The sequence below is a fragment of the Cellvibrio chitinivorans genome (assembly GCF_035117775.1).
Taxonomy (GTDB): domain Bacteria; phylum Pseudomonadota; class Gammaproteobacteria; order Pseudomonadales; family Cellvibrionaceae; genus Cellvibrio; species Cellvibrio chitinivorans.
In genome coordinates, this window is sequence record NZ_JAYKKN010000004.1 from 1 (window position 1) to 57671 (window position 57671).

The 57671-nt window shown below is 45.8% G+C and carries 50 protein-coding genes and 1 tRNA gene (1 of these 51 running past the window's edge); 14 read left to right on the forward strand and 37 right to left on the reverse strand.

The genetic code is table 11. From position 1 onward, the window contains the following. Positions 1–199: 199 nt before the first annotated feature. The 6 genes from SPL68_RS11920 to SPL68_RS11945 all read right to left on the reverse strand — a co-directional run bounded on the left by SPL68_RS11920 (position 200) and on the right by SPL68_RS11945 (position 6170). Entirely contained in the window at positions 200–415 is a 216-nt protein-coding gene (locus SPL68_RS11920) for a cold-shock protein (protein WP_323815385.1), read from the reverse strand. A 210-nt stretch (positions 416–625) separates the two neighbouring features. Continuing rightward, on the reverse strand, positions 626–1090 hold the full coding sequence (locus SPL68_RS11925; protein ID WP_323815386.1) for a methylglyoxal synthase: 465 nt from the start codon (positions 1088–1090) through the stop codon (positions 626–628). A gap of 110 nt (positions 1091–1200) precedes the next feature. Further along, positions 1201–3105, reverse strand: a complete 1905-nt coding sequence (gene htpG / locus SPL68_RS11930) for a molecular chaperone HtpG (RefSeq protein ID WP_323815387.1) — start codon at positions 3103–3105, stop codon at positions 1201–1203. 256 nt (positions 3106–3361) lie between these two features. Further along, positions 3362–4156 carry an ABC transporter permease gene (locus SPL68_RS11935; protein WP_323815388.1) on the reverse strand — a complete coding sequence of 265 codons (795 nt, stop codon included), beginning with the start codon at positions 4154–4156 and terminating at the stop codon, positions 3362–3364. Positions 4157–4224: 68 nt separating this feature from the next. After that, positions 4225–5082, reverse strand: a complete 858-nt coding sequence (locus SPL68_RS11940) for an ABC transporter permease (RefSeq protein ID WP_323815389.1) — start codon at positions 5080–5082, stop codon at positions 4225–4227. Then, complete coding sequence (locus tag SPL68_RS11945; RefSeq protein WP_323815390.1) at positions 5079–6170, reverse strand: ABC transporter substrate-binding protein; 1092 nt, start codon at positions 6168–6170, stop codon at positions 5079–5081. Before SPL68_RS11945 ends, SPL68_RS11940 begins: the two co-directional genes overlap by 4 nt. A gap of 500 nt (positions 6171–6670) precedes the next feature. Here SPL68_RS11945 and SPL68_RS11950 point away from each other — a divergent pair, with 500 nt between their 5' ends. The 3 genes from SPL68_RS11950 to SPL68_RS11960 are packed head-to-tail and all read left to right on the forward strand — an operon-like array spanning position 6671 to position 8617. Beyond that, positions 6671–7411, forward strand: coding sequence for an energy transducer TonB (locus SPL68_RS11950; protein ID WP_323815391.1), 741 nt, complete (start codon positions 6671–6673; stop codon positions 7409–7411). Positions 7412–7466: 55 nt separating this feature from the next. Further along, on the forward strand, positions 7467–8198 hold the full coding sequence (locus tag SPL68_RS11955; protein ID WP_323815392.1) for a MotA/TolQ/ExbB proton channel family protein: 732 nt from the start codon (positions 7467–7469) through the stop codon (positions 8196–8198). Then, entirely contained in the window at positions 8198–8617 is a 420-nt protein-coding gene (locus tag SPL68_RS11960) for an ExbD/TolR family protein (protein WP_323815393.1), read from the forward strand. Before SPL68_RS11955 ends, SPL68_RS11960 begins: the two co-directional genes overlap by 1 nt. Positions 8618–8726: 109 nt before the next feature. Here the strand turns inward: SPL68_RS11960 and SPL68_RS11965 are convergent, their stop codons facing one another. Both SPL68_RS11965 and SPL68_RS11970 read right to left on the reverse strand, forming a co-directional pair. Beyond that, positions 8727–9791: an ABC transporter substrate-binding protein gene (locus SPL68_RS11965; RefSeq protein WP_323815394.1), complete on the reverse strand. Its 1065-nt coding sequence runs from the start codon at positions 9789–9791 to the stop codon at positions 8727–8729. Positions 9792–9995: 204 nt separating this feature from the next. Then, positions 9996–11165 (reverse strand): sigma-54 interaction domain-containing protein, encoded by a 1170-nt coding sequence (locus SPL68_RS11970; RefSeq protein WP_323815395.1) that lies wholly within the window; start codon positions 11163–11165, stop codon positions 9996–9998. Positions 11166–11547: 382 nt separating this feature from the next. Between SPL68_RS11970 and SPL68_RS11975 the strand changes: the two genes are divergently transcribed. Next, entirely contained in the window at positions 11548–13863 is a 2316-nt protein-coding gene (locus tag SPL68_RS11975; protein ID WP_323815396.1) for a TonB-dependent receptor, read from the forward strand. An 81-nt stretch (positions 13864–13944) separates the two neighbouring features. On the opposite strand, the gene SPL68_RS11980 is transcribed toward SPL68_RS11975, so the two are convergent. Genes SPL68_RS11980 through SPL68_RS11995 form a run of 4 tightly spaced genes read right to left on the reverse strand, consistent with a single transcriptional unit; the run spans position 13945 to position 18086 of the window. Continuing rightward, positions 13945–15123, reverse strand: coding sequence for an LLM class flavin-dependent oxidoreductase (locus SPL68_RS11980; protein WP_323815397.1), 1179 nt, complete (start codon positions 15121–15123; stop codon positions 13945–13947). A gap of 31 nt (positions 15124–15154) precedes the next feature. Next, on the reverse strand, positions 15155–16225 hold the full coding sequence (locus SPL68_RS11985; protein WP_323815398.1) for an LLM class flavin-dependent oxidoreductase: 1071 nt from the start codon (positions 16223–16225) through the stop codon (positions 15155–15157). A gap of 15 nt (positions 16226–16240) precedes the next feature. Next, the gene (locus SPL68_RS11990; protein WP_323815399.1) at positions 16241–17341 is read right to left on the reverse strand and encodes an ABC transporter substrate-binding protein; all 1101 of its coding nucleotides are present in this window, start codon (positions 17339–17341) and stop codon (positions 16241–16243) included. A 49-nt stretch (positions 17342–17390) separates the two neighbouring features. Then, positions 17391–18086 (reverse strand): class II aldolase/adducin family protein, encoded by a 696-nt coding sequence (locus SPL68_RS11995; protein WP_323815400.1) that lies wholly within the window; start codon positions 18084–18086, stop codon positions 17391–17393. Positions 18087–18403: 317 nt separating this feature from the next. Here SPL68_RS11995 and SPL68_RS12000 point away from each other — a divergent pair, with 317 nt between their 5' ends. Then, positions 18404–19579 (forward strand): MFS transporter, encoded by a 1176-nt coding sequence (locus tag SPL68_RS12000; RefSeq protein ID WP_323815401.1) that lies wholly within the window; start codon positions 18404–18406, stop codon positions 19577–19579. A gap of 68 nt (positions 19580–19647) precedes the next feature. Here the strand turns inward: SPL68_RS12000 and SPL68_RS12005 are convergent, their stop codons facing one another. The 19 genes from SPL68_RS12005 to leuC all read right to left on the reverse strand — a co-directional run bounded on the left by SPL68_RS12005 (position 19648) and on the right by leuC (position 40095). Then, positions 19648–19863, reverse strand: a complete 216-nt coding sequence (locus SPL68_RS12005; protein WP_323815402.1) for a TOBE domain-containing protein — start codon at positions 19861–19863, stop codon at positions 19648–19650. 40 nt (positions 19864–19903) lie between these two features. After that, complete coding sequence (locus SPL68_RS12010) at positions 19904–20740, reverse strand: ABC transporter ATP-binding protein (protein ID WP_323815403.1); 837 nt, start codon at positions 20738–20740, stop codon at positions 19904–19906. Next, complete coding sequence (locus SPL68_RS12015; protein ID WP_323815404.1) at positions 20740–21309, reverse strand: NAD(P)H-dependent oxidoreductase; 570 nt, start codon at positions 21307–21309, stop codon at positions 20740–20742. The genes SPL68_RS12010 and SPL68_RS12015 overlap by 1 nt, the downstream gene beginning before the upstream one ends. 484 nt (positions 21310–21793) lie before the next feature. Then, a tRNA-Val gene (locus tag SPL68_RS12020) sits at positions 21794–21870 on the reverse strand. A 102-nt stretch (positions 21871–21972) separates the two neighbouring features. Beyond that, a complete protein-coding gene (locus tag SPL68_RS12025; protein ID WP_323815405.1) occupies positions 21973–23178 on the reverse strand; it encodes an O-succinylhomoserine sulfhydrylase in 1206 nt (401 codons plus the stop codon). A 42-nt stretch (positions 23179–23220) separates the two neighbouring features. Beyond that, positions 23221–24750, reverse strand: coding sequence for an amidophosphoribosyltransferase (gene purF, locus SPL68_RS12030; RefSeq protein ID WP_323815406.1), 1530 nt, complete (start codon positions 24748–24750; stop codon positions 23221–23223). 28 nt (positions 24751–24778) lie between these two features. After that, positions 24779–25300, reverse strand: a complete 522-nt coding sequence (locus SPL68_RS12035; protein ID WP_323815407.1) for a CvpA family protein — start codon at positions 25298–25300, stop codon at positions 24779–24781. Between the two features lie 76 nt (positions 25301–25376). Beyond that, a complete protein-coding gene (locus SPL68_RS12040) occupies positions 25377–25994 on the reverse strand; it encodes an SPOR domain-containing protein (protein ID WP_323815408.1) in 618 nt (205 codons plus the stop codon). Between the two features lie 53 nt (positions 25995–26047). After that, a complete protein-coding gene (gene folC, locus SPL68_RS12045; protein ID WP_323815409.1) occupies positions 26048–27337 on the reverse strand; it encodes a bifunctional tetrahydrofolate synthase/dihydrofolate synthase in 1290 nt (429 codons plus the stop codon). Positions 27338–27361: 24 nt separating this feature from the next. Continuing rightward, positions 27362–28222, reverse strand: a complete 861-nt coding sequence (gene accD, locus SPL68_RS12050) for an acetyl-CoA carboxylase, carboxyltransferase subunit beta (protein WP_323815410.1) — start codon at positions 28220–28222, stop codon at positions 27362–27364. Between the two features lie 72 nt (positions 28223–28294). Next, positions 28295–29104, reverse strand: a complete 810-nt coding sequence (gene trpA, locus SPL68_RS12055) for a tryptophan synthase subunit alpha (RefSeq protein ID WP_323815411.1) — start codon at positions 29102–29104, stop codon at positions 28295–28297. Positions 29105–29188: 84 nt separating this feature from the next. Continuing rightward, positions 29189–30415, reverse strand: coding sequence for a tryptophan synthase subunit beta (trpB, locus tag SPL68_RS12060; RefSeq protein ID WP_323815412.1), 1227 nt, complete (start codon positions 30413–30415; stop codon positions 29189–29191). A 39-nt stretch (positions 30416–30454) separates the two neighbouring features. Next, positions 30455–31081, reverse strand: coding sequence for a phosphoribosylanthranilate isomerase (locus SPL68_RS12065; RefSeq protein WP_323815413.1), 627 nt, complete (start codon positions 31079–31081; stop codon positions 30455–30457). Between the two features lie 121 nt (positions 31082–31202). Further along, positions 31203–32096: a tRNA pseudouridine(38-40) synthase TruA gene (gene truA / locus SPL68_RS12070; protein WP_323815414.1), complete on the reverse strand. Its 894-nt coding sequence runs from the start codon at positions 32094–32096 to the stop codon at positions 31203–31205. Between the two features lie 84 nt (positions 32097–32180). Continuing rightward, positions 32181–35393, reverse strand: a complete 3213-nt coding sequence (locus tag SPL68_RS12075) for a motility hub landmark protein FimV (RefSeq protein ID WP_323815415.1) — start codon at positions 35391–35393, stop codon at positions 32181–32183. 374 nt (positions 35394–35767) lie between these two features. Then, positions 35768–36874 (reverse strand): aspartate-semialdehyde dehydrogenase, encoded by a 1107-nt coding sequence (gene asd, locus SPL68_RS12080; RefSeq protein ID WP_323815416.1) that lies wholly within the window; start codon positions 36872–36874, stop codon positions 35768–35770. A gap of 31 nt (positions 36875–36905) precedes the next feature. Then, a complete protein-coding gene (leuB, locus tag SPL68_RS12085) occupies positions 36906–37982 on the reverse strand; it encodes a 3-isopropylmalate dehydrogenase (protein WP_323815417.1) in 1077 nt (358 codons plus the stop codon). A 31-nt stretch (positions 37983–38013) separates the two neighbouring features. Next, positions 38014–38661: a 3-isopropylmalate dehydratase small subunit gene (gene leuD / locus SPL68_RS12090; RefSeq protein ID WP_323815418.1), complete on the reverse strand. Its 648-nt coding sequence runs from the start codon at positions 38659–38661 to the stop codon at positions 38014–38016. Between the two features lie 12 nt (positions 38662–38673). Then, positions 38674–40095 (reverse strand): 3-isopropylmalate dehydratase large subunit, encoded by a 1422-nt coding sequence (gene leuC / locus SPL68_RS12095; protein WP_323815749.1) that lies wholly within the window; start codon positions 40093–40095, stop codon positions 38674–38676. Positions 40096–40245: 150 nt separating this feature from the next. Between leuC and SPL68_RS12100 the strand changes: the two genes are divergently transcribed. Together SPL68_RS12100 and SPL68_RS12105 are read left to right on the forward strand one after the other, a co-directional pair. Then, positions 40246–41124 carry a LysR family transcriptional regulator gene (locus SPL68_RS12100; protein WP_323815419.1) on the forward strand — a complete coding sequence of 293 codons (879 nt, stop codon included), beginning with the start codon at positions 40246–40248 and terminating at the stop codon, positions 41122–41124. A gap of 105 nt (positions 41125–41229) precedes the next feature. After that, complete coding sequence (locus tag SPL68_RS12105) at positions 41230–41982, forward strand: TIGR04219 family outer membrane beta-barrel protein (RefSeq protein ID WP_323815420.1); 753 nt, start codon at positions 41230–41232, stop codon at positions 41980–41982. Between the two features lie 55 nt (positions 41983–42037). Here SPL68_RS12105 and SPL68_RS12110 read toward each other — a convergent pair whose 3' ends face one another. Further along, on the reverse strand, positions 42038–44215 hold the full coding sequence (locus SPL68_RS12110; protein ID WP_323815421.1) for a patatin-like phospholipase family protein: 2178 nt from the start codon (positions 44213–44215) through the stop codon (positions 42038–42040). A 370-nt stretch (positions 44216–44585) separates the two neighbouring features. Between SPL68_RS12110 and SPL68_RS12115 the strand changes: the two genes are divergently transcribed. The 5 genes from SPL68_RS12115 to xthA all read left to right on the forward strand — a co-directional run bounded on the left by SPL68_RS12115 (position 44586) and on the right by xthA (position 50602). After that, positions 44586–45668 carry a 3-deoxy-7-phosphoheptulonate synthase gene (locus tag SPL68_RS12115; protein ID WP_323815422.1) on the forward strand — a complete coding sequence of 361 codons (1083 nt, stop codon included), beginning with the start codon at positions 44586–44588 and terminating at the stop codon, positions 45666–45668. A 219-nt stretch (positions 45669–45887) separates the two neighbouring features. Continuing rightward, positions 45888–46286, forward strand: a complete 399-nt coding sequence (locus SPL68_RS12120; RefSeq protein ID WP_323815423.1) for a hypothetical protein — start codon at positions 45888–45890, stop codon at positions 46284–46286. Between the two features lie 146 nt (positions 46287–46432). Next, positions 46433–47392 (forward strand): diguanylate cyclase, encoded by a 960-nt coding sequence (locus tag SPL68_RS12125; protein WP_323815424.1) that lies wholly within the window; start codon positions 46433–46435, stop codon positions 47390–47392. Between the two features lie 214 nt (positions 47393–47606). After that, positions 47607–49715, forward strand: coding sequence for a carboxy terminal-processing peptidase (locus tag SPL68_RS12130; protein WP_323815425.1), 2109 nt, complete (start codon positions 47607–47609; stop codon positions 49713–49715). Positions 49716–49792: 77 nt separating this feature from the next. Further along, a complete protein-coding gene (xthA, locus tag SPL68_RS12135; RefSeq protein WP_323815426.1) occupies positions 49793–50602 on the forward strand; it encodes an exodeoxyribonuclease III in 810 nt (269 codons plus the stop codon). A gap of 6 nt (positions 50603–50608) precedes the next feature. Here the strand turns inward: xthA and SPL68_RS12140 are convergent, their stop codons facing one another. After that, the gene (locus SPL68_RS12140; RefSeq protein ID WP_323815427.1) at positions 50609–51532 is read right to left on the reverse strand and encodes a LysR family transcriptional regulator; all 924 of its coding nucleotides are present in this window, start codon (positions 51530–51532) and stop codon (positions 50609–50611) included. 133 nt (positions 51533–51665) lie between these two features. On the opposite strand from SPL68_RS12140, the gene SPL68_RS12145 reads away from it, so the two are divergent. Continuing rightward, positions 51666–52265, forward strand: coding sequence for an FMN-dependent NADH-azoreductase (locus tag SPL68_RS12145; RefSeq protein ID WP_323815428.1), 600 nt, complete (start codon positions 51666–51668; stop codon positions 52263–52265). Between the two features lie 46 nt (positions 52266–52311). Next, positions 52312–53166 (forward strand): pirin family protein, encoded by an 855-nt coding sequence (locus SPL68_RS12150; protein ID WP_323815429.1) that lies wholly within the window; start codon positions 52312–52314, stop codon positions 53164–53166. Between the two features lie 75 nt (positions 53167–53241). Here the strand turns inward: SPL68_RS12150 and sucD are convergent, their stop codons facing one another. From sucD to odhB, 4 genes are all read right to left on the reverse strand, one after another. Next, positions 53242–54114, reverse strand: coding sequence for a succinate--CoA ligase subunit alpha (sucD, locus tag SPL68_RS12155; protein ID WP_039914112.1), 873 nt, complete (start codon positions 54112–54114; stop codon positions 53242–53244). A 12-nt stretch (positions 54115–54126) separates the two neighbouring features. Next, positions 54127–55293 carry an ADP-forming succinate--CoA ligase subunit beta gene (sucC, locus tag SPL68_RS12160; protein ID WP_323815430.1) on the reverse strand — a complete coding sequence of 389 codons (1167 nt, stop codon included), beginning with the start codon at positions 55291–55293 and terminating at the stop codon, positions 54127–54129. Between the two features lie 122 nt (positions 55294–55415). Next, positions 55416–56855 carry a dihydrolipoyl dehydrogenase gene (gene lpdA, locus SPL68_RS12165; RefSeq protein WP_323815431.1) on the reverse strand — a complete coding sequence of 480 codons (1440 nt, stop codon included), beginning with the start codon at positions 56853–56855 and terminating at the stop codon, positions 55416–55418. Between the two features lie 103 nt (positions 56856–56958). Further along, a protein-coding gene (gene odhB / locus SPL68_RS12170) for a 2-oxoglutarate dehydrogenase complex dihydrolipoyllysine-residue succinyltransferase (protein WP_323815432.1) crosses the window boundary here: on the reverse strand, positions 56959–57671 show its 3' portion. The gene runs 475 nt beyond the window's last position; only the last 713 of its 1188 coding nucleotides appear in the window; the start codon falls outside the window, past its right edge — the gene reads right to left on this strand; the stop codon is at positions 56959–56961.

Genomic DNA, 57671 nt, shown 5'->3' on the forward strand with positions numbered 1-57671 from the left:
TAAATATTTTGGGTGTTCAGAAAATAATGACATTGCTCGTCTGAGGGCGATGTTAAATCAGAAATGCGTGCCGTCTAAAAGCAAAAAATGCCCCGAGGTCATCGGAGCATTTTATCGACCAACAATGACTGTGGGTTTTGACACAGCCTCGATAGCCGGTGTTTTTTAGGTAACTCTTTTTAAAAATTGAGCTAATTGATCAGCTCAAGAGTACAACATCTTCCGCTTGCAGGCCTTTGTCGCCTTGCTGCAACTGAAACTCAACATTTTGACCTTCAGCTAATGAACGGTAACCTTCCGCACGGATATTGCGATAATGGACAAAAATATCCTCGCCTCCTGCTCCTCTGGTTATAAAACCGTATCCACGCACGTTGTTAAACCATTTAACTGTGCCCATCTCACGATCTGCCATATGAAACACCTCTACAGCCTGATTATTGTTATTGCTTGGTTTGCTTCATCCGTTGATCGCCAGCACTAAAGGCTAGCCATTGTCCAAACGGGCCTTAGAACAAAATGACCCGCGCGGGAGAATATTATCAAAATATGGAAATAAGAGGGAGTTTTATGCTGCTTATTTGTTCATTTAGCCATATCAAAATCCGAAACAAGCAGTGATTTATCAACTAGATTGAGTTCGCTTAGCCATATAAGCAGCATAGTCAGGAACCCAATGCTGACACTCACCATTAAATAGGGACGAGGACACCATAAAATCAGCAGAACTTTGGTTGCACGCGATGGGAATATTCCATACCGCTGCGATACGGAGAAGTGCCTTGACATCTGGATCATGCGGCATAGGTTCAAATGGATCCCAAAAAAAGATCAACATATCCACCTTGCCTTCACTAATTAACGCGCCCACCTGCTGATCACCACCCAAGGGGCCTGAAATAAGTTTGTTGATTGGCAACCCTGTTTCTTTTTCAATCAGAGTTCCTGTGGTGCCCGTGGCCAATAAACTATGCAAACCCAAATCATCACGATGTTTTTTACACCAAGCTAATAAATCTTTTTTTCTATTATCGTGAGCAACCAACGCAATCGATTTTGTCGCGGGCAAACTAATTTCTTTATATTCCATAGCGTTCGACTCGGTTAGTGAATTTAAGAAGATGAATAAAAAAATGACCTTGACTAATTATAGGCAAGGTCATTTTTATTAACAGCGTAAGAACAAATCAATCATTGCAATTAATTGCTCAGTTCCAGCAACAATTTATTCAAACGTTGCACATAAGCAGCAGGATCTTGCAACTGCGCGCCTTCGGCAAGATTTGCCTGATCAAACAGGATATGCGCCAAATCAGCAAAGCGATTTTCACTGGCTTCAGCTTCCAGCTTTTTCACAAGAGGATGCTCAGGGTTCAATTCAAATATCGGTTTTGAATCCGGCACATTCTGACCTGCTGATTCTAAAAGTCGACGCATTTGTGCGCCCATATCAAATTCACCAACAACCACACAGGCGGGAGACTCCGTCAAACGGTGTGTAATGCGCACTTCCGAAACTTCTTCGTTCAGTGCATTTTTCACGCGCTCAAGAAGAGGCTTCAACTGCTCTGCCACTTTTTCTTGAGCTTGTTTTTCTTCTTCTGAATCCAGCTTGCCCAGATCCAATTCACCCTTACCAATATCCTGGAAGTTTTTGCCTTCAAATTCTTGCAGATGGCTCATCAACCACTCATCTACGCGATCAGACAACAGGAGAACTTCGATTCCTTTTTTACGGAACACTTCGAGGTGCGGGCTGCTTTTTGCAGTATTGAAGTTTTCAGCGGCGATGTAATAAATCTTTTCCTGACCGTCTTTCATTCGCGCAACATAATCGTCGAGCGATTGGCTCTGCTCAGCAGTATCTGTATGAGTAGATGCAAAACGCAGCAACTTGGCGATTTTCTCGCGGTTAGCAAAATCTTCCGCAGGCCCTTCTTTTATAACCTGACCAAACTCTTTCCAGAAGGTGGTGTAATTTTCCGGCTCGCTTTTCGCCATCTTACTTAACATATCCAACACACGTTTGGTCAGCGCAGAGCGCATTGAATCGATGTTAGGGTCTTTCTGCAGAATTTCGCGCGATACGTTCAAGCTCAAATCGTTGGAATCCACCACCCCTTTGATGAAACGCAAATACAACGGCAGGAATTGCTCTGCATCATCCATAATAAATGTACGCTGCACATACAACTTCAGACCACGCGATGCATCGCGGTTATACAAATCGAAGGGCGCGCGCGCAGGGATGAACAGCATACTGGTGTAATCTAGGTTACCTTCCACACGGTTGTGGCTCCAACTCAGTGGATCGGTAAAATCATGACTTACGTGTTTGTAAAACTCTTTGTACTCATCATCACTCACATCAGAACGTGAGCGAGTCCAAAGCGCAGTTGCGGTGTTGATTACTTCATCTTCCGGCACTACTTTTTCAGCATCATCACCAACAGGATCCTGCTTTTGCATCACAACCGGAATCGCGATGTGATCAGAATATTTTTTAATGATTGAACGCAAGCGCCAGTGATCGGCAAATTCCAATGCATCATCTTTCAAATGCAATTCAACGGTCATACCGCGACCAGTTTTCTCTACAGATTCAACAGTAAATTCTGCATCGCCAGAACACTCCCAGCGCACAGCTTCATTGGCAGCAGCACCTGCGCGACGCGTTGTAACCACCACTTTGTCAGCAACAATAAAGGCAGAGTAAAAACCTACCCCAAATTGGCCAATTAATTGTGCGTCTTTTTTCTGATCGCCTGAAAGCTTCTGCATAAATTGCGCAGTACCTGATTTGGCGATAGTGCCCAAATTTTCGATTACCTCATCGCGCGACATACCAATGCCGTTATCGCTGATGGTTAAGGTTTTTGCGTCTTTATCAAAGCTGATACGGATTTTTAATTCAGTATCCCCTTCATACAAGTCGCCATTGGATACTGCTTCAAAACGTAATTTATCCGCTGCATCCGAGGCATTGGAAACCAGCTCACGCAGGAAAATTTCCTTGTTGGAATACAACGAGTGAATCATCAAATGCAGCAATTGTTTGGCTTCAGTTTGAAAGCCACGGGTTTCTTTGCGGGCATCAACGGTCATTTTCTAACTCCTGGGTACATGCACAAAAGGTAAACGAATATCCACCGCCATCAACAGCGGGCATGGGAGGTAAATGGGGCGATGAGCAAAGAATTCAAGGGTGCAAAGAGCTTTGTGCAGGTCAAATTGACTAGTATTTGTGCAAAACAATCGAAATTTTGGCAATAAACCTCATGCACACCAGCGTTTATTGCCAATTTTTATCCCAAATATTGGGGTTCAATCAATAATTTAGACCAAGACTACAAAATGGTTACTACAAGGTGGCACCACGCCAACGCAATAAATAATTGCCCAGGCGCATTACCGCATAGTTCATTGCCACGCCCAACAGGGTTACGACCAAAGCACAAATTAAAATGATGTCCATACGCGCTGATGCCTCGGCAGTCATCATCAAATTTCCTAAACCAGCACCAGCATTAAATAACAGCTCGCTGCCAATACAGGTAATCCAGGCAAATGGAATGGCCAACAGTAGACCAGTCACGATACTCGGCAGCGCGGCAGGCCAGAGCACCAGATGAAATTGTTGCCAGCGATTAAAGTGGTAAACATGCCCTACTTCGCGAAAGCGCTTATCCACATTACGCAAGCCTTCGTAGGTATTAAGTACCATTGGATAAAAAGCGGCGAGCGCAATGATAAATATTTTTGCCTCATCGCCATTGCCCAACCACAGACCGATCAATGGAGTAAGCCCCAGCAACGGCACTTGCCGAATAGCGTTGTAAAGTGGATTGACCAACAGTAACACTAAACGCGAGTAATACATCAATAAGCCCAAACCAACACCTGCCATCACACCCAGCCATAAACCAACAGCCGTTCGTTCCAAACTTCCCGCGAAATTGATCCACAATTCTCCGGATTCAACCAGCACTGCAAGCGTATGCCCTACTTCCTGTAAAGGCACAAATGCATAAGCGTGGGTAGCACTGAGACCGGATGTGTATTGCCATAAGACAATCAAAACTATGGGCAGCAGCAGCCCTCGCCAAGCGCGGACAGCACTAATAATTTTTTCAAATTTGTTGTTTTTTACTGTCACTTTTTAATCTTCGCCTTTTGTTAAATTTTTGCCGAAAACAATAAAACACATTTTCCGCGATAAATAGATCAGCCCTTATCGCTCGGCAGGTTCGGACGCCAGCGCATTAGACGTTGTTCGATGAGGCGTAAACTTTTATCCAGCGAAAAACCAATCAAGCCCGTCAAGACAACACCGACCAGCACGATATCCAAACGCAACATTTGCCGGGCAAACTCCATCATCTGTCCTATTCCTGCATCTGCAGCCAGTAATTCAACTGCAACCAAAATTAACCAAGCTCGACCTAGTGCGATTCGCATGCCAGTCAATACCGGCGGAACAGTAGCAGGCAATAAAATTGTGCGATAAAGATCCCAAGGCTTAAGTTGATATACCCGCCCCACCTCAATAAATCCGCGCGGAATATTACGCACAGCTTCAGTTGCCGCCTGCGCCACTGGAAAAAAAACTGCTTTAACTAAAATGACAATTTTGAAGGTTTCGCCAATACCCAATAACAAAATCAACATGGGAATCAATACAAGAGTGGGAATGTGGCGCAAGACCTCAAAGGTTAAACCAAGATATGCTCGCACACTGGGTGAGATCGCCAACAACACACCGATTAGCAAACCAGAAATAGCACCTATACCAAATCCAACAAATAGACGAAATAAACTAACACTGAGATTGTCTTGTAGCTCGCCAGTCGCAATTAGCTCCAAAAAACTTCCCCACACCACCGCTGGCGCAGGCAAAATTTGCTCAGGCACCCATTGCTGACGCGTTGCCCAATACCAGAATAGCAACAACGTTAAGGGGGAAATCCAAACCGCTAACGAGTGAAGCGGCAGCGATGAAGTCCACCGCAGCCAAGACACGTAGCCAGCACTCGTCAATTTCAACCGTTGACTTGCACGTGCATTAAAACCAATCGAGTTCATTCGCGCCCCTCAACAGGTGCCGGCCAATAATTTTCCAGCTGCAAAGTTTGAATAGCGGTAGACACAAATCGTTTATCTATTAAATTCTCTGTTGCTACAGATTTGCGCACCAAACGCGCGCTCACCGCATAGTCATTCAATACTTGATAATGTTTAACAAGACCATCACCAATTAATGGCGACCAATAATTTTTCCAACTGATATTGTCATCAAGCACATCCAAACGAATAATCGATTCAGGCAACCCCAAGCGCGCCTGTTCACGTAAATAACTAGACTGATTTTCCTCCTGTGAAACCCAATGTATCGCGCGCACGGTTGCGGTTGCTAATAATTGTGTAACCTCAGGATTGGTATTAATAAATTGTTCTGCCCCCCACAACTCTGCGCGCATACGCCATGACGCAGGCGCAAGCTTGGTTGACCAAATAATTTTTCCTACACCTTTTTCGCTCAACACATGAGCATCACTAAGAGTAAAAAATCCATCCACATTCCCAGCCGATACCGCCGCTGCGCCAGCCTGTGGATTCAAGTTCATAATTCGAAAATCACGCAGTCCTAAGCCTTCAGACTCCACTAGCTTAGCGAAGGTAGCCTCCCAAGGACGACCACGATGCAACGCAATACGCTTGCCTTTTAAGTCACTAATCGTTTTAGCTGATGAGTCCTTGGGGACGACCAAGTACACATTGTTACCCACGCTGCCAGGCACAACTAAACGCGTACTAATCCCTGATGAGTTCAAAATCAAAGATGGCAAATCACCATAGAAAGCAAACTGGATTTTGTCACTAGCAAAGCTTTCATTTACCAGCGTTGCTACCGCAGCGGTAGATACTGGAACCCACTCAACACGATAATTAAGTTTTGCCAAAAACTCAGCAAACAATTTATCCCGCGCAACTATTTGAGGAATCCCTGCAAATGTCAGCTCCCCAGAACTGGCATTGGCAACAACAGCAATGCGCAATACTTTTTCCTGTAGCGATTCCTGTGCACCTACCCCATTGGATATAAAACTCAAGCTGATGGAAATAAACGTCACAATAGCTATAAAGCCAGACTTAATAAGTTTGATTAACAAGACTAAAACCTCTCAATTTTGGATATGTACAGCTACATGAATAAACTATTTTTAATTCGCAAAAATAGTCTTATGAAACAGGAACAGCAAAATCCGAACCAGTTTGATTAATTAACTAAAACTTGGAGAAAAGGGTTATTACAACTAGGAAATTTAACTTTAAATCGACTATAAAAAATTAAATAACGAGAATTAATACTTAAAACAAAACAGAGTCATTGAGCAACTGTTAAAAAACCAACATCGATAAAAAACATCAATGTTGAAACTCAAACAACTTAGGTGTTTATTTTTGATCACTCACCAAATGTTGCTTAATTAACAGCAAAAACCATCCTGTAATAATCCAAAACTGTCTAATTAAAAAATAAAAACCAATTTTTTAGTGATGGCATATTTTCTGCAATTTCACTCGTTGAATATTAGTCATCAACGCGATGGGAGTTTTTATGAGCGCACAGGCATATTCAGCAGCAAGTCGCCGTCATGCACGTCATTACGTGCGTGAAACATCACAGCAGCAGACATTTACTCGTAAGAAAGCAGATGTAGTGGTTCTGATTCCACGCCAACAAACACTAGGGCAACAAACACCAGACAGATCAAATAAGGGAATTGTCTGCCTCATGCTCTTATTCGTTTCCGCTGCACATTTTGCATTTGCGTGGCAGCTCACCCATCAACCTAAGCAAACCATCACCAAGGCCGAAATTCCACCGATGACGGTAGAGTTCTATCGGCCTCCGATTGAGCAGCCGCCACAAGCTCAAGAAGAGCCGCCTCAACCTAAAGAGGAAACACCGCCACCAAAAGAAGAACTACCAAAACCCGTAGTTGAAAAACCCAAGCCGGTTGTGAAAAAGCTATCACCCAATCAAGTTGAATTAAAAAAGGAGGAAGTTAAAAAAGTAGAGCCGATTCAACCAACAGTAGCGCCACCACCGGTTCAACTCCCATTGACGAAAGCCACTGCTGATGCAGGATATTTACGCAACCCTGCCCCGCGCTACCCTGATTTTGCGCAGCAACAGGGCTGGGAGGGAACAGTGATTTTAAACGTGCATGTATTGGCAAACGGAAAACCCAATGCTGTAGAAGTTAAACAATCAAGCGGACGAAAAATTTTAGATGATTCAGCAGTGCAAGCCGTAAAACGATGGAAATTTGTGCCTGCCAAATTAGGTGATACCGAAACTGATTCATGGGTGGAAGTACCCATAAATTTTCACCTGGCACAATAACTGAAACCGATTGACCAATTTACATTTAACACATTCACTCTAAGCGAGAACTATCATGAAAGAACTTTATACATTTGCAGTTGAATTAACCCTCTGGTTGCTGGTGGCGTTTTCGATCATCACTTGGACGCTCATTATAATTAAAGGCGTACAAAACTTTTTAGTTGCGCGCCGCAACCATCGTTTTACCCAAGCATTTTGGGGTGCATCAGATCTTAACGCAGCGGCAGGATTGGAAAACCATCAAGGCTCTGCCGCGCAGGTTGCGCAAGTAGGATTTCGCACACTGCGCAGCGCAGACAGTAGTTACGGTAATGATCTTGAACACAGCTGGGATCGCCAGGATTTATTAGAGCGTCATTTGCGCCAGCAAATTCAAAAAGAACGCCGCTCACTTGAAAGTGGATTGGCGGTGCTCGCATCTATTGGCACCACAGCACCTTTTATCGGCTTGTTTGGTACCGTATTTGGAATCATTGAAGCGCTCACTGCGATTAGCAGTAGTTCGTCTGCCAGTATTGAAGTTGTTGCCGGCCCGATTGGTCATGCGCTCATAGCTACCGGTTTTGGTATTGCGGTAGCGATTCCTTCCGTCTTGGCTTACAACTATTTTTTGCGCCGCTTGAAACTCATCGCTGCTGATTTGGATGATTTCGCTACTGATTTTGTAACCCTTGTGCAAAAAGCCAGGTTCCGTATCAAGCCCACAGCCATCACCACCAAATTGCCCACACATAATCTGGATACTGATTCCGCAACAGATAAATCATCAGAGGTATTTGCATAATGGCTATTTCAAGTGGCAACAGTGACAACGATGAAGTATTAAGTGAAATTAATATCACGCCGATGGTAGATGTAATGCTGGTATTGCTGGTGGTATTTATCCTTACAGCTCCATTAATGACCAACTCGATTACCGTCAATTTGCCCAAGACAGAAGCAACTGAGCAAATTCAGGAGCCAGTAAAACCGCTATCCCTTAGCATTGATGCCAACAGCCTTATCTATCTGGATAAAGAAGCATTTTCACTCGAACAAGTTGAGCAGGAATTGATTAGCCGCAAGGCAGCAAATCCGGACATCAAACTGAGCCTCAATGCCGATGAAGTTGTTCCCTATGGGGTTGTTGCAAAAATTATGGTGATTATCGAACGTGCAGGAATAGATAAACTTGCAGTAGTAACACAACCTGAAGGAAATTAATTTTTAAAATACGACTAAAGAAATTATCAAGATGAAATAAAAATGGCCGGTGTTAAACATCGGCCATTTTTTTGAGATACCAACTTCGCTTGAAATAAAACTTCAGCAGCTAAGCTGCTGATTTTTTCAACTTCGCCCGTACAGCCTCTAGCGGGCGAGCATCTATCCACTCACGCACATTCACTGCATTGGGAATAAAACTCCAACGATGCAAAAAGTTAGTAAAATCCTGCAAGCCAGCAATTGAGGTGTCAGACAAGTCCGTTTTTAAGCGCAGATGCGCATCCTCGCCATAAGCCTGAGTAACCCAATATTCGCTGCTGTTAGTTTCTCGGGCAAGAAAACGACGAGCATCACTTGGGTTATCCCACGCCCATTGCTCTGCACGCAACACCTGTTCAACAATATTCACAGCAGAGTCAAAGTGGTTATCGAGCAGATGAAGATCCACCGCTAGAGTGCGGGGAGTTCCGTTGTTTGCACGGATTAACGGATCAGGATGTGAACCTGTATCAATCACTACATGCAACCCGAATTGATGTGCAATCTGCGCACCCGATGCGCCCTTGAGAAAAATAGCATCAACCTCACCACGCAATAAACCAAGCAATTCCGCATTGCGACCACCTTGGTGACGCCCGCTAAAAGTATTAGTGCCAGTTTCGGTTTTTACAGCAGGTTCATCACTGTAGGTGCCGTCAATGACGTAATCAACCAGCTCTACTTCGGCAACACTCAAACCATCGAGCTTAAGTGCATTTTCCAAACCGCGAAGCGCTTGGGCACGAGTAAAATCAATTTGTACCTTTTCCCATTTAGGCAAACCAAATTTACGCCCTTTCAGATCTTTAACGGTTTTAATACCTGAAGTTGGCAAGGTTAAAATTAATTGAACCTCATCTGCCCAAGACAAACCCAATACACGAGTTTCGCGCCCAACTGAACGCGCCCAAACTGCAGGGATATTACCGCCATGACGAACAGAGTTGACAAGAGTGTGATCGAAGTGGGACTCACGCACCGATTGATCATTTGATTCACGCAGCGATTTTATTTGCGTGCATTGATATTTGAAACTTTCTTCCAACCATCCTTTTTGAACAGCAATTCCCAATCCGGTAGGAACCGGGCAGCGGGTATACCATAATGCATCCAGTGGTTCTGATTTACTCATTGTGTTTGCTCCTGTAAAAGTAGATAACCTTGCGTTACCTTTTACTCAAAAGCAAAGCTCATGCCATTTAAAAAATCATCAAAGCGGCAGAAAAATGTGATTCAAACCATATAACAAGATTAAATTATTTTATTTTTAAAAACTTAAATAAATTTTTTGCACAACCTGTTGTGTATAACTCAACAGATTGTGCGAAATAAAACATCAACCTACCCGCTGCGCTGCTGAAAACTCTGCTACATCATGAGCGGAAACTTCATAGGAAGAATCGCGTAATAAACCATGACGCTTTAGCAGGGTACGCATTACATTGCGAGAAATCCCCAAGAGCGCAGCAGTATGAACTTGATTATGATGACTGAAATTAAATGCTTCATGCACAATCAAACTTTCAATGTTATCAAAATAAACCTCATCTCCACCCTGCTCAAATAATCGACGTAATTGTTTCGCAATAATATCAAGCGGTGTCTCATTAGCAGTTGAGCTGAGAGGTGCTGAAGCCTGGCTGTAAGAGCTCACGTTTGACTGACGACTCCCCAACAACTCCTCCCAACCGCCAGTCACCTTTAGGTGCTCTGCTTTAATTGTATCTTCACCTGATACCAACAGCGCAAAATGAATAACGTTTTCCAATTCCCGAATATTTCCTGGCCATGCGTATTTCAGCATCAACTCAATTGCCTGCTCGGAAAATACGGGTTGTTGGTAGCCCATTCTCTGGCTATAGCTACGTAAAAAATAATTGGCCAATGGCATAATATCGCCAGGACGTTCACGCAGTGGAGGCAGGCGCAAATGTGCGATGTTAATGCGATACAACAAATCCCGACGGAAATGCCCGGCATTAACTGCATGATCCAAATCAACGTTGGTTGCTGCAACCAAACGGACATCCACAGGAATGGTTTTACGTGAGCCAATACGCACAACTTCGCGCTCCTGCAATACACGTAACAGCTTCACTTGTAACGGCAGTGGAAGATCACCAATTTCATCTAAAAATAGCGTTCCACCATTAGCGGCTTCAAACCAGCCCTCACGCTTTCCTGTCGCGCCCGTAAATGATCCCGCCTCATGCCCAAATAATTCACTCTCGGCTAATTGATCACTAATCGCACCGCAATTCACTGCTAAAAAAGGCCCTTTACGACCACTGAGATGATGGATATGACGGGCAACCAGTTCTTTACCTGTGCCCGTTTCACCGCCAATAAGTACCGGAGCCTCACTAGGCGCAATTCGTTCAATATAATCCAGTAACTCAGCTGAGACAGGATCGGCAAAAACTAACGCTTTTGCTCTGACAGACAATGGTTGGGCATTACCGCCCTCCAATGACAATATGACAGGTTGTTTTATGTCTTCGCTCACAATAAATACTCAATACGGGGAACGCGTATGGGATTGGGGGCATTCCTTAATGTGTGTGCAGTGTAAGAGTAGCGCGGTGATTTCTTAAGGAATTTATAACTATAAACTTATAACCAATTCTATTGCTCTTCATAAAGTTGTGATTTGAATACACAACAATTTTTCTGAAAATAACTGATTAAATATCAGCAGACAAAAAATAAATTGCTGCATTAAAAACAACAAAAAGGCTTTGAATTTTAAAATAATGTAGATAAATAGCGACGATTTAAGCGAATAACCATACAAACCTCAAGTGGCATAGATAGTGCAAAAACGCATTTAACTCTGCAAATTTTTATGATGACGGAGCCATAACCTATCTAACTATTGGGGAATTAGTATGCGTTTTAGTAAAAAGCCCTTATCCATTATTTTGGGCAGCATTATCAGTTTTGGTTTTATCTCTGCAGATGTTTTTGCAGAAGGATCAAGCGATACAAACACATCGACAATTAATGATGAAACTACTCTCGCTGCGGCCGGAACAACAACAGAAAAAGCAAACACCAATCGCTTGGAAAATGTAGTGGTAACAGCTCAGCGCCGCAAAGAAAACATTCAACAGGTGCCCTCGGCAGTCAGCGTAATTAGCGGATCTAAACTAGTTAGCAGTGGCGTAGGCCGCACTGCTGCCGAAGTTACGCAATTAGTGCCCAACACATCAGCAGGGCAAAGTAATGGCCATAGTCGCCCACGCTGGTGGATTCGCGGTGTAGGCACAGGAACTCAGGGCTTGGATTCACCTAGCCCAGTGGGAATTTATTTGGATGATGTCTATATCAGCAACGTAAGTGCAACGGCATTTCCATTATTTGATTTGGAACGAGTTGAAGTATTGCGCGGCCCACAAGGAACCCTATGGGGAAAAAATACTACCGGAGGTGCGATCAACCTTATATCCCAAAAACCAAAATTTGAATCTGATGGTTATATCAAACTGGATCAAAGCAGTTATGACACCACCTTGATTCAAGGTGCAGCGGGCGGCGCAATTCAGGACGATACTCTCGCCGGCCGTATATCAATTCATCAAGAAACCAGCGATGGTGCTTTCAATAATAGTTTTACGGGCGAGAAAGATTTTTCCTATACCGACTCAGCTGCGCGAGTGCAATTACTGGCTCGTCCGCATGAAGATATAGAGGTTCTATTTAATGTGCACTATCGCAATTACAACACTGAAGGAGCCAATGCCACCGTCATAGGTACCGGAGCCAACGGTGCTTTTTGGACTAATGGAGCCACTTATATTCCCAATACTGATCGCGAAACCGTTTCCAGCAATGTCGAGCAATTTAATGACACCAAACAGGATGGTGCCGTTATTAATTTGAATTGGGCTCTGGGCGATGGCTATGAATTAACGTCCATCACTGCATATGAAGGTTATGAAAATGAAAGTATTTCCGATAGCGATAACACACCATTGGAAATTTCACGCGGTTACAGCAATGCAAAAACCAGCCAACGCTCACAGGAAATTCGTTTAGCTTCGCCAAAATTTGAAGAATACAATTGGGTATTGGGCGCGCATTATTTTGCGGATCGCATTGATTCAGACTCAGCCACTGCAACTCTGCCGACTGCACAAAAACCAACGGGTCGCGTTGACGCTTATGGCGATACATTTTATCGTCACGACAGTGAAAGCTATGCATTGTTCGGCAACCTGACTTACAACTTCACTGATCGTTTTTCATTGACTTCAGGTTTGCGCTGGTCAAATGAAGAAAAGTCGATTGATCTTTATTATTATCAAGCTTCACCTTCACCGGTCATATTTAGCGATCAAAACCGCTGGTGGGAGCCATCATCGATTTCATCCCCACTCGCTTTACGTGCACGTCAAGATGAAACCAACGATTGGAGTGACTGGACTTATGATCTGACACCCGCTTACGAACTAACGGACACATCGCGTCTATATGCACGTGTTGCCCGCGGTTTCCGTGGCGGTGGCTACAACAGTGCGCCACGCTCGCAAGATTCTACGAGTGTTTTAGACCCTGAATATTTAACATCATACGAGTTGGGTTATAAATCCGAATGGTTGGATGGGCAGTTATTATTCAATGCCAATCTGTTTACCTATGACTATGAAGATATTCAAATCAATGCAGTAGTACCCTCGCCTACAGGGCCATTATCGCAATTGCGTAATGCCGCAGAAGGCAAAGCACAGGGAGCAGAAGTTGAGTTTCAAGCATTGATTACATCCAACCTTCAAGTGCGCGCAGGTTTTGGATGGTTGGATACAGAATTCGATAATTTTAGCGATGCAAATGGCGACTACAAAGGTAACCGTTTTGTTCGCTCGCCGGAATTTTCCGGAGTACTTTCGATTGATTACCGCTACCCGCTTGAAAGTGGAGCTAGCCTGTCATTCACTACCGATTGGAATTATCAAAGCAAATACTATTTTTATACCAACAACCAAACCGATCCAAATTTATCGCAGGATGACTATGCTACTGGATCAGTGCGGACATCCTGGATATCACCGGATGAAAAAATCACTTTCACGCTGTATGTTGAAAATGTAAATGACGAGCTTTACAAACTTCATGCCCTACCACCTGCTGCAGGCGCAACGGGCAACACTGTGAACTGGTCAAAACCACGTAGCTACGGTGCATCACTAGTCACTCGTTTCTAATACAGAAATAAAAAACCGCAGCAACTTTTTGGTTACTGCGGTTTTTCTGGTTACTACGATTTTTATAGAAGGAAAAAAATATCAAGCAGAGAGGGATAGCGATGATTTTTCAGTGATGATCTGTGAACGCCCTCGCACCAATGGCAAGACTTCTTCACCCACACGATAAGCTTCTTCCAAATGTGAGGTGCTTGCCAGAATAAATGCATCTGCGCCCAGTGCAACTAAATCATCGAGACGTTTTGCGACTTGCTCATAACTGCCAACAATTCCCTGCCCTTGTCCACCGCGTAGCAAATTAAAGCCAGACCAAATATTAGGCTCCACAATTAAATCCTTGTAACTGTTAATCTGGCTTGGGCGGAATCCACTTTGGCGATTAACACCCACCGAATCGCCTTGGCGCGATAACTGCTGTTGGAACTGGGCCAATTGTATTGGATCTATATTTTCAAACCCGCGCCGCACTTCACGCCAAGCCTCTTCTTCGGTTGCCCGTGCAACAATATCCACCCGTACCGCACATTTTATTTTGCGCCCCAACTGATCTGTTTTGGCTTTCACGCGATCAAACTTTTCACGCAATTGCGCCAGAGGCTCCAACCAGGACAAATAATAATCTGCATGCTTTGAGGCGGAAATTAATGCAGCATCGGACGAGCCAGAGAAATAAATTTCCGGGAATTCTTCATGATTTAATGGGAATGGCAGCTGAGCATTTTCCACTTGATAAAATCGCCCCTTGTAATCAAACGGCTTACCTTTCCAAACTCCGCGTAAAATATCCAGAAACTCAGTAGTGCGCGTATAGCGATCATCGTGAGCAAAAGAATCTCCCCACCATAATTGAGCAGGGCCTCCACCACCGGTAATAATATTAAACAAGGCTCTACCACCGGTTGCACGCTGCAAACTGGCAGTCATACGCGCAGCCGTTACAGGGTTTAAAAAACCCGGCTGAAAGGCAATCATAAAACGAAAGCGACTGGTCTCCCGCGCAAGAAATGATGATATCGCCCAAGGCTCATCCGTCATTGGAAATGAAGGAATCAATCCGCCATGAAATCCTGAAATTTCAGCGGCGTGCGCAACCTCAGCAATATAATCAATGTAATTAAATCCATCGCTACCACCGCCAGCTAAGCCGGGATGACGAATATGGTCTTGCCCTTGATACCAATCACCACGATAAGGCAATCGTGAGCGATGTGAACTGGGTTCTCCATGCGTGGGAATACGCCAAAAAAAGTCGAGACTCATAAAAATTCCTCAAGTATTAAGGCAGCCTTAATTACGCTGCAACTACAGATTGGGTCGATTCTGAAAACGACTTTCGCAACGCAGGCAGCAAATGCTCTCCCACACGATAGGCTTCTTCCAAATGAGGGCTGGCGCCAAAAATAAAATTGCTAACACCCGCATTAACATAATCCAACAAACGCGCGTGAACCTGTTCATAGCTACCAACCAATGTGGCAGTAGCGCCGGTGTAGGCAGCGGGCAGCGACCAAAGCCCCGGTTCTAACAATTGCGCTTCACCGAGCTTAGCCTGCTGCCAAAAACGCTGCGCATCATTCAATGCTTCCGCCTCTGTTTCACGCACTAATAAATCAATACGCAAACCAATTGTCAAACTGCGCCCCTGAACTTTTGCCAGAGATTGCAGCTGTTCTATTGCCTCTTTTACCTGCGCGATTGGTGCTGCATCCAAAACATGTACATCTGCCTGACGCGCAGATAATTCATAAGCCGCAGCACTACTGCCATTTAGATAAATTTTCGGCACGGAGTTATTGCCCAGCGGCCCTTGAAAACCGCCATTCAGCACTTCAAAAAAACTCCCTTTAAAACTGAACGGCGATTGGGTGATAACACCCTTGGCCACTGTGAGAAATTCATCAATACGCGGCAGTAATTGATCATCTGCAACAAAGTCACCCAGCTGGCGTCGTTCATCCGTTGAACCACCGGGTGTTAGTTGCCATGCAAAACGCTGGTTACTAAAGCGTTGGTAACTAACTGCATTTTTTGCGGCGTAGACCGATGAACCACGCGAGGCTTCAAACTCTGTAATCAATTGCAAGTGCCGCGTATTTCGCGCCAAATAACCCGCAACAATCCACGAGTCATCCCCATTTGGATCATGAGGAATTTGAATTCCATCAAAACCGGTTAGATCGGCGGCACGCGCAATCTGCAAGAGATAATCAAAATAATTAAAACTGTTGCCGCGCGGATCAGTGACTTGCGGCCCATAAGGATAAGCATCATCGGGCAAACGCTCGGCACGCTTATAAAGGCGCGCATCCGCATAGCGGGAATCCCGCGCACCTGGTAATTGCCAAATAAATTCAATCGCCATATTCACTCCTAAAAATTAAGCTTTTCCATCCCGACGCCATTGCGCTAATAATTCATGCGCAGCTTCGAGAGGGCGATAATCAACCCAATCAGCAAAATCAAAATCATGCTCAATAAAGCCATGCAACCAAAGTGACTTTTTCTGCTGCTCTAAAAATGCCAACCGCTGCACTGACAAATCGGGATGCAATTTTTTATGGAACTCATCGCGATAGGCATCCACTACTGCGCTGCTACTACCAGATGTTTCCAACTCCAAAATTTTATTAACTTCCGTTTCATGAGTTGCCGCCCAATCGGCCACACGCAATGTTTGCGCAAGAAAACGAACCAACTCATCAAAATGATTTTCAATGAAATGTTCATGGACTGTAATTGGGCGCGGCGTACCATTATTAACCCGATATGCAGGATCACTAATTAAATCCAAATCAATCCCCACCACTACGCCAGCTGCACGTGCGGCATCCACAGCAGAGGCACCTTTTACATAGACCGCATCAACTTTTCCCTGCACCAGATAATCGATTCCTTTCCATAAATTTTGCACACCACTATGTTGCGCAATAACAACCTGATCTCGCGTTGGATTTTGGCGATTAGACGGCACTTCTACCAATTCAACATCATCGAATGTCAAACCAGCATAATGCAGCACGCCGCGATATCCCTGCAGCGACATACCACGGGCAATGCTAGTTCCACGTTGATGCGCAGGAAGTGGATGCTGATTCCAATCCGGTAGCGCAAGGCGTTTTCCCTTTAAATCTTTTGCTTCACGGATTTCAGAATCCGGGCGAACTAGTATCGCCTGACGTTCCTCAATCCAAGTCAACCCAATCAAACGTGTTGGCGCACCCTGAGCACGCGCTGCCAGAGCTAAAATATTTCCACCTTCACGAATAAGCGAAGGCAAATCATGATCATAGTGATGCCGGCTTAAATCACGATTTTCTTGCAGTGTATCCAGTGCAATACCATCTGCCGAAAATTCATCGCTCAACCATCCCAGCTTATAAGCCAAGCCCGTTGCGGTAGGCACTGGGCAGCGAGTAAACCAAATTTGTTTCAATGCGGCCGCCTGTAGAGGCTGACCAATGCTTACTGATGCAGTCATTAACAAACTCCTTGCAATTAAATTAATCAACAAATACAGACACTAAAAATTAAGCGGCAGATTTATCGCGATTAACAAAACCCATTCCCCACTGCTGCTCTAACACACCAGGGCCAAATTCTTTTGAACCACCCAAACTTTCTGCCACTGCTTGAAAGTAAGCGCCCTCTTCCAAAATCAAAATGTATTGGGATACCGGAATAATTTCCTTACCCCAAAAAGTGGCACCACCATTAGCCTCCAAAATTGCAGGCGTATTGGCATCCGTTTTAATGACTTCATTAATGAAAGCAGATTCACCACCACGGCGATCTATATAGATGGGTATTTCACGTGCGAGTGTGTGACGTTGCGATGGAGCATAAAGCAATGGCAGCACACGATGAGCACTAGCCCATGCACCTAAATAAGCACCATGAAAATGAATAACCACATTGACATCTGGATTTTGAATAAATACATCAGCGTAGCGCTTGCCCTGCCCGCCCGCTTTTTCATTACCAAGAATCACCTGCCCATCAAATGTTGCTACTGTTACTTTTAACTCAGTCTGTTCAGACCACAAATCAGGCGGATTCAACGCAACGATTTGATTCTTACCTGGAACACGAACATACGCCTGAAATGTTCTGGTAGCAGTGAGGGTATTGGTTTCAGTCAGTACTTTTAAGGAGATTGAAAATTCTTTTTTAAGCTGATCAACAAGACTCAAAAGCGAGAGATCATTTGATTGAACAAGAGACATAAACATTTCCTCGATTGAGATACACATTAAACTCAGGATTGAAATTTATCCTCTTTTGAATCTGCACGAGTTATGCCAGTCATATCTACTCAGCAATTCCGAACACTTAGCAAATTAATTCATCAATAAATGCTCATAAACAAACACTTTATTTCTATTGAATATTGGTTTTTCAACAGAGCAGCTTCGTTTTTTAGTTTTTAAAGTAAAGAAATTACGCCTGCGTATCACTTACATCTATGGCGCAAGTATTGCTAACTCCATAAACCGTCCATTTGATTACATGGACTAAAAACTACAACTACCGGGAAAAAGGCATGCAAGAAATTTCTAGAAAAAATCAGTTTTTCTTTTTATTTATTATTCTTTCAATGTGCAGCGGCATCACCATCGGCATGAACAAAATCCTGATTACGCTGCTTGGGTTATCGCTGCATTTAGAAAATTGGCAAATGGGGCTGATTAACGGCGCGGAAAGTTTTGCCATGGCACTGGCCACCCTCCCTGCTGGCTTGCTACTAGCCGCTTATAGCCCACGAGTAATTTACGCCATAGCAAGCCTGCTGTTAGTGATCATTTTCTTATGTATTGGGCAGATAAAATTCTGGTCTTTTCTACCAGCACTAATGACTATCGCGGGATTCTGTATTGCGTTTCGCATTGTGGCCATGAGCAGTAGTTTTATGCAGCGCTTACCGGAAATCGGCAAACAGTGGGCTGGTTGGTATAAAGGAAGCTTATCGCTGGGGATCATGGCGGTAGGGCCGCTACTTGGGCAATGGTTTGCCGACAACTTAACGTTAAATCAGGCGTTTTTTATATCTGCCAGCTTTTTTTCTGTCATGGCAATTCTGGGTTGGTTCACCTTACCTTCTGCACAACAAAAAAAATCCACTTCACGTTCAAATGGGTGGTTTGAAACCCTTTGGCAAAATCAATCTTTACGTCAAATTTGTATTTATGAAGCGTTTGGTAGTTGTATCGGCGCTTTTTTTGGCGCTTTCTTATTGGTCATTGTATTGCGCGAATATCAATGGCAGAGCAGTGATGGCGTTTTATTATTGGTTAGCTATGGCTGCGTATATGTCAGCCTGCTTCTAGGAGGAGGGAATCTACTGGTAAATTATTCTAGTGAGCGACTCTATTACATTAGCCACGCTGCATTGGTCGCTGGTGGGCTTTTACTGGCGTTTGCAGCTTCGCCAGAATTATTTTTTATTGGTGTTATATGTAATGGCATTGGCCTTGGCTTAAACAACTTAATTAACATGTCACGCATTGCCAATCTCAACCTGAACAAAAGCCATGCATCCGGCATACTAACCATGGGGCAAATGCTGGGAGGAACTTCTGGTGCAGTTTTGGGGGGTATGCTGGGTGATGTAATTGGCTTACAAAATGTGTTTATTGTATTGATTCTGCCGTGGATTTTTTTATTACTCACTTCAAAACAAAATAGCTCGACTGACGATAGTGCCGAATCAATACATTAACTCTAAAATTAGAAAAAAATAGCGGGACATGCCCGCTATTTTTATTTAACTCATTAAATTTTCAGGCCTTAGAATACCGCGATTGAAACCTCAGTAGACTTAATCAGCGCAACCACTTCCTTACCCACTACCAAACCCAAATCATCTACCGAGCGAGTAGTAATAACGGAAGTAACAATTCCAGCAGGTGTTTCAACATCCACTTCTGACACCACTGAACCGCGCACAATCTCCTTAATTTTTCCGTGAAATTGATTGCGTACATTAACTGCTTTAATTGACATAGAGATCACCTTTAAAAATATCGAATAACTAATCAAATAACTACCAAGATAGGCGAGCCTCGCCTAGTCGATTAAAATCCACAAATGTTTGATGAGTTCCCTTACTGGTATCTTCACCATTGATTTCTGCCAAAGCCAAACGTTTTACCGTATTAAATGGAGCACTATTTCTATCACGCGGATGCTCCCCTGCCCCAACCAGTATTCGTTTTATGCGCCCCGGATTTGGCTCCATTATCACAATGCGATCAGCTAAAAAAACCGCCTCCTCTACATCGTGCGTTACCAGCACCATCGTAATTTTTTCTTTGCGCCAAATCGCTTGCAGTTCCTGTTGCAGATAAGAACGGGTCATTGCATCCAAGGCACCAAAGGGTTCATCGAGTAACAGCACATCGGGGCGGTTCACTAATGCACGAGCAATAGCCACACGCTGCGACATCCCCCCTGACAACTGATGCGGCCAAGCTTGCTCAAAGCCTTTAAGACCCACCAATTCAATATGCTGCTGTACCAGATTCTTTTTTTCCGCCGCAGGGATACTGGCGTTTTTTAGCGCGATAGCAACATTGTCAAATACCGTCAACCAAGGTAGGAGCCGATGCTCTTGAAACACAATGCCGCATTTCAGACTGGGACCTTTAACCGACTCAGTGCCCAATGTAATCTCACCTGAATAAGCCACATCCAAACCGACCAATAAGCGCAGTAAAGTTGATTTCCCACAACCACTGCTACCCAAAATACTGACAAATTCACCTGTATGAACCGTCAGGTTTATTTCTTTCAACACTTCCAGATCTGCACCCTGATGATGGAATATTTTCCCGATATTTTTTAGTCGCAAAATGGAATCTGGAACAGCATGAACGCCCATTAGACCAACACCTCCGCAGGTTTTGTTGTTACTCTCTCGATACGCAGCCCCTGCTGCAAACGCAACACCTCGTCTATTGCCGCATCTACTCGCTCTAACACACCAGCATTATTCAAAGAATAACCATCAAAATCGGATGCTTGAGTATAAATTCCGGTAGGAACAGTGAAAGATCCAAGACTATTGAAAAGTGGGCGCAGATGGCTTTCCAGAATTAACGCATGATGTGCACTGCCACCGTTAGCTGCCAAAATAATCGCTTTCCCTTCAAGCGCCTTGCGCTCCACCAAATCAAATACATGTTTAAACAAGCCAGGATATGCAGCTCGGTACACCGGCGAGGCAACCACTAGAACATCAGCGGCCTCTATGTGTTCAAGCACTAATTTCAATTCCGATGGCAAATGTTGACGATACAAAGCCCCACCAAAACCTGTTGCAATCTGAGCTAAATCAATCACCTCGGCATCAACGTCAACTCTGCTAGCAAAACGCTCTACAATCGCATTAACTAATCCATGAGTTTTTGACGGCACACTTAATCCACCAGAAAAACCTAATACACGCATCGCAAACCTCCACCAAATTTCGTTTTATAAAAACAACTGTAAAATCAGTAGGAGCAATTGTTGTGCCACTGAAAAAAGCCTATAACACATGCAGCACATCGCTTTTCAATAAAAAGTTTGTCTAAAAACAAGCAGTAAAAATTTTTAAATGTGCAGAATTAAACAGCCCATTTAAAAATCGATACGTATTTATTTTTCATTTAAATAAGATGTAGAAGCACAGAGAACACTCGATGCTTGCGGTTATTAATCAGGGAGAATAGCGCCCATTTCGTCACGAGATATACCGCTAAGATGGCGTGTAATATTTGGAGCAGGATCGCCAAACGAAAGGAAAGGAAAGGAAAGGAAAGGAAAAGCAGAAATAAGGTAGGACAATGATGGCATTCCCAAATAGAGCACCACTGTATATTGCCAATTTATTGCCAAACAAATAAAAAGGGCTTAACCCTTTCGGGAAAAGCCCTTTAAATTCAATATGTTTTGGTAGGACTAAGCAGACTCGAACTGCTGACCCCCACCATGTCAAGGTGGTGCTCTAACCAACTGAGCTATAGTCCTAGAATATTACCCTTTCGGGTGACAGGGCGCGCACTTTACCAAGGCACAACATCAAGGACAAGACCTAAAAACCATTTTTTTAGATCCTGCCCTTGGTGCAGCTTAATAATCGCCCAAACCGCGTGCAAGATCAGCTTTCAAATCAGCAATATTTTCCAAGCCAACGGCAATACGAATCAGGTTTTCGGTAATACCTGCGTCGGCTTTTTGCTCGGGAGATAAACGACCGTGAGTTGTCGTTGCCGGATGAACGATAGTGGTTTTGGTATCGCCCAAATTAGCCGTTAAGGACATGATCCGAGTTGCATCAATTACCTTCCAAGCTTCATCGCGCCCACCTTTCACGCGAAAAGACAAAACCCCACCGAACGCTGACTGCTGTTTAGCCGCAAGCTCATGCCCTACATGCGAAGGAAGCCCGGCATAGAAAACTTTTTCTACCGCTGGATGAGCATGCAGCCATTGAGCAAGCGCCAAGGCATTGCGTGAATGTGCTTCCATCCGCAAGCGCAAAGTTTCCAAACCTTTTAAGAACACCCATGCATTGAATGCACTTAATGTTGGGCCAGCGCTGCGAATAAAACCAAGCACTTCATCAACCAACACTTTTGCACCAGCAACCACTCCACCCAAACAACGACCTTGACCATCGATGTATTTAGTTGCCGAATGGATAATTAAATCCGCACCAAACTTCAATGGCTGTTGTAACGCGGGAGTGCAAAAACAGTTATCAACGGCTAGCAATGCACCGCGTGCGTGAGCCAGATCTGCCAAACGCTGAATATCAATCACGTCACACAGCGGATTCGACGGAGTCTCAACAAATACCAATTTGGTATTTTCAGTAAAACCTGCTTCCCACTGTGCAAAATCAGTTGGATTAACAAAGGTAGTTGTCACACCAAATTTTTGTAGATATTTAGTGAACAATACCGTGGTCGTTCCAAATACACTGCGCGAACATAAAATGTGATCGCCCGATTTCAACAGCGCAATACAAGTCGACAAAATAGCGGCCATACCCGATGAAGTAGCCACTGCCGACTCTGCACCCTCAAGTGCAGCAATGCGCTCTTCAAATGTGCGCACTGTCGGGTTGGTGTAGCGTGAATAAACATTACCCGGCTGATTGCCCGCAAAACGGTCTGCAGCTTCCTGAGCACTGCCAAACACATAACTGGAAGTTAGAAACAAAGCCTCGCTGTGCTCACCTTCGTGCGAACGTGTTTGCCCCGCACGAATCGCAAGCGTATCCAATGCAGCACCGAATAATGGATCAATCAGTTGTTCGTCAAAATTATCCATATCATTTGCTCAATAACGTTTCTGATTTGTTAGCCTAGCGCATTAACCGCGAGCGGCACCGTTGTGCAAACCAATTGGCAACTCCATTTGCTTAGTTGTCTTTGTGCCAGATTTTGCACTGTCATTTCGTGCAGCGGCCACTTTCTCTAAGTACTCTGCAGTTACATCGCCAGCGCAATATTCGCCATTAAATACCGCGCAATCGAATTCAGTTACTTCGGTATTACCTTCCGCAGAAGCAGCGATCAAATCTGTCAAATCCTGGTACACCAACCAGTCAGCGCCAATTTCACTGCAAACTTCGTCTTCAGTGCGGCCGTGAGCAATCAACTCAGCTGTAGTAGGCATATCAATACCGTACACATTCGGATATTTCACCGCTGGCGCAGCTGAAGCGAAGTAAACTTTCTTAGCACCGACATCACGCACCATTTGAATAATTTGTTGGCAGGTGGTGCCGCGCACAATTGAGTCATCCACCAGCAGCACTACTTTATCTCTAAATTCCAACTCAATTGGGTTGAGTTTTTGGCGCACTGACTTTTTACGCTGTTGCTGGCCGGGCATAATAAATGTGCGGCCGATATAGCGATTTTTTACCAAACCTTCACGGAATTTCACACCCAGTTTTTGCGCCAATGCCTGACCTGCAACGCGACTGGTATCCGGAATTGGGATAACCACATCAATGTCATGATTTGGGCGCTCACGAAGAATTTTTTCTGCCAGCTTTTCTCCTTGGCGCAAACGCGCTTTGTAAACCGAAATACCATCCATGATGGAATCAGGACGCGCAAAATAAACGTGCTCAAAAATACAGGGGGTCAAACGCGGTGATTTTGCACATTGACGCGAATGCAATTCGCCATCTTCAGTGATGTAAATCGCCTCACCCGGCGCAACATCGCCAATCAGCTCAAAACCCAATACGTCGAGCGCAACACTTTCCGACGCAACCATATATTCATAACCGTCCTCTTCCGAATAACGCTTACCGTATACGAGAGGACGAATACCGTTAGGGTCGCGGAAGGCAACCAATCCGTAATTTGCAATCAGCGCTACTACGGCATAACCGCCAGTAACACGATTATGCACACCGGTAACCGCGGCAAACATATCATCTGCAGTTGGAGTTAATTTCCCCTGCATTTGCAATTCATGTGCGAATACATTGAGCAGTACTTCTGAATCCGAATCAGTATTCACATGGCGCAGGTCAGTTTTGAAGATATCTTCACTGAGTTTGTCGGCATTGGTCAGATTACCGTTATGCGCCATCGCAATCCCGTAAGGCGAGTTCACATAAAACGGCTGGGCGAGTGCTGGACCTGAACTACCCGCAGTTGGATAGCGAACATGGCCAATCCCGGTGGTGCCGAGCAAACGCTGCATATGGCGAGTTCTGAATACGTCTTGCACCAGGCCATTCGCCTTTTGCTGGCTCATGCGTCCGTCCTGACAGGTCACCATTCCCGCCGCGTCCTGTCCACGGTGCTGCAAGATGGTCAACGCATCGTAAAGCTGCACATTCACATCGCGTTTACTCACAATACCTACAATGCCGCACATAAGATTGCCTCAATAACAGTTAACAACGTTAAACTTTTTGTTCGCTTTCGACACTGCCAAACAAGCCCATTAGCCATTGGCTGATCTGGTCATAAGCGGTTCTAACCCACTCCTCACAATCGAGGAAATGGGGAATGAATTTTGATTGTTGCCACCACTCGTCTTCGTTGACGGGGAGAAATCCGGGCAAAAGAATCAGTATTGCCATCACCACAATAAATGCGCGCGCAGCACCAAATACCATTCCCAAGAGACGATCAGTGCCAGATAAGCCAGTGGCACGCACTAAAGCACCAATGAGATAACTCAGCATGGCGCCCAGCAATAGAGTTGCAATAAAGAGTACGGCATAGGCCGTCATTAATCGCACAGAGGGTGATTCAATTTGGTCGAGCAACAAGATTTCAAGTTGCGAGCCGAAGACCTTGGCCACGAGAACCGCCGCAATCCAGATAACCAGAGACAAGGCTTCACGCACAAAACCACGAATCAAACCGATCAAACAGGACAGGGAAAAAATCCCGATTATGGCCCAATCAGCCCAGTTCATTCGCGCGCCCACTCCAAAATCATTGCCGGGAGGTTTACAGAGGCGCGCATTCTATCAGAGGCACGTGAATATGGCTTTAGGGTTTGAAGGGTAAAACAAGCGAATTCACTTTCAATTGCTTGTCCAATTGAGACTTGATCGCAAGCGCTTGAGTTTTATCCTGCTTGGGGCCGATAAACACACGATAAATAGTTGTCGCACCCGGCACCGAGCGTACATAGGCCTTATGTCCTTCAGCCTGCAATTGATCGCGCAACTTATTCGCTCCCGCCTGCGAACTCAAACTTGCCACCTGAACCACCCAGGCATCAGGCAACCCTTGTGCATTGAGAGGCAAAGCTGGAACCGCGGGTTCAATAGCCGCAGAAGATGTTTGTACAGAGGATTGTAGCGCCACGCTTGATGCTGCAGATTGAACAACAGGCGCCGCTTGAACCACAGTTTCAGATTTAATCGCTTCAGTTTCACCTGCTTCAGGGACAAACATAGTTTCTGGAGCTGGGGCTGGCTCTATATCATCCGGGCGGGTGGGCTCATTAAAATCAACCGCCGTTATACTTGGGCGACCGGGAATATGGGAATTGGTATCTACCTGATATTGCTGGCGATCTTTAAAAAAACTGGGCAGAAACAATACTGCGATAGCAGCTAAAACAGCTGCACCAATCAATCGATGTTTTACGGATTCTCTCACCTAAAACCTCTACGTTTACGCCCAAATCAATAGATAGGAATACAACATCGCAACTAGACCTTTGCCAGCGCCTGCAAGCCAGCAGCTACCGTGAAGAATGAGCCAAAAACCAAAATACATTCTCCGGGAGCCGAGTTCTGATACGCAGCATTTAAACACTCAGCCACACTACCGGAAAACTGAATATCCGTATCATCTGCATCTAAATCGACTAAATTCTGGCGCAGCTGTTCGACGCTCGCGGCACGTGGAATAAAAGACAGGTCCGCCAGATACCAAGAGCCGACCTGCCCTTTGAGATTTGCCAAACTTTGCGCGCGATCCTTATCTGCCATCATCGCCACTACACCATGAACTTTGGTGCGAGGATCGGTCATTTGCTCTAATCGCTCAACCAGATACTCAGTAGCAGCAGGGTTATGCGCCACATCGAGAATTACCTGACGATCACGCCACTGTAGAATTTGAAATCGCCCAGGAACACGCAAGGCCGCAATACAGTTAAACGCATTTAAAGCACGAAGATTCAAACCAAGAATCACAGCGACTTGCAGTGCAGCAGCCAAACTGGGAAGTGGCAGATGAGGAAGTGGTTGCGAGGCAAACTTTTCACCTTTACCCCACCAACTCCAATTTGAATTATCAATAACTGAATAACTAAAATCCCGCTCGATTAAATACAAAGGTGCAGAGAGTTTTTCTGCATGTTCCAACACCGACTGAGGCGGTGAAAAATCGGCGCAGACAACTGGCGTTTGGCTGCGCATAATGCCCGCTTTTTCGAATCCAATCGCTTCGCGGGTATCACCCAACCAATCGGTATGATCCAGTGCAATACTGGTAATCACAGCAACATCTGCATCGATAATATTGATCGCATCCAAGCGCCCACCCAAACCAACCTCAAGCACCATTGCAGTGACTTGGCGGCGACGAAAAACCTCCAACGCAGCCAAGGTGCCGTATTCAAAATAAGTGAGACTTATAGGAGCAGGAAAATCGGGAGAGGTTTGCTGACTGGCAGCGAAGATGGTTTCAAACGCAGAGCAGATTTCGTCGTCAGCGACAGGCTTTCCATCAACAACGATTCGCTCATTGTAGTGAAGCAGATGTGGCGACGTATAAACACCAACAGAAAACCCAGCTGCACCCAGCAAAGAAGCTGTTGCAGTGACACAAGAACCCTTTCCATTGGTTCCAGCAACAGTCACCACTTTCGCAGCAGGTTTTAATAATGCCATTCGCTCTGCAACGCGAGTGATGCGCTCAAGACCTAATTCGATCTCGGTTGGATGGTTTTTTTCCAACCAATCCAACCAAGCAGGTAACGAATGTAATTGCATAGCTATGACAAATGAAGATTTCAGTTATACAGCAGCTTTACGCATAAATTTCGCAAGCAAAGACGCCAGTTTGTCACGCATATCACGACGGTGAATAATCATATCGATAGCGCCGTGCTCCAACAAAAACTCAGCGCGCTGAAAACCTTTAGGCAATTTTTGGCGAATGGTTTGCTCAATAATGCTCGGGCCAGCAAAACCAGCACGCGAACCAGGCTCACAAATATTCAAATCACCCAGCAGTGCAAGACTTGCAGAAACACCACCGTAAACCGGATCGGTCATTACCGAAATATAGGGAGTGCCTTGCATTTTCAAACGCTCAATTACCGCACTGGTTTTGGCCATTTGCATCAGCGAGATCAACGCTTCTTGCATACGTGCGCCACCGGTTGCCGAGAAGCAAACAAACGGAATATTTTCTTTCAACGCAATAGTGGCAGCACGAGTAAAACGCTCACCAACCACATACCCCATAGAACCACCATGGAATGCAAATTCAAAGGCTACCGCAACAACGGGCATACCTTTTAATTCACCGCGCATCGCAACCAGCGCATCTTTTTCGCCAGTTTCTTTTTGCGCTGCGGTAAGACGATCTTTATATTTTTTGACATCTTTAAATTTCAGGCGATCAATTGGCTCAACATCGGTAGCCAATTCCTGACGATTTTGCGGATCCAAAAACATGTTCAGACGCGCACGAGCACCAACGCGCATGTGATGATCACACTTTGGACAAACATCGAATGTTTTTTCCAATTCGGGTTTATATAAAACTGCATCGCACTTAGCGCACTTTTCCCACAACCCTTCAGGTATTTTGTTACTACGCTTGGTATCAGTGCGGGACACGCTTGGAATAATTTTATCTAACCAACTCATGGTTGCTTCTCTGTACTCGATGTCAATTTAGTTGATTGGTTACGCTCACGCGCTACCGGAGATTTTTTACGATCAAACAGAATCTATTGCGGCACGAATACTGCCAACAATATCGCCCACTGCTGCAGCGATTTCATCCGCTTTCTTATCTGCCATGCTGCCCATCTTATCGACCAGCACACTGCCAACAACTACGCCATCAGCCAATACGGCTACGGCTTTCGCGGTCGCTGGATCTTTAATGCCAAACCCTACGCAAACGGGTAAATCTGTTAATTGACCAAAGCCAGTCAATTTTTCTTTAACGGCATCAACATCCAAATGCCCCGCCCCGGTTACACCTTTTAAAGAAACGTAATAGAGGAAGCCGCTTGCATAGGCAGCAACTTTCTGTGCGCGCTCAACGGTAGTGGTCGGAGCCAACAAAAAGATGTTGTCCAAGCCGTTTGCATCCAATTCGCCTTTTAACTCAACAACTTCTTCAGGTGGAAGATCAACGGTTAACAATCCATCAACACCCGCTGCGGCTGCGGCTTTTGCAAATTCGGCATAGCCAAAACGCTCTACAGGGTTAGCGTAGCCCATCAATACAACTGGAGTGGTGTTATTGGTCTCGCGAAACTGTTTAACGACCTCAAGAGTGCCGCGCAAGCTAATATTGTGTGCAAGTGCGCGCTCATGCCCTTGTTGAATCACTGGCCCTTCAGCCATAGGGTCAGAGAAAGGAACACCTAACTCAATAACATCTACGCCCTGCTCTACCATGGCATGTAAGGTCGGCAAAGTTGCCTCTGGATATGGATCGCCATTAACTACATAGGCAACCAATACTTTTTTGCCCGCCGCTTTGGCTTGGCCCAAATGTTGGGAAATACGACTCATCGACAATTCCTGATTTTATTTGCCGCAGCTGCGCAGCACTTTTTATTAACGCCGAGCGTTTGGTAATAGACGCTTGGCGTTTGATTAAACGGTAATGCCATCCAAACCAGCAACAGTCAAAATATCTTTATCGCCACGACCAGACAGGTTGGCGATGATAATTTGATCTTTACTCATGGTCGGTGCGAGTTTTTCTACGTAAGCCAATGCGTGGCTCGACTCTAGTGCCGGCATAATACCTTCGGTTTTGGTGACTTTGCGAAACGCAGCCAAGGCTTCGTCATCATTGATCGCCACATAATTTACGCGACCAATATCTTTCAACCATGAGTGCTCAGGACCCACGCCCGGATAGTCCAAACCAGCAGAAACCGAGTGAGTCTCAATAATTTGGCCGTTTTCATCTTCCATCAAATAGGTCCGATTTCCGTGCAATACACCCGGAATACCTTTATTTAATGGAGCGGCATGTTTGCCGGTTTCGATACCCAAACCACCGGCTTCAACTCCGTACATTTTTACGGATTCATCGGTGAGAAATGGATGGAACAAGCCGATAGCGTTAGATCCGCCACCAACACAGGCAACCAACGCATCAGGCAAGCGGCCTGCTTGCTCGAGACATTGACGACGTGCTTCACGACCAATAATCGATTGGAAGTCACGCACCAACTGTGGATAAGGATGTGGGCCGGCAACCGTACCAATGATGTAGAAAGTGTCATCCACATTGGTAGCCCAATCGCGCATGGCTTCGTTCATTGCGTCTTTCAAAGTGCGCGAGCCAGAGGTCACCGGAAATACTTCTGCACCCAGTAATTTCATACGATAAACATTGAGCGCCTGACGCTTAACGTCTTCTGCACCCATGTATACACGGCACTTCAACCCCAAACGCGCTGCCACTGTTGCAGTAGCCACGCCGTGTTGGCCTGCACCAGTTTCAGCGATAACACGGCTCTTACCGGTGAACTTAGCCAATAAGGCCTGCCCGATAGTATTGTTTACTTTATGCGCGCCAGTGTGATTAAGATCTTCACGCTTCAGATAGATCTGGGCACCGCCAAGCTCACGTGTCCAACGCTCAGCCAAATACAAAGGCGATGGGCGACCAACGTAGTGCGCCATATCCTTATCAAATTCTGCTTGAAAACCAGGATCGCCTTTCAGATTTGAATAAATAGATTGGAGTTCATCGAGCGCGTAAATCAATGTCTCGGAAACGAAGCGGCCGCCATAAGGGCCAAAGTGACCATCCTCACTAGGGAAAGCACTGTAATCAATAGCTGAAAACTGCTCAGTGTTACTCACCGTTTAATCACCTGTAAAAAGCCGACACCATGCTGAAACTTAAAGTACAGCCAGTCGCGCATTATTAATAAAAGACGTTATTTTGCCATGATCTTTTTTACCGGGTGCTGATTCTACACCACCACTCACATCAACCCCATAGACACGGGTTGCTTGTATCGCATCGGCCACATTGCTTGGCGTTAAACCGCCAGCCAACACCAAAGGTTTGTTTGCATTTTGCGGCACTCGTGCCCAATCAAAGGTTTCACCAGTTCCACCTGGTACACCCGGACGATAAGCATCCAACAAAATACCTGATGCACTGGGGAATTTCGCTATTTCAGCCGACACATCCAAATCCGGCCGCATACGAATTGCCTTCATATAAGGCCGCTGGAAAGCAGCGCAAAATTCTGGAGTTTCGTTTCCGTGAAATTGAAGTAACTGTAACGGCACTTGCTTTAGGACGGTATGCATATACGCAGGATCGGCATCTACAAATAACCCTGTCACCACAGTAAAAGGGCCAGCAGCCAAGGCAATGGCTCGTGCCTGTTCAATTTCAACGGCGCGAGAGCTAGCCGAGTAAAACACCAATCCGAGAGCTTCGGCGCCTGCATCAACCACCGCCATAGCATCACCGACGCTCGTGATGCCACAAATTTTGATTCGAGTGTTGGGCAAGCTCAGGCTCTCCTATCGCCATCAACGACTGCCGAAATACGGGTCGCGGCAGAAAATAAGGCGGTGATATTAACAGAATTAACACTGAAAAGCCGCAAAATAGCGGCTTTTGATTTTGGTATCAGGGAGCAAAACCACCTATAGGTTCGGTAAAAAACAAAGGCCCTGGCACGCTGACTGGCAACCCAAAATGGGCAGGATAATCAACACCAACCAAATAAAGACCAAAGGGTTTGGCAGTGACTCCTGCCGCACTGCGATCCCGCGCAGCCAATACCTCCCCAACCCAGTCAGGTGATTTATCACCTGCTCCAACCGCCATCAACACGCCAACAATATTACGCACCATATGATGCAAAAACGCGTTGGCCTGCACCTCCAAGATAATCAAATCTCCACGCCGAACCAGATGCAAATATTCAATCTGTCGCACTGGACTTTTTGCCTGACACTGAGTTGCGCGGAACGAGGTAAAATCATGGCGCCCAACCAAATGAGCAGAGGCCGCACGCATGGCATCCACATCTAATGGGCGAGACGACCAAGTCACTTGATCATGCAGCAAACCAGACGGAGTTTTCGCATCCGTCAACAAGTAGCGATAAGTACGATTTAACGCACTAAAACGCGCATGGAATTGCGGCTCAACTTCGCGCGCCCAACGAACAGAAACTGAGTCAGGCAAATGCGGGCGCGTACCGCGCAACCATGCTTTTTCAGGGCGCACAGCCAAGGTATCAAAATGAATTACCTGACTTGTTGCATGCACACCAGCATCAGTTCTGCCCGCGCAGACCAAGCTAACAGACTCATCAGCCACTATAGATAAGGCCTTTTCAAGCGCCTGCTGCACGGTTTTCACCCCATTCGGCTGCACCTGAAAACCGTGATAATCAGTCCCTTTATATTCAATACCCAGCGCAATACGATGCATTCCCTCAGGCCAAATGGTATCTGCAACCACCTCGCCATTGCGGGCATAGGGTTTTGAACTGGGAACGTAGTTATCACTCATTCAATAGACCATCAAATAAAAACCGGATTGCACAAAATAAAAAAGCCTTGCACCGAAATGCAAGGCTTTTGAATCAACCGGCGATTAACCTATACGGCCAAGTAACTCAGTAGCTTCTTTACGCTGCTCATCGTTACCCTCACCCAACACCTCGGAGAGAATATCTTTGGCACCTTCGCTATCGCCCATATCGATGTAAGCGCGAGCCAGATCAAGCTTGGTGGCAGCCTCATCGGCATCAGCAAGGAAGTCCAGTTCCGCATCCATCTCATCATCAGTAAGATCAGCTAGTGCAGCTTCATCACTGGAAAACTCATTCAAATTGATTTCATCTGAATCGCTACCAAAGTCAGACAATGCTTCGGCAAACAAGTCTTCATCCTGCACTGCAGGTTCAGGCTCTACCGGTGTTAGGTCACTGGTAAATGTTGCTGGAGCCTCATAAACAGGCTCTACATAGGAAGGGATTTCATCCTGTGATTCCAGATCAACAACATCATTAGTGACTGCAAAATCATCAACTTCCCAATTTTCAGAAACATTACTCAACTCACCAAGATCTGCTTCTAACGAGGCCAAATCCACATCGTTATCAGAACTATCGGATACCGCATCAAAACTGAAGGCATCATCGTTTTGCAGTTCAAAACCTGAAGCCAACTCATCCTCCGCAGGAGATGAAAGCTCATTTAAATCTTCATCAAGATTAAAGTCTGCAAGCTCGCTATCCGCATCAAAACTCATTGACGCTGGCTGATCCAAGCTATCAGTCAAATTCAAATTTGCAGTTGAAATTTCATCTTGCACACCTGCCGTATTGGGCAGATCAAAATCATCCAATGCAAAGCCATCTTCCAAGTCTAATGAAACATTTTCTACTGACTCTACCGGAGCCAAACCAGACTCATCAGCATTTGCTAGCAGATCATCATCAAAGTCGACATCAAGACTTTCCATTTCATGATCGAGTGCCGCCAGATCAACGTCATCGACATTCATATCCAAATTGAAGTCATCCGCCGCGACATCCAGTGAAATATCAACCTCATCCGCAGATGACGCAGGCTCTTCCGCAGACAATTCATTTAGTGACAGATCATCATCCAGATCAAAACTAAACTCTTCATCCAGCGAGGCCGTAGTTGACTCAATATCTTCTGGCAGCACTTCAGTTTCCAAATCATCCAAGGCCAATGACAACTCAGACAAATCATCAGCTTCAGCAGAGGTCAGATCATCCTCAAAATCCAACTCAAATTCATTTGCCAATTCTTCAGAAGCATCCGCCACCGATGACGCGAAGTTTGCATCCGAAGTCAGATTAGCCTCAGATGAAAGATTGTCAGCGTCGTCATCCAAATTGAGATCAAGATCGAAATCAAAATTGCTCGATTCACTTTCAGCTACAGGCAATTCATCAGAAGACAAGTCGAGATCATCAAATGAAAAAGACTCAGTCTCAGATGGCAACTCATTCATCTCCGCCGCCACTGGATCAAATGCACCTGCACCCGAGATACCTTCGCGCAACTCGGAAGCGCGCGCGATAAGGGCCGCACCTGCAATTGGCAAAAGTGCGGCATAGTGGCTGTCAAACGCCGGAGCATTTTGCTGCTGAGCATAAACTTCCAGAAGCTTCATTCGAATATCGGCGGAATTTGGATCTTTCTGCAGCGCGTTAAGCAGCATTTCTTCCGCTTGATCCAACTTGCCATAGGCAATGTAAATATCTGCCTCACCAACCACATCACCTGTTTCAGCAACCGCGGTAGTTTCATTATCTTCATCAAATAATGAAGACTCTTCGATTCCTTCAAAGTGATCGGCATTTTCTTCAGATGCGCTTTCAGATTCACTAATCGAATCATCCATCGCAAAAATATCTTCTTGCTCATCCGCCTGCTGCCCTTCGGCTTGCTTACGACGACGGTAAGCAAAATAACCGGCACCCGCCAACCCCAGCACACCCAAACCTATCCAAGGCGCATTTTCGATAGCAGTATCAACCAATGTGGGTTCTGGTTTCTTGGGGGGAACAATAGCCTTTTTCGGCGGAGTTGGTTGCGGAGGTGCAATTGCTGCCGCACTTGATGCTGCAGCCTCTGAACTAGCGACACTCGCAGTCTGAGCAACTACCACCGGGTCAGCAGCGGCAGAAGCTACCTCTGGCACTTGAGCCCCCGATGCTTCACCAGCTTGCCCTGCAGCCACTTGAAGCGCACGCAGTTTTTCATTACTTACTTCAACCAAACGCTCCATGGTCTCGATTTGAGCTTCAAGATCCTTCACGCGCGAGCTCAATTCTGTATTTTCTGCTTTGGACTTATCCAGCTCTTCCAAGGTCACAGCAAGTTCAGATTCCAGCGCTTTGCCTGCGCCATCATTTGCACCACTACCTTGACCGGCACTTGTACCTGCAGATGGAGCAGCCAGTTTCACACGCCCACTAGCCTCAGTCGACTCTGTGCGATTTGAACTGGTACGACGCGAAGCATTCAGCTGCGCGCCAGTATCAGAATCACCTGTGGCTTGCGCAAATTGGCTCACCGCTTCGGTTTTACCAACAGATTTCATTTCACTCGCATCAGGAATACGCAGCACCTGACCACGACGCAATCTATTGATATTGCCATTGATGAAAGCTTCTGGATTGGCACGATATAGCGCCATCATGCTTTGATGCACAGAAACGCTGCCATCAGGGCGTGCGCGGAGTGCTATGTCCCAAAGCGTATCGTTATTGCGAACTTCGTATTCATCGCCACTTAAACTAGATTGGCGCGCACCACTGCTACCGTCAGAGCCAGATGTCGTTCTCGGCGTAGTAGTACGTGGTTGCGAGGGAGGAGTGGCACGAGTAGTAGCAGCCTGTACTGCCTGGGTCGAGGCGCTATCATCAAATGTCGGCAAATCCATCAATAAGGTGTATTCGCGCAACAAACGCCCAGCAGTCCAGCGAGCCTCAACAAGGAAATTCAAGTAGGGTTCGCGTACAGGGCTACGCGAAGTAATGACCACCTTGGGGCCATCAGCGGCCTGAAGATCAACCTGAAATTGGAATTCGGTATAAAAGAACAGTCGGTCTACGCCATTACGCTCAAAGTCAGCAGGTGACGCCAAGGAAACCAGAATTTGTTCCGCTGTAAGATCGCGCGTATCAAGTAACTTAACCTCAGCCTCAAGAGGCTGATTCAGTGTTGACTTGAGCTTAACCTCCCCTAACCCTAAAGCACTGGCATAAGGAGACAGCACCAAGGATGTAAGACCACAGGCTAAAACCAACTGACGAAGACGCATAGCGCTATCCTTTTATTATTCCACGACTGAACCAAACACGATTAGCCAGACATTTTAGTTGATTAACACAGCTTAACACGCAGAAAAAACTGTGCAGGGGGAGGCAAAAAACCTCGAATGAATCTTCAGTATCGTTCGTAAGTATTCATTATAAATAGGTTTTTATCAATACTTGGGGTCTTGACAAAAACCAAACAAAGAGGATTTTTTGCACTTTTAACAAAGTGTATTCGCAAAAATGTGAAAAACCACTGACATTTAAATCCTTATTTCCACCGCAAATGGTTATAAAAACAAAAACCCCAAGGTTTTATCAACCTTGGGGTTTTGGCGCTTTCTCTTTTAACTACCGCTTAGAGTTACAAACTCAACTCTTATTTTGTCTCTTTCAAAATACGCAACATACGACGTAAAGGCTCAGCAGCACCCCATAATAACTGGTCACCGATTACAAACGCAGAAATGTACTCAGGCCCCATATTGAGCTTACGCACACGACCTACGCCGATTTTCAAACCACCTGTAATAGATGCTGGAGTCAATTCTTGCTCAGTGATGCCACGATCATTTGCCACAAACTTCACCCAGTCATTGCCGGATTTGATGATTGACTCAATCTCATCCAGCGGCAGATCTTTCTTAAGCTTGATAGTCAACGCCAAGCTGTGACAACGCATAGCGCCGATACGCACACACAAGCCATCAACAGGAATAGTGCTTTCGGTGCCCAGAATTTTGTTAACTTCAGCCTGACCTTTCCATTCTTCTTTGGATTGACCATTATCCAATTGCTTGTCGATCCAAGGAATCAAACCACCAGCCAATGGTGCCGGAAAGAATTCGCGCGGCACTTCATTGCGGATTGTGCTCGCCACTTTTCTGTCGATATCCAAAATCGCAGACGAAGGAGTTGCCAATTCATCAGCAACAGCGTTATGGATCACGCCCATACCTTTCAGCAGCTCGCGCATGTGATTCGCACCACCACCTGATGCAGCCTGATAAGTCATGGAGCTAACCCAATCCACCAAACCTTCACGAAATAAACCACCCACGCCCATCAGCATGATGGAGTTAGTGCAGTTGCCACCAATGAAGTTTTTAACCCCCTTTTGCAAAGCGGCATCAATAACATTGCGGTTTACCGGATCAAGAACGATAACTGCATCATCTTCCATACGTAGACTTGAGGCTGCATCAATCCAATAGCCATTCCAGCCGGATGAGCGCAGTTTCGGGAAAATCTCGCTGGTGTAATCGCCCCCCTGACAGGTAATGATCACATCCAGTTGCTTCAAATCTTCAACAGAATACGCATCTTTCAATGCAGGCAAACCAGCTGCTACTGCTGGCGCTGCACCACCTACGTTAGAGGTGGTGAAAAAAATTGGCTCGATGTCAGCAAAATCATTTTCAGATTGCATACGCTCCATCAATACGGAGCCCACCATACCGCGCCAACCTACAAAACCTACTTTCATCTCAGTCTCTCTTTAAGTGTTTCAGCGAAAATCAATTCAGTGCCGCTACTACGGCATCACCCATTTGCGAGGTAGATACTTTCGTCTTACCTTCGGTATAGATGTCAGCGGTGCGATAACCTTGATCAAGCACCTTGCCAACTGCCGCTTCAATCGCATCCGCAACCTGCGGATAACCGAGCGAATAACGCAGCATCATGGACACTGACAAAATAGTCGCCAGCGGGTTAGCAATACCCTGCCCAGCAATATCCGGCGCCGAACCGTGACACGGCTCGTACATACCGCGACCATCTTTATCTAACGAGGCCGATGGCAACATACCTATTGAACCAGTCAACATAGCAGCTGCATCGGACAAAATATCACCAAACATGTTGCCAGTCACCAATACATCGAACTGTTTTGGCGCGCGCACCAGCTGCATGGCAGCGTTATCGACGTACATATGCGACAACTCAACATCCGGATATTCCTTATGCAGAGTGTCCATCACCTCACGCCAGAGCATTGTCGCCTCAAGTACGTTCGCTTTATCGACTGAACACACCTTGCCATTACGCTTGCGCGCCATTTCGAACGCGGTGCGGCCGATACGGATAATCTCGCTCTCGGAGTATTTGTAGGTGTTATAACCTTCACGCTCGCCATTTTCCAAAACACGAATACCACGCGGCTCACCAAAGTAAATACCACCCGCCAATTCACGCACGATCAAGATATCCAAACCTGAAACCACTTCCGGCTTCAGTGAAGATGCATCGACCAATTGTGGGTACAGCAGTGCTGGACGCAGATTTGCGTACAAACCCAGTTGCGAGCGAATCTTCAGCAGACCTTTTTCAGGGCGAATTGCACGATCCAATTTATCCCATTTAGGGCCACCCACCGCACCCAACAAAATCGCATCGGCCTTGCGTGCTTTTTCAAGCGTGGAATCCGCCAAGGGAACGCCGTAAGCATCAATTGCACAACCACCCATATGATCATTTTCAAAGGTCAGACCGAGATCAAATTTCGCATTGACCACATCTAATACTTTACGTGCTTCTTTAACGATTTCTGGACCAATACCATCGCCTTCCAGAATTAAAATATGCTTACCCACGAACATTCTCCAAATGTAAATTTTGCGTTTGTTATTTCACTACATCAAACAACCAAGGCGCTTCTGCACGACGCTTGGTTTCGTAGGCACGGATTTTATCGGCATGTTCCAACGTTAAGCCAATATCATCCAAACCATTTAACAAGCAGTGCTTGCGGAATGCATCAACTTCAAAACCAAAGCTCTCGCCCGATGGCGTAGTGACAGTTTGCGCAGCAAGATCAACCGTTAATTCATAGCCTTCTGCTGCATACATTTCTTTAAACAATTGATCGACAATTGCTTCACTCAAAATGATCGGCAACAAACCGTTTTTGAAGCAGTTATTGAAGAAAATATCTGCAAAGCTTGGAGCGATAACACTGCGAAAGCCGTAGTCATCCAGCGCCCAAGGAGCATGCTCACGACTTGAGCCGCAACCAAAATTTTCACGCGCCAGCAAAATACTGGCATTTTTATAACGCGGAAAATTCAGTGGAAATTCCGCATTAACCGGACGCCCTTCACAGCTTTGATCTGGCTTGCCTTCATCGAGGTAGCGCAACTCATCAAACAAGTTTTTACCAAAGCCTGTGCGTTTAATCGATTTCAAAAACTGCTTTGGGATAATCATATCGGTATCGACATTCGCGCGATCCATAGGAGCAGCGATGCCTTGTATAACGGTAAAACTTTTCATGGCTCTCTCCTATTAGTTAAAAGTGCGAACATCGACGAAATGACCGGCAATTGCGGCAGCAGCAGCCATCGCTGGGCTTACCAAATGTGTGCGTCCACCATACCCCTGACGCCCCTCAAAGTTGCGGTTAGAAGTAGAAGCACAGTGCTCACCCGCTCCCAACTTGTCCGCATTCATCGCCAAACACATGGAGCAGCCAGGTTCACGCCATTCGATGCCAGCTTCGATAAAAATCTTATCCAACCCTTCCGCTTCTGCTTGTGCTTTTACTGCACCAGAACCGGGAACCACAATCGCCTCCTTTACTGAACCGGCTTTCTGACGACCTTTTACAACTTCGGCTGCCGCACGAATATCTTCAATGCGCGAATTGGTGCAAGAACCGATAAATACGCGATCCACATGAATAGAGGTGATCGGTTGGTTTGCCTGCAAGCCCATGTATTGCAATGCGCGAATCATATCGTTGCGTTTAACCGGATCAGCTTCATTCGCTGGATCAGGCACTTTATCTTCAACTGACACTACCATTTCAGGCGAAGTACCCCAGCTAACTTGTGGCTTGATGTCAGCGCCATTGATTTCTACTACCGAATCAAAGTGTGCACCTTCATCGCTGACAAAGTTTTTCCATTCAGCAACAGCCGCATCCCACAAATCACCCTTAGGCGCAAAGGTACGACCTTTTACATAATCAAGAGTGATGTCGTCTACCGCCACCATACCGGCGCGCGCGCCCGCTTCGATTGCCATATTGCACACAGTCATACGACCTTCCATGCTCATATCGCGGAATACTTGGCCACCAAATTCCATCGCATAGCCGGTACCGCCAGCGGTGCCGATTTTGGCGATGATCGCGAGCACCACATCTTTTGGTGTTACGCCAAGACCGAGCTTGCCATCTACCTTGATCAACATGTTTTTCATTTTTTTGGCAACCAAACATTGGGTCGCCATAACGTGTTCCACTTCACTGGTACCAATACCATGTGCCAACGAGCCTAAAGCGCCGTTGGTCGCGGTGTGAGAGTCACCGCAAACTACGGTCATACCAGGCAAGCAGGCACCAGTTTCAGGCCCTACAACATGCACGATACCTTGGCGGTCATCGTTGATTTTGAATTCGAGGATGCCGAACTCATCACAGTTGTCATCAAGGGTTTTCACCTGAATCAAGGACACTGGGTCTTGAATACCACTAACACCATGAGCGCGCTCTTTTTGGGTGGTAGGTACGTTGTGATCCGGTGTCGCGAGGATCGAATCCACGCGCCAAGGCTTACGGCCAGCCATACGCAAACCATCGAATGCCTGCGGCGAGGTCACTTCGTGGACGATGTGACGATCAATATAAATGAGGGCAGACCCGTCATCACTTTGATGAACAAGGTGCGCATCCCACAATTTATCGTAAAGGGTTTTAGCCATGATGATCTCCAAAAAAGCCTTACCGGCCCGATTTCAAGGTTGCATACGAATTAATAATAAGAATGAAGCCATGCTACCCCCGCAAAACCCATAAAACAAATTTATCTTTTTTATATATTGCATTCCATTTTGGAATGGATTAAAAATAGATCAATGGATACCCAACATCTACAGGCTTTTGTGGCGATTGCCGAACAAGGTTCATTTTCTGCCGCTGCCGAGCGCCTACACCTGACCCAGCCTGCCATCAGCAAACGCATTGCTCTTTTGGAAGAACAGCTCAGTGCGCCATTGTTTGACCGGATTGGTAGGCAAATCGCCCTCACCCAAGCTGGTCAGCTACTGTTAAGCAAAGCCAAGTTAATCTTGGGAGAAGTGGCAGCTACACAGCGAGCCATTGCAGATTTACAAGGTGATGTGCAAGGTAAATTGAGTATTGCAACCAGCCACCATGTGGGACTGCATTATTTACCGCCCTATTTGCGGGAATTTTCGATTCGATATCCCCAGGTAAAACTGGATTTACACTTTCTTGATTCGGAGCAGGCTTATCATGAAATCCTCCAAGGTAGATTTGACATCGCCATTATTACGCTCGCGCTTCAACAAGACGCGCGACTCAAAAGCGAAACCCTCTGGCACGACCAACTCCAATTTGTCGTCGCGCCCACCCATGCACTTGCAGCGCAATCGGATATTCAGCTGGCCGATTTAAGCCAGCATCCGTCGATAATGCCCGACACCAACACCTATACCACCCAACTCATCAAAAACCTGTTTGACGATCAGCAACTGCCACTCAGTACAGGTATGGTGTCCAATCATCTGGATACAATTAAAATGCTGCTCAGTATTGGTCTAGGCTGGGGGGTTTTGCCGCAACGTATTATCGATAGCGAATTACACATTCTTGATTTGAATCAGCCGCCAATTATGCGCCCACTCGGATATATTCATCACAGTCAGCGCACACTCAACAATGCCGCTCGGGTTTTTCTGGAATCATTAAAAAACAATTCCACCAATCTTTAAGCACACCAAAGTTAACGACTGCAAATTTACTCGCCGCATCAGAATTTTTAATTCACATCCATTACACTACGCCAGAATTATTCAACCACTGCTTTAGGATTTTCCATGAAAAAAATTGTTTCTTTCACTCAATATTCTCTTGGCGCTATTGCCTTGGCTGTAAGCAGCCAAACCTATGCCGATACTATTTTTGGTGTATATGCAGGCGCAGGCACCTGGCAAAGCGAGTACAGCGGAAAGGTTGGCGCACCCGCTGTTTCGACAGGCGACTTGGGAATGAGCGATGACAATAATAATTTTTACTACATTGCAATCGAACATCCGATTTTATTTCTACCTAACATCAAAGTGCAGCAAAACAACATCACCAGCTCTCAGCGCAGCATTGTTGATGGCAACTTTAGTATTGGCGATATCACTTACCCAAGCGGCAGCACAGTTGCCACAGATTTTGATTTAAGTTACACAGATACAGCACTGTATTATGAATTTCTCGACAACTGGCTGACTCTGGATCTGGGCGTCACCCTGAGAAAATATTCAGGCTATTTATCTGCCGAAAGCGCAGGCGTAAAAGACAAAACCAAAATCGACACCACCTTGCCTCTCGCCTATGGTCGAGTACAGTTTGATTTGCCACTTACCGGTTTTTTTGCAGGCTTTGAAGGAAATTACATTAGCTACGATGGCAATGACTTGGCCGATTACACAGCAAAGCTGGGCTACTCGTTTGACTCTGCATTAGATGTGGGAATCGAGGTGGGCTATAAATCTGTAAAAGCCAATATTAACGATGATGACGTGAACACCAATCTGGATATTAAAGGCCCATACGCCGCAGCCATTTTTCATTTTTAATCATTTACTACCCATGAAAGCCTTGCACACGCAAGGCTTTCACTTCAAACAGCGCCTAAAAAACGCCCAATTTGAAATACAAATTATGATTACCTTCAAAGGTAAAACCATAACCTAAATACAAAGGTCCGAACGGCGTCTCCCCTCCCAAATAAATTACACCGGAATCAAGCCATTCTTCAGGCTCTGTCATAGTGTAAATGGTTTGCAATTTTGCCCCCTCCACAGCTAATCCCATGCGCAAGTCCCCATTTAAACCCAACGGCATGCGACCGATAATTCGCTCTGCACGAATATGCGAATAAATAGCATCATCGCCAATAATTTGGTTGCTCGCATAACCCGACAAATTTAAAAAACCACCTAGCATTACAGAGTCGTAAAACGGCAGCTCCCCCTTTAAGGAGCCAACATAAAGACCGCGAATGGCAAAAACAAAATCGTTCACCTTGTAGGCATGCGTCAGATCAGCAGAAATTTTATTAAACGTACCGTCATGCGCATCAAAAAAGCTGAGCTCTCCACGCCAGCCGTGCGATGGAAAATACAAACGATTGCGACGATCCAAATTCAACGAAAACAACACACCACCATAGGTGTCATTCACATCCGGCAAGGTTACCGCACTAACGTCTGCATCACCCCGTATATCATATTCACGCCAACCAACTGTTGCCTGGCCGTAAACCCCCAGATTAGTACCAAACATCAGCTCCGAATAAGCGGTCTCCAATTCATACTCAGCCAATTCTGTATTATCAGAAAACAAACCTATATCGACGCGCTCTCGAAAATAACGAGGCTCAATAAAAAAGTGATGGCGTGTATCAATCGGTTGATAGTAATCAAACTCAAACGATGACTCATGACCAACATCAACAGCGGCAAATATTTCACCGCCATAAGAGTTCATCCAGGTGTTGCGATAGGCAGAACGCAAATTAAAGGTAGAGCCTTGGCGATATTCGCTATCAATCGCAAAACCGAAAATCAAATAATCAGAACTCCAGTTTTTTTCTTTTGCGGTAACCTCAAGAACATTTTTGCCGTCTTGATTGACGATTCGATAATCGACATTCTCATAAAAACCATCACCATAAGCGCGAACCAAATCCTGCTCCAACTCAACTCGATTCAGTAACTGCCCCTCCTGCTGATGAATCTGGCGCGCAACATAATCAGTGTGAACCCGATTTAACGGAGTGATTACTACTTGATCAATCAAAACTTCTCTGGCGCGGCTATCAGTATTTTTATCTCGCCATGCCGTGTAAGCGCGCTGATCAACAGATAACTTGCGGAGCGCCTCTATATGTTTTTCTGCGGCTGCCCGACCTATATTTGCCGCCTCGTCATAACGATAAAAATCAGACGCACGAATATCCCCCAATTCAGGTGCGATATAAATGTCACTTCCCGTCAAGCTGGCCAGCGAGCGCTCAACATTTTGCTTGGTCAAAATGCCGATCATTTGCGCAGACACACTCAACAATGAGCCTATACTTTCTGGCGGTTTAAGCGGCGACCCAACGTTTACCGCAATAACCCTGTCGGCGTTACACAATCCACGCGCAACATCCACTGGCAAGTTATCCACCAAACCGCCATCGACCAATTTTCGATTTTGATATTCCACTGGTGCCATTAACCCGGGCACCGACATACTTGCGCGCATCGCCTGAGTAAGACTGCCATCGCGAAATACAACACGCTCGCCGGTACCTATATCAGTCGCGATGATTGCGAGCGGCAGCTGCAACTCCTGAATTTCCCGCTCACCAAGATCGGCATCTACAAGCTGATTAAAAAACAGTTTTATTTTTTCACCCGCAACCATGCCCGGCTGAATCTGCATGCCGTTTTTAGTCAGCCCCATCTCTGTGCCGCCAAGATAGCGTTTACTGACTTTTTTCTTGCGATAGCTAATTTGCGAAAAGTCCGCCACATCCAGGAACATGTCCGTCCAATCGGCGAGCGCCAACTTCTCGCGCATTCTCTCTGGTGACAATCCGGCCGCATAAGAACCCGCAACCAACCCACCCATACTAGTTCCGACAACACAATCAACCGGGATACGCTCCCGCTCCAACACCTCCAATACCCCAATGTGAGCGGCACCGCGTGCACCGCCGCCACCCAACACCAAAGCGGTACGCCCCTGTTCAGCCGCTTCAAGCCATGCTGAAAACAACCACAAAAATCCCAGCACAGAAGCCTTTTTCTTTAGCAACACGACATCATCCTTTTGATAAGTAGAAAAACATCACCATATATATAGCAAAACTGTATAACCAACCTAGCACCTTAATCTCACACCCAAGACGCCATTTAGATCATATTTTAGCCACCAAAACATCAAAAAAGCGGTCTGATGGTTTGAATGTCATCTTTTTTAAAGGATATTCATTTTAATAAATATTGAAATTTGAGGATGACAAAATAACAAACAACAAAATCACGCAAACAAGAAGATCATTTATCTAAAAAATCGCTAAAAATAGAACTATCATCTTTATTTACGGAATTTATTAAAAAACCATCCCACTTTTTAGGGCATTTTCGATAGAATGACCCACGAATTGATCTTTTTAGGAAATAGCATCATGGCCAGTACCCAAGTCGATGACCTGAATGTGGTCTCGCAAGAGCTGCTGATTTCGCCGGCAGAACTCAAGAAAAAAATCCCACTCACCGAAAAAGCCCGCGAGGTTGTCACTCAGGGCCGTGAAGTGGTACGCAATATTCTGGATCGCAAAGATCACCGCATCTTTGTCGTTATTGGCCCCTGCTCTATTCACGATGTAGCAGCTGCCAAAGATTACGCTCAACGCCTGAAAAAACTGGCCGAAGAAGTGAGCGATGCCATCTACGTTGTGATGCGCGTTTACTTTGAAAAGCCACGCACCACCGTCGGCTGGAAAGGCTTGATCAATGACCCCTACCTGGATGACACCTTCAAAATTGAAGAAGGCTTGCATATCGGCCGCCAATTGCTGCTGGACATCTCGGAAATGGGCTTACCAACAGCAACTGAAGCGCTTGATCCGATATCGCCTCAATACCTGCAGGATTTAATCAGCTGGTCGGCAATTGGCGCGCGCACCACCGAGTCGCAAACTCACCGTGAAATGGCCAGTGGACTATCCTCAGCCGTAGGTTTCAAAAATGGTACAGATGGTGGTTTGACTGTCGCTATCAACGCTTTGCAGTCAGTATCCAAACCACATAGATTCCTCGGCATTAACACTGAAGGTCAGGTTTCGATTGTTCATACTCGCGGCAATGCTTACGGTCACGTGGTATTGCGCGGTGGCAATGGCAAACCCAACTACGACTCAGTGAGCGTAGCTGCCTGCGAACAAGCACTGAATAAGGCGAATGTTGTACCGAATATCATGGTGGATTGCAGCCACGCAAACTCCAATAAAAACCATGAGTTACAAACACTGGTAATGGAAAACGTTGCCAGCCAGATCGTTGAAGGCAACAACTCTATTATTGGTTTGATGGTAGAGAGCAACATCGGCGCAGGGAACCAAAACATCCCGGCCAACCTGTGCGATCTGAAGTACGGCGTATCTGTTACTGATGCATGTATCGATTGGGCAACAACAGAAAAAGCCTTACATCAAATGCGTAACACCATTAAGGATGCACTGGTTAAGAGATCTCAAGCAAAATCTTGATAATTTAGATAACTCATTGATCCTAATAAAAAAGCGGCACCCAGCCGCTTTTTTATTGACTTGAAAAACTGGTATTTTATGTACACTTTGTCAAATTTTTCGACATTAATTCGAGCTAGTCTATAGCCTTTTAGGCATACCGCTGCTACATTCAGGCCACTCAGGATCGCTTTTTGCCGGACGCTAAAACAATAATTTCATCAACCTGCGGAGCCCAGCATGGCATTCAGTCAACCCTGCCAGCAATCCACATCGTCATCACACAAAACCAACCACTACCATGTCGCTGAAGCTGTTCAGCGCGGTGAGTTCACGCTCAGCATTAGCAACATGCTGGGTTGTGATTACATTTTTGTCAGTCACACAGGCAATCACGAACTTTTAGCTCCCACCCGCTTGGCGACTACCATTCGCGAGCTGCTAGAAATTCTGGAAACATCACCGCACCAAAGCACGGTAATTAGTGTCGATGAAGCACTCTCCGGCGATTTGGTTTTTACCCGTCATGATTACAAATGGGAAAACAGGCAAGTAACCGATGTTATTTGCTCCCGCGTGACCAACATAGAGCAAATCGACTTCATACAGATGATGTTTGATTGCAGCACCAGCTGTTAGCTTTCGCCCTCGCACGCATTCAAAGCCACAATTCACCTTGTGGCTTTTTCATTCATACACCGACAAAACCTAAAGCGCCAAATTAACCCAGCTGTGCTAGGGTTAGGTCTATAACCCTAAAAAATAATCCTGACCGGATAGTATTTATGCGTATTCAACTTGGCTCATCCAGAATTTTTCATTGTGTAGCGTTAATTTTAATAACTACGGTAACGCCACTTCAGGCAGCCGAAACCAAAACCGTTGTCACCAACATGAAGTCCAATGTCCAAACCGATTATATGAACGGTTTGCTCAAATTGGCGCTGTCCTACTCTGGGAAAAACTACGTTTATTCGACTACATCAGAGGTTTATTCGCGCCCACGGGTAATGGAATCCGTTAAAGCAGGCACTATTTCAGTGATGTGGGGCGGGACATCAGAAGAGATGGAGAGCGACTTTATACCTATCCGTATCGACGCCTATCGCGGGCTCATGAATCACCGCTTGTTTTTCATCCGCCAAGGCGATCAAGCCCGCTTTGACAACATCAATACTTTGGAAGACTTAAAAAAGATAAAACTAGGGCAAGGCCGCAGCTGGCAGGATGCATCCATTTTGGAAAGCGCTGGCCTCACAGTAGTCAAGGCCACGAAAAAACCCAGCCTTTACCATATGCTGGATGGCGGACGTTTTGATGCGTTCCCACGCGGCGCCAATGAAGTGTGGACAGAACTTACCGCTTTTCCAGAATTAAAACTCACCGTTGAAAAGCATCTGGTGCTGATTTATCCATTGCCCACCTACTTCTTTGTCACTCATAAAGACCCAGAGCTGGCAAAAGATATCGAATTTGGTTTGGAGTCAGCCATCAAAGATGGCGCCTTCAACAAATACTTCTTTGGCAGCCCTGAGGTTCAAGAAGCACTGGAAAAGGCCGATTTGAGCAACCGTCGTGCAATCAGAATTGACAATCCTTACTTGCCAAAGGCAACCCCGTTGAATCGTAAAGAGTTGTGGTTAGATTTGATGAATGCCACATCACCAAGCGACGCCACTCAGCCAAGCGACATACAGGAAACCGATAGCGCTTCGGATAACACTTCATTACCTGCCGCGGACTAACAAGCGGGAAACTTTTCACAAAATGAGGCATCACAAATGCACCAGCCAATACCTTCGCTCCACCTGAAGGCTTTGGCTCTGCCTTTAACTGTGCAATTCCGCTATAGTAAGCCCTACTCATCCGCGCCATATAACCGCGAGCGGTTGTGTTAATCAGTTAGGATCGCTACACACAAACGCGATGAATACGCGTTTAGACTTTCGAGACCCCTTTATGCAAATTGTTGTTGTGAGATCGCTAAAAATAACCCTCTTTAGCCTGATTATCGGTCTGTCATCGCTGAGCGTTGCAGATCAGGTAAAAACGCTAAAACCCACTCCAGAACAGAGTAAAGCGGCAATTGATTTAGTCCAAAAGCTGGACGCTGAACACTATCGTGATCAGGAGCTTAACGACGCCTTATCCTCGCGCTATTTGGACGAGTATTTGAAATCACTCGACAGCGCCAAAAATTTCTTCTTGCAATCCGATATCAAAGAGTTCGAAAAATATCGTCGCAGCTTTGATGATGATTACAAAAAAGGCAAACTCGATAGCAGTTTCGCCATCTTTAATCGCTTTAACGAGCGCATGATTGCACGCCTCGAACAGGTCGTAAAAACACTGGATGACCCGAAAACCGTATTCAATTTTGATGTTGAAGAGTCAATCCAACTCGACCGTGAAAAAGCAGTCTGGCCTGCTAATCAAGCCGAGGCCGACAAACTTTGGCAGCAGTACATCAAGTCCAATCTTGTAAATTCTATGCTGTCAGGAAAAACGCTCGACGAAAGCAAAACTACGCTGCGTAAACGCTACGCGAATCAACTGCGTCGAATTAAACAGCAAACAAATGAAGAAGCATTCAGCGTGATGATGAATTCACTCACCATGCTCTATGATCCACACACGAATTATCTATCGCCAGAAAGCGCTGAAAACTTTGACATCAGCATGTCACTAGAACTGCAAGGTATTGGCGCGGTACTACAAAGCGATGAAGACTACACCAAGGTCAGCAGTTTGGTTGTTGGCGGCCCCGCGCAGAAACAAGGCCAATTAAAACCTAACGATAAAATCATCTCGATTGCTCAAGGCACAGATGGTGAATTTGTTGATGTTGTGGGCTGGCGCCTGGATGAGGTGGTAAAACTGATTCGCGGCCCTAAAGGTACTATCGTGCGCTTGGAAGTCATTCCATCAGACCCGACTGCAACAGCCAACAAAAATATCACCATCAAACGTGAGACGGTAAAGCTTGAAGATCAAGCCGCGAAAAAAGCTGTCTTTGAAGTAAAAAATGGCGATAAAACTTTCAAACTGGGTGTGATCGACATCCCCACTTTTTATATGAATTTTGAAGCCTACCAAAAAGGCGATCCAAATTATAAAAGTACTACGCGCGATGTATTCAATCTGCTCAACGAACTTAACAAAGAAAAAGTTGATGGTGTGATTATCGATTTGCGTGATAACGGTGGTGGCTCTTTACCTGAAGCAGCAATGTTGACCGATTTGTTTGTCGATCAAGGCCCGGTAGTACAAATTCGCCAAAGTGACGACACTATTTCTCGCAACTACCGCGCTTATCAACCAGCAGTTTATCGCGCACCAATCGCCGTTTTGATTAACCGTTTAAGTGCATCTGCATCAGAAATTTTCGCAGGTGCGATTCAGGATTACGGCCGCGGCATCATTATCGGATCCACTACTTTCGGCAAAGGCTCTGTACAAAATTTGGTTGAGCTAAAACACGGCCGTTTAAAAATTACCGAAGCAAAGTTTTATCGTATCTCGGGTGACAGCACCCAACATCGCGGTGTTATTCCAGATGTACAATTACCAAGCCTGTTAGACCCGGATGAAATCGGTGAGAGCAGTTATGACAACGCCCTGCCATGGGATCGCATTCACCCTGCCCCACACCAAAACTATTACAATATCAGCAAATATTTGCCGAGCATTGAAACCGATCACCAAGAGCGCATGGCGCAAGACCCTGACTTTATTTACTTGAATAAACAAAGTGCGATGTTTAAAGAAACAGCTGCAAAAAAAGAAGTTTCACTGCGCTTGGCAACTCGTCAGGAAGAGCAAAAGCAAATGGAAAAACGTGTTTTGGACATGGAGAACCAAAAACGTACCGCTAAAGGCGAAGAAGTTTATGCTGACTATGCTGCATTAAAAGCAGCTAATGGCGGTGATGAAGATGAAGAGACTCCAGTTACAGAAGCAGAACGGGAAATCAAACCCTTGGAAGACCCCTACCTGATGGAAGCGGGTCATGTTCTGGCAGACTTCATCAATGAACTGACTGCACCCAAGAAAGTCGCAAAGCAATAATTTCCATTTATACAATTTGATTTTCACCAACACACCTGGGCAGCAATGCTCAGGTGTTTTTTATTAAAGAGATTTTTATGAAAGCCATCTCATTCAACGTCAACAGCATCAGAACCCGTTTGCATCAATTAGAAGCCGTGATTGAGAAACACAAGCCAGACTTTATCGGCTTACAAGAAACCAAAGTAAATGACCCCGACTTCCCACTGGATACCATCAAAGCAATGGGTTACGAGGTTGAATATTTTGGGCAAAAAACCCATTACGGTGTTGCGATTCTCTCCAAACATCCATTCAAGAAAGTGATTAAAGGCTACCCCGGCGATGAAGAACTGGCGCAGCGTCGCTTTATTGGTGGCGTGTTTGATACACCTGTTGGCGAAGTCACTTTACTGAATGGTTATTTCCCTCAAGGTGAAAGCCGTGACCATGCCGTAAAATTTCCTGCCAAACGAAAATTCTATGCTGATTTAATCGATTATTTAAAATCGGCTGAAGATCCCAACAAACAAATCATTGTTATGGGTGATATGAACATATCCCACCAGGATATTGATATCGGCATCGGTGAAGAAAATCGCAAACGCTGGTTGCGCACAGGGAAATGCAGTTTTTTACCCGAAGAGCGTGAATGGTTAAACGACTTGTTAGCTTGGGGTTTAAAAGATAGCTACCGTGAACAGAATCCTGACAGCAATGAGTTTTATAGCTGGTTTGATTATCGCAGCGGCGGCTTTGAAGATAATCCCAAGCGCGGTCTGCGTATTGATTTGATTTTAATGACGCAAAGTTTACTCGATAAGTGCGTCGCTACCGGAATCGATTACGATATTCGCGGCATGGAAAAACCATCCGACCACTGCCCAATCTGGGCAGAGTTTGCATAAATAAAATTAACAAAAGGTTGGCAGATGCTTTTTGAGAATTTCCGCCAAATGCTTAGTCGCCGGCCCGGCAAAATCGCGGTCGGCGAAGGTTAAATAAGTCGTTACCTCGCGCACTGAGCCCACCTCAACGGGCAAATATTTCAGCCGCCCAGCCTCAATATCTTCCTTTGTATACGCATCCGGCAACCATGCATAACCTAAACCCATTCGTATGGCATCCAGTGAGGTTTTAATATGACTCACCGTCCAACGTTGATCAGCCTCCTGCCAACCTTCGGTGTGACGACGATACTGCCCTGAATCTCGCACAATAATCTGCCGATACTGGCGCATATCTTCATCGTTAATCGGGCGCCCCAATTGCTGCAATGGATGATCAGCGCTGGACACTCCATGCATAGTCACGGTCACCAGCTTTTCTCCCATAAACCCCATAGGCACTCGGCCGCCAATCGCCAGATCGACCTGCCGCTGCAAAAGTGCATCTTCAGTTCCGCTCAATACAGATTCAAATACTTCAACACGAGTATCAGGAAAATCCTTCGCGAAGATAGCAAGACACTGCAAAACCTGAGTCGTCGGGATAATGATGTCCGCTGCGATTTTCACCAAAGGCTCTACGTGGATAGACAAACAACCCGCTGATTTTTCCAAGCGCTCCGCCTGCTCTAGCAATTGTTTGGCGCGGCGATAAAGCAACTCACCCGCTGGAGATGCCACCGCTTTGCGCCCTTGTAGTTGGAATGCCTTTACACCCAAGGCCGTCTCCAGCTGCGAGATTGAATAAGACACAGCTGACTGGCTTTTATTCAGTAGTTCTGCGGCCTTGGCATAACCGCCCGCATCTATAACGGCCAACAAGGCTCGCCACTGATCCAGCGTTACTTTGTTTTCTGTCATGGTCGCAGATGAAGTGCTTTTCTGTGTCATTACCCTGCATTCCTATTTATAACCAATCCAATAATTCGATCATATTTCACCAAATATCGCTATTTATCATTCAAGCGTCAAATCATTTAATAGCTACATGGCAATCACGCCAGCAAATCATGAGGATTTAACCATGGCTACTCTCTTGCAAATCAATAGCAGTTTATTTGGTGATAATGGCAACTCCAGTGTTTTGACTCAGGAGTTTGTTCAACAGTGGAAAGCACAGAACCCAACTGGTGATGTAGTTGTGCGCGACTTCGCTAAAGAAGATGTACCCCATTTGGATGCAGCACGTGTACAAGCATTGTTTAGCCCAGAAGAAGGTCGGACTCCTGCCCAGCAAGCGGTGTTGGATTACTCGAACAAAATCATCGCGGAAATCGAAGCTGCGGACGCTATAGTTATCGGCGTACCTCTATACAACTTCGGTGTGCCTTCGACATTGAAAGCCTATTTCGATCATATCGCCCGTGCTGGTGTGACCTTCAAGTACACCGAAACTGGCCCAGTTGGCTTACTCACTGACAAGCCTGTATACATCATCGCCACTCGCGGTGGCGTTCATAAAGGCCAACCAAGTGATACCCAAAGTCAGTTTTTGAGTAACTTTTTAGGTTTCGTCGGCCTGAAAGATGTACGTTTCATCTACGCCGAAGGTCTTAACATGGGGCAAAAAGATCAAGCATTTGCCGCAGCAAAAACTGAAATTGAACAAGGTGTTGCGGCTTAATCGCACACATTAGACAGCCGTAAACTATTCATTCAGGAGTAATTATATGCAACGCCAGTTACAGCAAATCTTGCAAGGCCGCGACACCAGCGACGGTGCTGGTGTTCGTATAAAACGCACTCTTGGTCAGCATCAGCATGCTCGCTTTGATCCTTTTCTGATGCTTGACGAGTTTGGTAGCAGCAGCGCCGATGACTACATCGCCGGTTTCCCTGCACATCCTCATCGCGGCTTTGAAACCGTAACCTATATGCTTGAAGGCCATATGCTTCACGAAGACCATATGGGCAACAAAGGGCATTTACGAAACGGGGATGTGCAATGGATGACCGCAGGCCGAGGCATCGTCCACTCGGAAATGCCCCAGCAGGAACACGGCCTGATGCGTGGTTTCCAATTGTGGCTGAACCTACCGGCTGCAGAAAAAATGAAGCCGGCGCATTATCGCGACATTCCTGCAGCTGATATTCCTGTTGCACCACTTGCTAATGGCGGGAGCATTAAAGTCATCGCCAACAGTGCAGTGGTAAATGGCACGGTTGTGAGCGGCCCTATTCAAGGCTTAACAACTGAGGCTATTTATTGGGATGTTCACTTACCCGAGCTGGCAGAGTTTCATCATGCCCTGCCCGAAGATCACAATACCTTTTTGTATGTGTATGAGGGTGATATCGCGATAGGTGAAGACAAACGCAAACTAACCAAAGGCAATGCAGGGTTGCTCAGTAAAGGAGATCAGCTCAGTGTGCAAGCATTGAGTACTGATACCCGTTTTCTGGTGATATCAGGTAAACCGATCAAAGAGCCAATCGTGCAATATGGCCCCTTTGTGATGAATACCACCGATGAAATCGAACAGGCTATCCAGGATTATCGCGCGGGAACATTGACTGAAAATTGATTTTCCATCGACATCCCAGCAACAAAAAAGGCGATCCGAAGATCGCCTTTTTTAATGAAATCAGGAGGTAAAAACTTACCAGCCAGTGATTTCTTTCAGTGCTTTACCGATATCGGCCAAGCTCTTAACGGTTTTCACGCCAGCATCTTCCAGTGCAGCAAATTTCTCATCAGCAGTACCTTTACCGCCAGAAATAATCGCACCAGCGTGACCCATGCGCTTACCAGCAGGTGCAGTTACACCGGCAATGTAAGATACAACAGGCTTGGTCACGTTAGCTTTGATGAATGCTGCCGCTTCTTCTTCCGCAGAACCACCAATTTCACCGATCATTACGATCGCTTCGGTTTGTGGATCAGCTTGGAACAGCTTCAAAATATCAATGAAGTTAGAACCTGGGATTGGGTCACCACCAATACCTACACAAGTAGATTGGCCGAAACCGTAATCGGTAGTTTGCTTCACAGCTTCATAAGTCAAAGTACCAGAACGAGAAACGATACCTACTTTACCTGGCTTGTGGATGTGGCCTGGCATAATGCCGATTTTGCATTCGCCCGGAGTGATAACACCTGGGCAGTTAGGGCCAATCAAACGCACGCCCAACTCGTCACACTTCACTTTAGCGTCAAGCATATCGAGAGTTGGGATACCTTCAGTAATACAAACGATCAACTTGATGCCGCCGTTAGCTGCTTCAAGGATAGAATCTTTACAGAAAGGAGCCGGAACGTAGATTACCGATGCATCAGCACCAGTAGCAGCAACTGCTTCAGCAACAGTGTTAAACACCGGCAGGCCGAGGTGAGTTTGACCACCCTTACCTGGAGTTACACCACCAACCATTTTGGTGCCGTAAGCAATCGCTTGTTCGGAGTGGAAAGTACCCTGCGCACCGGTAAAACCTTGGCAAATTACTTTGGTATCTTTGTTAATTAAAACGCTCATGTTCTTCGCCCCTTATTGATTCGCAGCAGCTGCAACAACTTTCTTGGCAGCGCCAGTCAAGTCGGTATCGGCAATGATGTTCAGGCCGCTTTCGCCCAACACTTTTGCGCCTAATTCAGCATTGTTACCTTGCAGACGAACAACAACAGGTACTTTTACGCCTACTTCTTTAACTGCACCGATTACGCCTTCTGCAATCATGTCGCAGCGTACGATACCGCCGAAGATGTTGATGAATACTGCTTTAACAGCGTCATCAGACAAAATGATTTTGAACGCTTCAACTACGCGCTCTTTGGTCGCACCACCACCTACGTCAAGGAAGTTAGCAGGTTGACCGCCGTGTAGCTTAACGATGTCCATAGTACCCATCGCCAGACCAGCGCCGTTAACCATACAACCGATATCACCGCCCAGAGCAACGTAGTTCAATTCCCAAGCAGCAGCGTGAGCTTCACGCGCGTCTTCTTGTGATGGATCTTGCATTGCTTTCAACTCTGGATGACGGTACAGCGCATTACCATCGATAACCAGTTTTGCATCCAGGCAGTGCAAATCGCCTGCTGGAGTGATAACCAATGGGTTAACTTCCAACAGAGCCAAATCTTTCTCTTTAAACAATTGCGCAAGACCTAAGAAAATCTTTACGAATTGGTTAATTTGCTTGCCTTCCAAACCGAGTTTGAAAGCCAGATCACGACCTTGGAAAGGTTGTGCACCTACCAGCGGATCAACAGCAACTTTGAGGATTTTTTCTGGAGTGTCGTGCGCAACTTTCTCGATCTCTACACCACCTTCGGTAGAGGCCATGAACACGATGCGACGGCTTGAGCGGTCAACTACAGCGCCCAAGTACAATTCTTTAGCGATGTCAGTGCAGGTTTCAACCAAAATGCGGCTTACTGGTTGGCCTTTCTCATCAGTTTGATAAGTAACCAGATTCTTGCCCAACCACTTTTCAGCGAAAGCTTTGATTTCGTCTTTGCTCTTAACCAGTTTTACGCCGCCCGCTTTACCGCGGCCACCAGCGTGAACCTGAGCTTTAACGACGAAAGTATCGCCGCCGATTTGATCAGCAGCAGCAACAGCTTCTTCAACAGTTGCAGCAGCAATGCCTTTAGAAACAGGCAAACCATATTGGGCAAACAGTTGCTTACCCTGATACTCGTGCAAATTCATGGTGTAGTTCCATTTGACGATGGTTGGAGTAGCGTTTTAGTACACAGTCCAACTTGGGTTATCGATGGAGGCAAACCTCATGAGTTTGCCCCCGCCTAAAAAACGAGGACTCTATGGTTCTCTTAACGCTTCTTCTTGTTGGCAATGTGGATGGCATGACCATGCACTGCCAGTGCTGCTTCGTGGATTGCTTCAGACAGGGTTGGGTGGCCAAACACCATCATGCCCAGATCTTCTGCACTCGAACCGAATTCCATTGCGATTGCCACTTGTTGAACCAGATCAGCAGCGCTTGGACCAACAATGTGGGCACCAAGAATACGATCAGTTTCTGCGTGAGCAATAATTTTTACCAAGCCGTGACTTTCATTGGCAGCCATTGCACGACCGCTGGCCGCGAATGGGAAAGTACCCACATTGTATGGCTCACCAGAAGCTTTAACCTGTTCTTCAGTTTTACCGACGGCAGCAACTTCTGGGTGGGTGTAAATAACGCTTGGAATGATGTCGTAGTTGATTTGTGATTTTTGGCCAGCGATGCGCTCAGCAACCATCACACCTTCTTCCGAACCTTTGTGTGCCAGCATTGGGCCACGCACTACGTCGCCAATTGCCCAAACACCTGGTGCGTTAGTTTCACATTGTTCGTTTACAAAAATAAAACCTCGCTCATCCAGATTCACACCTGAATCGGCAGCCAAAAGGTTTTCGGTGTAAGGACGACGACCTACACACACAATTAATTTATCGAAAGTTTCTTGTTGCTCTTTGCCATCTTTATCTTGGAAAGTAACAACCACTTCTTTGCCATTTACTTTTGAACCAGTTACACGTGAACTGGTGCGAATATCCAACCCTTGCTTGGTCAGAATTTTTTGCGATTCTTTCGCGATTTGTTGATCCATCATGCCAAGGAAAGAATCCATAGCTTCAAGAACAACTACTTTAGAACCCAAACGGTTCCATACAGAACCCAGTTCCAAACCAATTACACCACCGCCGATTACACCCAAGCGCGCAGGTACAGATTGGAATTCCAGAGCGCCAGTTGAGTTGACGATCACATCGTTATCAACAGGAGCAACCGGGATATTAATCGGGTAAGAACCAGAAGCCAGAATCACATGATTTGCTTCAAGAACAGTCACTTTACCTTCGTGATCAGTCACTTCAACTTTTTTGCCAGCCAACAATTTACCGGTACCAAATACGCTGGTAACACCATTAGCTTTGAACAAACCAGCGATACCGCCAGTCAAGTTTTTGATGATTTGGTTTTTACGCGCAATCATCGAAGGAACATTAATTTCAACACCTGATGTAGTAATACCGTGAACGGCGAAATCATCTTTTGCTTCGTGGTATTTATAGGAGCTATCAAGCAATGCTTTAGAAGGAATACAGCCAACGTTTAAGCAAGTACCGCCATTTACGCCCTTACCTTCTTCATTGCGCCACTTTTCAACACACGCAGTTTTCAAGCCCAGTTGCGCTGCGCGAATTGCTGCAACATAACCTGCAGGCCCAGAGCCTATCACCACAACATCAAATTTTTCAGACATGAGAATGTTCCTGATTTATTAACTGTCGGTTACAACCTTGTGAGCAGCAACCCTTTACATGAAAAAACGCTCCTGGGTTGCCAGGAGCGTTTCAAAACAACAATTAGATCTCAAGCAAAATACGCGCAGGATCTTCAAGCAAATCTTTGATAGTAACGAGGAATTGCACGGCCTCTTTACCATCTAACAAACGGTGATCGTAAGACAGCGCCAAGTACATCATTGGCAGAATTTCTACTTTTCCATTCACCGCCATTGGGCGCTCTTGGATTTTGTGCATACCTAAAATTGCAGACTGTGGCAGGTTCAGAATCGGGGTGGACAGCAGAGAACCGAACACACCACCGTTGGTAATAGTGAAGGTACCACCAGACATTTCTTCAATGCCCAACTTACCATCGCGCGCGCGCAAACCGAAATCACGAATGGTATTTTCGATAGTTGCCAAGCTCATGTTTTCCGCATTGCGCAATACTGGAACCACCAAACCTTTGTCGGTAGATACAGCAACGCCGATATCTTGGTAGCCGTGATACACAATATCATTGCTATCAATAGATGCGTTAACTGCCGGGAAACGACGCAGCGCTTCAGCAGCTGCTTTTACAAAGAAACTCATAAAGCCCAAACGTGAACCATTGTGAGTTTTTTCAAATTGGTCTTTGTATTTTGCACGCAGTGCCATTACCGGAGCCATGTTCACTTCGTTAAAAGTAGTGAGCATTGCAGTAGTGTTAGATGCTTCAAGCAAACGCTCAGCAATACGCTTACGCAAACGTGTCATTGGAACACGCTTCTCAACACGATCACCCACTG

Coding starts and splice junctions, on each gene's coding strand:
- SPL68_RS11990 (WP_323815399.1), bottom strand. CDS start 17,341: ATGACTGCATCAGTAAGCATTGGTCAGCCTCTACAGGCGGCCGCATTG.
- SPL68_RS12015 (WP_323815404.1), bottom strand. CDS start 21,309: ATGCGTGTATTAGGTTTTTCTGGTGGATTAAGTGTGCCGTCAAAAACT.
- SPL68_RS12010 (WP_323815403.1), bottom strand. CDS start 20,740: ATGGGCGTTCATGCTGTTCCAGATTCCATTTTGCGACTAAAAAATATC.
- SPL68_RS12105 (WP_323815420.1), top strand. CDS start 41,230: ATGAAAAAAATTGTTTCTTTCACTCAATATTCTCTTGGCGCTATTGCC.
- SPL68_RS11980 (WP_323815397.1), bottom strand. CDS start 15,123: ATGAGTCTCGACTTTTTTTGGCGTATTCCCACGCATGGAGAACCCAGT.
- SPL68_RS12140 (WP_323815427.1), bottom strand. CDS start 51,532: ATGACACAGAAAAGCACTTCATCTGCGACCATGACAGAAAACAAAGTA.
- trpA (WP_323815411.1), bottom strand. CDS start 29,104: ATGAGTCGTATTTCCCAACATTTGGGCCAAGCCAAAGCGGCGGGCAAA.
- sucC (WP_323815430.1), bottom strand. CDS start 55,293: ATGAATTTGCACGAGTATCAGGGTAAGCAACTGTTTGCCCAATATGGT.
- xthA (WP_323815426.1), top strand. CDS start 49,793: ATGAAAGCCATCTCATTCAACGTCAACAGCATCAGAACCCGTTTGCAT.
- SPL68_RS11995 (WP_323815400.1), bottom strand. CDS start 18,086: ATGTCTCTTGTTCAATCAAATGATCTCTCGCTTTTGAGTCTTGTTGAT.
- SPL68_RS12005 (WP_323815402.1), bottom strand. CDS start 19,863: ATGTCAATTAAAGCAGTTAATGTACGCAATCAATTTCACGGAAAAATT.
- purF (WP_323815406.1), bottom strand. CDS start 24,750: ATGTGCGGCATTGTAGGTATTGTGAGTAAACGCGATGTGAATGTGCAG.
- accD (WP_323815410.1), bottom strand. CDS start 28,222: ATGAGTTGGTTAGATAAAATTATTCCAAGCGTGTCCCGCACTGATACC.
- leuD (WP_323815418.1), bottom strand. CDS start 38,661: ATGAAAAGTTTTACCGTTATACAAGGCATCGCTGCTCCTATGGATCGC.
- SPL68_RS11975 (WP_323815396.1), top strand. CDS start 11,548: ATGCGTTTTAGTAAAAAGCCCTTATCCATTATTTTGGGCAGCATTATC.
- SPL68_RS11985 (WP_323815398.1), bottom strand. CDS start 16,225: ATGGCGATTGAATTTATTTGGCAATTACCAGGTGCGCGGGATTCCCGC.
- SPL68_RS12115 (WP_323815422.1), top strand. CDS start 44,586: ATGGCCAGTACCCAAGTCGATGACCTGAATGTGGTCTCGCAAGAGCTG.
- SPL68_RS12150 (WP_323815429.1), top strand. CDS start 52,312: ATGCAACGCCAGTTACAGCAAATCTTGCAAGGCCGCGACACCAGCGAC.
- SPL68_RS12025 (WP_323815405.1), bottom strand. CDS start 23,178: ATGGATAATTTTGACGAACAACTGATTGATCCATTATTCGGTGCTGCA.
- htpG (WP_323815387.1), bottom strand. CDS start 3,105: ATGACCGTTGATGCCCGCAAAGAAACCCGTGGCTTTCAAACTGAAGCC.
- SPL68_RS11965 (WP_323815394.1), bottom strand. CDS start 9,791: ATGAGTAAATCAGAACCACTGGATGCATTATGGTATACCCGCTGCCCG.
- lpdA (WP_323815431.1), bottom strand. CDS start 56,855: ATGTCTGAAAAATTTGATGTTGTGGTGATAGGCTCTGGGCCTGCAGGT.
- SPL68_RS12100 (WP_323815419.1), top strand. CDS start 40,246: ATGGATACCCAACATCTACAGGCTTTTGTGGCGATTGCCGAACAAGGT.
- SPL68_RS12075 (WP_323815415.1), bottom strand. CDS start 35,393: ATGCGTCTTCGTCAGTTGGTTTTAGCCTGTGGTCTTACATCCTTGGTG.
- SPL68_RS12125 (WP_323815424.1), top strand. CDS start 46,433: ATGCGTATTCAACTTGGCTCATCCAGAATTTTTCATTGTGTAGCGTTA.
- SPL68_RS12120 (WP_323815423.1), top strand. CDS start 45,888: ATGGCATTCAGTCAACCCTGCCAGCAATCCACATCGTCATCACACAAA.
- SPL68_RS12130 (WP_323815425.1), top strand. CDS start 47,607: ATGCAAATTGTTGTTGTGAGATCGCTAAAAATAACCCTCTTTAGCCTG.
- asd (WP_323815416.1), bottom strand. CDS start 36,874: ATGAAAGTAGGTTTTGTAGGTTGGCGCGGTATGGTGGGCTCCGTATTG.
- SPL68_RS11925 (WP_323815386.1), bottom strand. CDS start 1,090: ATGGAATATAAAGAAATTAGTTTGCCCGCGACAAAATCGATTGCGTTG.
- SPL68_RS12145 (WP_323815428.1), top strand. CDS start 51,666: ATGGCTACTCTCTTGCAAATCAATAGCAGTTTATTTGGTGATAATGGC.
- truA (WP_323815414.1), bottom strand. CDS start 32,096: ATGAGTGATAACTACGTTCCCAGTTCAAAACCCTATGCCCGCAATGGC.
- sucD (WP_039914112.1), bottom strand. CDS start 54,114: ATGAGCGTTTTAATTAACAAAGATACCAAAGTAATTTGCCAAGGTTTT.
- SPL68_RS11920 (WP_323815385.1), bottom strand. CDS start 415: ATGGCAGATCGTGAGATGGGCACAGTTAAATGGTTTAACAACGTGCGT.
- SPL68_RS11955 (WP_323815392.1), top strand. CDS start 7,467: ATGAAAGAACTTTATACATTTGCAGTTGAATTAACCCTCTGGTTGCTG.
- SPL68_RS11960 (WP_323815393.1), top strand. CDS start 8,198: ATGGCTATTTCAAGTGGCAACAGTGACAACGATGAAGTATTAAGTGAA.
- folC (WP_323815409.1), bottom strand. CDS start 27,337: ATGCAATTACATTCGTTACCTGCTTGGTTGGATTGGTTGGAAAAAAAC.
- SPL68_RS12035 (WP_323815407.1), bottom strand. CDS start 25,300: ATGAACTGGGCTGATTGGGCCATAATCGGGATTTTTTCCCTGTCCTGT.
- SPL68_RS12000 (WP_323815401.1), top strand. CDS start 18,404: ATGCAAGAAATTTCTAGAAAAAATCAGTTTTTCTTTTTATTTATTATT.
- SPL68_RS11940 (WP_323815389.1), bottom strand. CDS start 5,082: ATGAACTCGATTGGTTTTAATGCACGTGCAAGTCAACGGTTGAAATTG.